The sequence below is a fragment of the Pseudomonas sp. OTU750018 genome (assembly GCF_011636575.1).
Taxonomy (GTDB): Bacteria; Pseudomonadota; Gammaproteobacteria; order Pseudomonadales; family Pseudomonadaceae; genus Aquipseudomonas; species Aquipseudomonas peli.
This window is the reverse complement of record NZ_JAAPAU010000001.1, coordinates 1,580,815-1,638,485: the sequence shown is the minus strand read 5'-3', so window position 1 is coordinate 1,638,485 and position 57,671 is coordinate 1,580,815. Positions and strand designations below refer to the sequence as shown.

Annotated in this window: 47 protein-coding genes and 4 pseudogenes (2 of these 51 only partly in view); 23 read left to right on the top strand and 28 right to left on the bottom strand. The window is 61.5% G+C overall.

Annotation, left to right across the window (positions count from 1 at the left end):
• Together HCI85_RS21250 and HCI85_RS21245 are read left to right on the top strand one after the other, a co-directional pair.
• Positions 1-421 (top strand): annotated as a pseudogene (locus tag HCI85_RS21250) (Cache 3/Cache 2 fusion domain-containing protein); its annotated part reaches 719 nt to the left of the window's first position; the annotation flags it as partial.
• Complete coding sequence (locus HCI85_RS21245) at positions 416-1,276, top strand: methyl-accepting chemotaxis protein (protein WP_372239946.1); 861 nt, start codon at positions 416-418, stop codon at positions 1,274-1,276. The pseudogene HCI85_RS21250 and the gene HCI85_RS21245, both read left to right, overlap by 6 nt.
• 85 nt (positions 1,277-1,361) lie before the next feature.
• Here the strand turns inward: HCI85_RS21245 and pbpG are convergent, their stop codons facing one another.
• The gene (pbpG, locus tag HCI85_RS07660) at positions 1,362-2,267 is read right to left on the bottom strand and encodes a D-alanyl-D-alanine endopeptidase (RefSeq protein ID WP_167143744.1); all 906 of its coding nucleotides are present in this window, start codon (positions 2,265-2,267) and stop codon (positions 1,362-1,364) included.
• A gap of 139 nt (positions 2,268-2,406) precedes the next feature.
• Between pbpG and chrA the strand changes: the two genes are divergently transcribed.
• Positions 2,407-3,750 carry a chromate efflux transporter gene (gene chrA, locus HCI85_RS07655; protein WP_167143740.1) on the top strand — a complete coding sequence of 448 codons (1,344 nt, stop codon included), beginning with the start codon at positions 2,407-2,409 and terminating at the stop codon, positions 3,748-3,750.
• A 40-nt stretch (positions 3,751-3,790) separates the two neighbouring features.
• Here the strand turns inward: chrA and HCI85_RS07650 are convergent, their stop codons facing one another.
• The 9 genes from HCI85_RS07650 to dibA form a co-directional block, all read right to left on the bottom strand.
• A complete protein-coding gene (locus tag HCI85_RS07650; protein ID WP_176600627.1) occupies positions 3,791-5,137 on the bottom strand; it encodes a glutamine synthetase family protein in 1,347 nt (448 codons plus the stop codon).
• A 24-nt stretch (positions 5,138-5,161) separates the two neighbouring features.
• Complete coding sequence (locus HCI85_RS07645; protein WP_160085955.1) at positions 5,162-5,719, bottom strand: helix-turn-helix domain-containing protein; 558 nt, start codon at positions 5,717-5,719, stop codon at positions 5,162-5,164.
• 11 nt (positions 5,720-5,730) lie between these two features.
• The gene (locus HCI85_RS07640; protein ID WP_167143734.1) at positions 5,731-7,020 is read right to left on the bottom strand and encodes an NAD(P)/FAD-dependent oxidoreductase; all 1,290 of its coding nucleotides are present in this window, start codon (positions 7,018-7,020) and stop codon (positions 5,731-5,733) included.
• A 147-nt stretch (positions 7,021-7,167) separates the two neighbouring features.
• A complete protein-coding gene (locus HCI85_RS07635) occupies positions 7,168-7,680 on the bottom strand; it encodes a fasciclin domain-containing protein (RefSeq protein WP_090250478.1) in 513 nt (170 codons plus the stop codon).
• 179 nt (positions 7,681-7,859) lie between these two features.
• Entirely contained in the window at positions 7,860-9,512 is a 1,653-nt protein-coding gene (locus HCI85_RS07630) for a diguanylate cyclase (protein ID WP_167143730.1), read from the bottom strand.
• Positions 9,505-9,891 carry a response regulator gene (locus tag HCI85_RS07625; RefSeq protein WP_167143727.1) on the bottom strand — a complete coding sequence of 129 codons (387 nt, stop codon included), beginning with the start codon at positions 9,889-9,891 and terminating at the stop codon, positions 9,505-9,507. The genes HCI85_RS07630 and HCI85_RS07625 overlap by 8 nt, the downstream gene beginning before the upstream one ends.
• A complete protein-coding gene (locus HCI85_RS07620; protein ID WP_167143724.1) occupies positions 9,884-14,347 on the bottom strand; it encodes a PAS domain S-box protein in 4,464 nt (1,487 codons plus the stop codon). Before HCI85_RS07620 ends, HCI85_RS07625 begins: the two co-directional genes overlap by 8 nt.
• A gap of 40 nt (positions 14,348-14,387) precedes the next feature.
• Complete coding sequence (locus HCI85_RS07615) at positions 14,388-15,518, bottom strand: HDOD domain-containing protein (RefSeq protein WP_167143721.1); 1,131 nt, start codon at positions 15,516-15,518, stop codon at positions 14,388-14,390.
• Between the two features lie 10 nt (positions 15,519-15,528).
• Positions 15,529-17,817 carry a phosphodiesterase DibA gene (dibA, locus tag HCI85_RS07610; RefSeq protein ID WP_167143718.1) on the bottom strand — a complete coding sequence of 763 codons (2,289 nt, stop codon included), beginning with the start codon at positions 17,815-17,817 and terminating at the stop codon, positions 15,529-15,531.
• A 167-nt stretch (positions 17,818-17,984) separates the two neighbouring features.
• On the opposite strand from dibA, the gene desA reads away from it, so the two are divergent.
• The 11 genes and pseudogenes from desA to HCI85_RS21235 all read left to right on the top strand — a co-directional run bounded on the left by desA (position 17,985) and on the right by HCI85_RS21235 (position 27,574).
• Entirely contained in the window at positions 17,985-19,169 is a 1,185-nt protein-coding gene (desA, locus tag HCI85_RS07605) for a delta-9 fatty acid desaturase DesA (RefSeq protein WP_090250462.1), read from the top strand.
• Positions 19,170-19,269: 100 nt separating this feature from the next.
• A complete protein-coding gene (locus tag HCI85_RS07600) occupies positions 19,270-20,241 on the top strand; it encodes a GGDEF domain-containing protein (RefSeq protein ID WP_167143715.1) in 972 nt (323 codons plus the stop codon).
• A gap of 471 nt (positions 20,242-20,712) precedes the next feature.
• Positions 20,713-21,972 (top strand): OprD family porin, encoded by a 1,260-nt coding sequence (locus HCI85_RS07595; protein WP_167143713.1) that lies wholly within the window; start codon positions 20,713-20,715, stop codon positions 21,970-21,972.
• A 177-nt stretch (positions 21,973-22,149) separates the two neighbouring features.
• Positions 22,150-22,473: an ArsR/SmtB family transcription factor gene (locus HCI85_RS07590; RefSeq protein WP_167143710.1), complete on the top strand. Its 324-nt coding sequence runs from the start codon at positions 22,150-22,152 to the stop codon at positions 22,471-22,473.
• Positions 22,470-22,901: a YeeE/YedE family protein gene (locus HCI85_RS07585; RefSeq protein ID WP_167143707.1), complete on the top strand. Its 432-nt coding sequence runs from the start codon at positions 22,470-22,472 to the stop codon at positions 22,899-22,901. The genes HCI85_RS07590 and HCI85_RS07585 overlap by 4 nt, the downstream gene beginning before the upstream one ends.
• A 2-nt stretch (positions 22,902-22,903) precedes the next feature.
• A complete protein-coding gene (locus HCI85_RS07580; RefSeq protein ID WP_167143704.1) occupies positions 22,904-23,320 on the top strand; it encodes a DUF6691 family protein in 417 nt (138 codons plus the stop codon).
• A gap of 20 nt (positions 23,321-23,340) precedes the next feature.
• Positions 23,341-23,532, top strand: a complete 192-nt coding sequence (locus tag HCI85_RS07575) for a YgaP family membrane protein (RefSeq protein ID WP_167143701.1) — start codon at positions 23,341-23,343, stop codon at positions 23,530-23,532.
• Between the two features lie 47 nt (positions 23,533-23,579).
• Positions 23,580-24,443: an MBL fold metallo-hydrolase gene (locus tag HCI85_RS07570; protein ID WP_167143698.1), complete on the top strand. Its 864-nt coding sequence runs from the start codon at positions 23,580-23,582 to the stop codon at positions 24,441-24,443.
• A complete protein-coding gene (locus tag HCI85_RS07565) occupies positions 24,433-26,154 on the top strand; it encodes a SulP family inorganic anion transporter (RefSeq protein WP_167143695.1) in 1,722 nt (573 codons plus the stop codon). Before HCI85_RS07570 ends, HCI85_RS07565 begins: the two co-directional genes overlap by 11 nt.
• 103 nt (positions 26,155-26,257) lie before the next feature.
• Positions 26,258-27,031 (top strand): annotated as a pseudogene (locus tag HCI85_RS21240) (PAS domain-containing protein); the annotation flags it as partial.
• A gap of 90 nt (positions 27,032-27,121) precedes the next feature.
• A complete protein-coding gene (locus HCI85_RS21235; RefSeq protein ID WP_446730779.1) occupies positions 27,122-27,574 on the top strand; it encodes a methyl-accepting chemotaxis protein in 453 nt (150 codons plus the stop codon).
• Between the two features lie 70 nt (positions 27,575-27,644).
• Here the strand turns inward: HCI85_RS21235 and HCI85_RS21230 are convergent.
• The 7 genes and pseudogenes from HCI85_RS21230 to HCI85_RS07530 all read right to left on the bottom strand — a co-directional run.
• Positions 27,645-28,088: pseudogene (locus tag HCI85_RS21230) on the bottom strand (methyl-accepting chemotaxis protein); the annotation flags it as partial.
• 99 nt (positions 28,089-28,187) lie between these two features.
• Positions 28,188-28,892, bottom strand: a pseudogene (locus tag HCI85_RS21225) (PAS domain-containing protein); the annotation flags it as partial.
• A 154-nt stretch (positions 28,893-29,046) separates the two neighbouring features.
• The gene (aguA, locus tag HCI85_RS07550; protein WP_167143686.1) at positions 29,047-30,156 is read right to left on the bottom strand and encodes an agmatine deiminase; all 1,110 of its coding nucleotides are present in this window, start codon (positions 30,154-30,156) and stop codon (positions 29,047-29,049) included.
• An 89-nt stretch (positions 30,157-30,245) separates the two neighbouring features.
• Entirely contained in the window at positions 30,246-31,127 is an 882-nt protein-coding gene (gene aguB / locus HCI85_RS07545) for an N-carbamoylputrescine amidase (RefSeq protein WP_167143683.1), read from the bottom strand.
• Positions 31,128-31,429: 302 nt separating this feature from the next.
• Positions 31,430-31,639, bottom strand: coding sequence for a ribosome modulation factor (rmf, locus tag HCI85_RS07540; protein WP_160085920.1), 210 nt, complete (start codon positions 31,637-31,639; stop codon positions 31,430-31,432).
• 150 nt (positions 31,640-31,789) lie between these two features.
• Positions 31,790-33,370, bottom strand: coding sequence for a glutamate--cysteine ligase (gene gshA / locus HCI85_RS07535; RefSeq protein ID WP_167143680.1), 1,581 nt, complete (start codon positions 33,368-33,370; stop codon positions 31,790-31,792).
• A 207-nt stretch (positions 33,371-33,577) separates the two neighbouring features.
• Positions 33,578-35,902 (bottom strand): Tex family protein, encoded by a 2,325-nt coding sequence (locus HCI85_RS07530; RefSeq protein WP_167143678.1) that lies wholly within the window; start codon positions 35,900-35,902, stop codon positions 33,578-33,580.
• Between the two features lie 225 nt (positions 35,903-36,127).
• On the opposite strand from HCI85_RS07530, the gene ompR reads away from it, so the two are divergent.
• The 4 genes from ompR (at position 36,128) to HCI85_RS07510 (ending at position 42,444) form a co-directional block, all read left to right on the top strand.
• Positions 36,128-36,862 (top strand): osmolarity response regulator transcription factor OmpR, encoded by a 735-nt coding sequence (gene ompR, locus HCI85_RS07525; protein ID WP_090250422.1) that lies wholly within the window; start codon positions 36,128-36,130, stop codon positions 36,860-36,862.
• Positions 36,859-37,296: a hypothetical protein gene (locus HCI85_RS07520; protein ID WP_167143674.1), complete on the top strand. Its 438-nt coding sequence runs from the start codon at positions 36,859-36,861 to the stop codon at positions 37,294-37,296. Before ompR ends, HCI85_RS07520 begins: the two co-directional genes overlap by 4 nt.
• Entirely contained in the window at positions 37,293-38,606 is a 1,314-nt protein-coding gene (locus HCI85_RS07515; RefSeq protein WP_090250417.1) for an ATP-binding protein, read from the top strand. Before HCI85_RS07520 ends, HCI85_RS07515 begins: the two co-directional genes overlap by 4 nt.
• Before the next feature lie 67 nt (positions 38,607-38,673).
• Positions 38,674-42,444: a bifunctional diguanylate cyclase/phosphodiesterase gene (locus HCI85_RS07510; RefSeq protein WP_167143671.1), complete on the top strand. Its 3,771-nt coding sequence runs from the start codon at positions 38,674-38,676 to the stop codon at positions 42,442-42,444.
• A gap of 84 nt (positions 42,445-42,528) precedes the next feature.
• Here the strand turns inward: HCI85_RS07510 and rimK are convergent, their stop codons facing one another.
• Together rimK and rimB are read right to left on the bottom strand one after the other, a co-directional pair.
• Positions 42,529-43,434 (bottom strand): 30S ribosomal protein S6--L-glutamate ligase, encoded by a 906-nt coding sequence (gene rimK / locus HCI85_RS07505; protein WP_160085908.1) that lies wholly within the window; start codon positions 43,432-43,434, stop codon positions 42,529-42,531.
• Entirely contained in the window at positions 43,431-43,898 is a 468-nt protein-coding gene (rimB, locus tag HCI85_RS07500; protein ID WP_090250408.1) for a retropepsin-like aspartic endopeptidase RimB, read from the bottom strand. The genes rimK and rimB overlap by 4 nt, the downstream gene beginning before the upstream one ends.
• Before the next feature lie 98 nt (positions 43,899-43,996).
• Between rimB and HCI85_RS07495 the strand changes: the two genes are divergently transcribed.
• The gene (locus HCI85_RS07495; protein ID WP_090250405.1) at positions 43,997-44,431 is read left to right on the top strand and encodes an RNA-binding S4 domain-containing protein; all 435 of its coding nucleotides are present in this window, start codon (positions 43,997-43,999) and stop codon (positions 44,429-44,431) included.
• Between the two features lie 68 nt (positions 44,432-44,499).
• Here HCI85_RS07495 and HCI85_RS07490 read toward each other — a convergent pair whose 3' ends face one another.
• Positions 44,500-45,294: a phosphatase PAP2 family protein gene (locus tag HCI85_RS07490; RefSeq protein WP_167143668.1), complete on the bottom strand. Its 795-nt coding sequence runs from the start codon at positions 45,292-45,294 to the stop codon at positions 44,500-44,502.
• A 216-nt stretch (positions 45,295-45,510) separates the two neighbouring features.
• Between HCI85_RS07490 and hslO the strand changes: the two genes are divergently transcribed.
• The 3 genes from hslO (at position 45,511) to HCI85_RS07475 (ending at position 50,811) form a co-directional block, all read left to right on the top strand.
• A complete protein-coding gene (gene hslO / locus HCI85_RS07485) occupies positions 45,511-46,398 on the top strand; it encodes an Hsp33 family molecular chaperone HslO (protein ID WP_090250400.1) in 888 nt (295 codons plus the stop codon).
• A gap of 180 nt (positions 46,399-46,578) precedes the next feature.
• Positions 46,579-48,120 (top strand): phosphoenolpyruvate carboxykinase, encoded by a 1,542-nt coding sequence (locus HCI85_RS07480; protein ID WP_167143665.1) that lies wholly within the window; start codon positions 46,579-46,581, stop codon positions 48,118-48,120.
• Between the two features lie 762 nt (positions 48,121-48,882).
• Positions 48,883-50,811, top strand: coding sequence for a RecQ family ATP-dependent DNA helicase (locus HCI85_RS07475; RefSeq protein ID WP_167143662.1), 1,929 nt, complete (start codon positions 48,883-48,885; stop codon positions 50,809-50,811).
• Between the two features lie 3 nt (positions 50,812-50,814).
• Here HCI85_RS07475 and HCI85_RS07470 read toward each other — a convergent pair whose 3' ends face one another.
• Genes HCI85_RS07470 through HCI85_RS07445 form a run of 6 tightly spaced genes read right to left on the bottom strand, consistent with a single transcriptional unit; the run spans position 50,815 to position 55,724 of the window.
• Positions 50,815-51,252, bottom strand: a complete 438-nt coding sequence (locus HCI85_RS07470) for a nucleoside deaminase (protein WP_160085899.1) — start codon at positions 51,250-51,252, stop codon at positions 50,815-50,817.
• A 28-nt stretch (positions 51,253-51,280) separates the two neighbouring features.
• Entirely contained in the window at positions 51,281-51,892 is a 612-nt protein-coding gene (locus HCI85_RS07465; protein WP_167143659.1) for an ABC-type transport auxiliary lipoprotein family protein, read from the bottom strand.
• Positions 51,889-52,806 carry an MlaD family protein gene (locus HCI85_RS07460; protein ID WP_090250387.1) on the bottom strand — a complete coding sequence of 306 codons (918 nt, stop codon included), beginning with the start codon at positions 52,804-52,806 and terminating at the stop codon, positions 51,889-51,891. The genes HCI85_RS07465 and HCI85_RS07460 overlap by 4 nt, the downstream gene beginning before the upstream one ends.
• The gene (locus HCI85_RS07455) at positions 52,807-53,595 is read right to left on the bottom strand and encodes an ABC transporter ATP-binding protein (protein WP_167143656.1); all 789 of its coding nucleotides are present in this window, start codon (positions 53,593-53,595) and stop codon (positions 52,807-52,809) included.
• Entirely contained in the window at positions 53,592-54,737 is a 1,146-nt protein-coding gene (locus HCI85_RS07450; RefSeq protein ID WP_167143653.1) for an MlaE family ABC transporter permease, read from the bottom strand. The genes HCI85_RS07455 and HCI85_RS07450 overlap by 4 nt, the downstream gene beginning before the upstream one ends.
• Positions 54,738-54,797: 60 nt before the next feature.
• A complete protein-coding gene (locus HCI85_RS07445) occupies positions 54,798-55,724 on the bottom strand; it encodes an exopolyphosphatase (protein ID WP_167143650.1) in 927 nt (308 codons plus the stop codon).
• Between the two features lie 189 nt (positions 55,725-55,913).
• Here HCI85_RS07445 and HCI85_RS07440 point away from each other — a divergent pair, with 189 nt between their 5' ends.
• Positions 55,914-56,255 (top strand): cupin domain-containing protein, encoded by a 342-nt coding sequence (locus tag HCI85_RS07440; protein WP_090250378.1) that lies wholly within the window; start codon positions 55,914-55,916, stop codon positions 56,253-56,255.
• Positions 56,256-56,266: 11 nt separating this feature from the next.
• Here HCI85_RS07440 and HCI85_RS07435 read toward each other — a convergent pair whose 3' ends face one another.
• Both HCI85_RS07435 and HCI85_RS07430 read right to left on the bottom strand, forming a co-directional pair.
• Positions 56,267-56,920 (bottom strand): DUF3313 domain-containing protein, encoded by a 654-nt coding sequence (locus tag HCI85_RS07435; protein ID WP_167143647.1) that lies wholly within the window; start codon positions 56,918-56,920, stop codon positions 56,267-56,269.
• Positions 56,921-57,008: 88 nt separating this feature from the next.
• Positions 57,009-57,671 carry the 3' portion of a class I SAM-dependent methyltransferase gene (locus tag HCI85_RS07430; protein ID WP_167143644.1) on the bottom strand. 276 nt of this gene lie beyond the right edge of the window, so 663 of the gene's 939 nt are visible here — the last part of the coding sequence; its start codon lies beyond the right edge, outside the window; the stop codon is at positions 57,009-57,011.

The following is a 57,671-nucleotide window of genomic DNA, read 5'->3' as shown; positions in this document are numbered from 1 at the left end:
CGATCAGGGTAAGTGGTTGGTTGCCCCAGCCGGTGCACGGGAGCCTGAGCAAATCGCCGGCAAGCTAGCTGAAGTACTGGCTGAACCAGGCCATGGAGCGTTCTGGAGTGACGGTGTCGAGGAGTTCTTCAGCGTAGCCATGCCGTTTTCCGGCGGGCCCTGGCAGGTGCTGGCGAGTATGCCGCGTGAAGAAATCCAGTCGGTGACCTGGCGCGTGGGAAGCCAGTTGGCGATCGGCAGTCTGGTGACTTTGCTGCTGGCGGTCGCGGCAGTGATCTGGTTATTGCGGCGCAAGCTGCGCCCGCTGGGTGATCTGGTGCAACAGGCGCAGGCATTGGGCGCAGGCGATCTGAGCGCGCGTCTTAACGTTACTAGCCAGGATGAGATCGGTGAGCTGGCGCGCAACTTCAACCAGATGGGTGAGGCGTTATCGACCATGGTGGCGCGCATTCGCGGCGCCGCGCACAACGTAACTAGTCGTGCTCAGGCACTGTCTGGCCTGGCCAGTGGTGCTTATGAGGCTATCGAGCAACAGTCTGGCGAGATCAGCAGCATGGCCGGCGCTGTGGAAGAGTTCAGTGCCACCTCGCTGAATATTGCCGACAATATGCGTAATACCGAGCGCCTGGCTAGCGACAATGCCCAGCAGACCCGTATTGGACGCAGCTCAATGGCTGAGGCTTCGAGCGCCTTGGAGCAGATTGCCAGCTCACTGAATGACACGTCTGTCGTGGTCAACACCCTTGGCCAGCGCTCGCAGGAAATCGGTGGAATTGTCAGCGTGATCACCTCGATTGCTGATCAGACTAACCTGCTTGCGCTCAATGCGGCCATTGAGGCCGCCCGCGCTGGCGAGCAGGGCCGTGGTTTTGCCGTGGTCGCCGATGAGGTGCGCAGTCTGGCTTCGCGCACCCGCGAGGCGACTAACGAAATCTCCGCAATGATCGGCAGTATTCAGGGCGAGACCAACAGTGCGATCAGCACCATGGAGCAGGGCAAGCTGCTGATGCAGGATGGGCTGCAGCGTAACGCTAAGGTTGCTGCTGCACTGGGCCAGATTGCCGAGCAGAGCAATGCCGCGGGTGAGCAATTCACCGCCATTACTACCGCTACCAGCGAGCAAAGCAGTACCGCGACGTTGCTCAGCAGTAACCTGCAAAGCATTGCGCTGGCCAACAGCGAACAGCGCGAAGTGGTGGCCAATTTGGCACAAACTGCCCGCGAACTGGATCAGCTGGCCGAAGAGCTGCGTCAGGAGGTCGGACGCTTCCAGTAATGCCTCAGGTATTAGGTTGAGGCATTTCTATCTGTGGAGGGCGGCACGACGAAGTGCCGTGCTGATCTGGCTGCTTACCTGTTCGCTACTGCGTGGCGTTGGCCTGGCGCTGCGCCAGTTTCTGCTGGCGGTAGCTGATGGCCGCTGGCGGCACGGCGGTGACCTTGCCCGTTTCCAGCCAGCGCTTGAGGCGGTTGGCGTCGGCCATGTGGGTGTATTTGCCGAAGGCATCCAGCACCACGAACGCCACCGGACGGTTATTCATCACGGTATTCATCACCAGGCAGCGGCCGGCTTCGCCGGTGTAGCCGGTTTTGCTCAGCTGCACGCTCCAGCCCGGTTTGCGCACCAGGTTGTTGGTGTTGCGAAAGCCCAGGGTGTAGTTGGGTTTGCGGAACGCCTGGGTCTTTTCCGAGGTGGTGCTGAACTGGCTGATCAGCGGGTACTGGCGTGCGGCCTTGAGCATCAGCACCAGGTCGCGGGCACTGGAGACGTTGTGTTCCGACAAGCCGGTGGGCTCGACAAAGCGCGAATGCTTCATGCCCAGGGCGCGGGCCTTGGCGTTCATCGCCGCGACAAAGGCCGCGTGGCCGCCCGGGTAGTGGTGTGCCAGGCTGGCGGCGGCGCGGTTTTCCGAGGCCATCAGGGCCAGTAGCAGCATGTCGCGGCGGCTCAGTTCGCTGCCCACGCGCACGCGGGAGAACACGCCGCGCATCTCATGGGTGTCGCGAATCATGATCGGCAGCTGCTGATCCAGCGGCAGCTTGGCGTCGAGGGTGACCATGGCGGTCATCAGTTTGGTCACCGAAGCAATTGGCACCACGCTGTCGGCGTTGCGCTCGTAGAGCACCTGATTGGTCTGCAGGTCGACCAGCAGGGCGCTGCCGGCGGCCAGGTCCTGTTGTTTGGCGGGGGCGGCCTGGGTGTTCGATGCAACTACAACGCAGCTGCAGATCAGCAGCAGGCTTACTATCGAATGGCGGATTTTCACGGGGCGCTTCACGGGCAGGTTGAAGGGGATGCAGCGGCGCTCAGTATACGGAAATCTGCGTCCGGGCTTGAACGGTGCGCGCTTAAATCGTCATGGCGGCGCGTTATAGTGCGAGCGTTCTTAATGCCGCGAGTGCCCTATGTCCGAGTCGTCTACGCTCACAGCACCACCCGCCGTCAGCCTGGGCGAGGCCTTCTGGTTTTGGCTGAAACTGGGGCTGATCAGCTTCGGCGGGCCGGCCGGACAGATCGCGATCATGCATCAGGAGTTGGTGGAGAAGCGCCGCTGGCTGTCCGAGCGGCGTTTTCTGCATGCGCTGAACTACTGCATGCTGCTGCCGGGGCCAGAGGCGCAGCAGCTCGCCACCTATATCGGCTGGCTGTTGCACCGCACCTGGGGCGGGGTGATCGCCGGGGTGCTGTTTGTGCTGCCGTCGCTGTTTATCCTGATCGGCCTGTCCTGGCTGTATATCGCCTTCGGTGATGTGCCGCTGGTGGCGGGGATTTTCTATGGGATCAAGCCGGCGGTGACCGCCATCGTCATGCAGGCGGCCTGGCGCATCGGCTCGCGGGCGTTGAAGAACAACTGGTTGTGGGGCATTGCCGGCGCGTCCTTTGTCGCCATCTTTGCCTTCAATCTGCCGTTTCCGTTGATCGTGATTGGTGCAGCGCTACTCGGTTATCTCGGTGGTCGCCTGTTGCCGCAACAGTTCAGCCTGGGGGGCGGTCATGCGGCGCAGGACGCGAACTATGGCCCGGCGCTGATCGATGATGACAGCGCGCCGCTGGCGCATACGCGCTTTCGCGCATCACGCCTGGCGCTGTTGCTGGCGGTGGGGGCGCTGCTTTGGTTGCTGCCGATGGGCCTGCTGACCTGGCTGTTCGGCTGGGACGGCACGCTGACGCAGATGGCCTGGTTCTTTACCAAGGCGGCGCTGCTGACCTTTGGCGGCGCCTATGCGGTGCTGCCGTATGTCTACCAGGGCGCCATCGGCCATTACGGCTGGTTGACGCCGACGCAGATGATCGACGGCCTGGCGCTGGGGGAAACCACGCCGGGGCCGCTGATCATGGTGGTGGCGTTCGTAGCGTTTGTCGGGGCTTATCTGCAGCCGGTGTTTGGTGGCGATTCGGGTTTTGTCAGTGGTGCGCTGGCGGCAGCGCTGGTCACCTGGTTCACCTTTTTACCGTCCTTTCTGTTCATCCTCGCCGGCGGGCCGCTGGTGGAATCCACCCATGGCGAGCTGAAATTCACCGCACCCCTGACCGCGATTACTGCGGCAGTGGTGGGGGTGATTCTGAATCTGGCGCTGTTCTTTGCCTATCACGTGTTCTGGCCGCAGGGTTTTGCCGGCACTTTCGACTGGCCGTCGGCGCTATTGGCCGTAGGCGCAGCGCTGGCGCTGCTGCACTTCAAACGCGGGGTGATGGAGGTGTTGCTGGTGTCGGCGCTGGCAGGGCTGGCGTTGTATCTGCTGCGTTGAAGTCGCGCGGCCGCTGCCAAGGCAACGGACGCGCTGTTTGTTAGAGAAACCAGCGGTATTCCCGCGCGCTGACTTCCTGCATAAAAGCCAGATGGTCCTGGCGCTTGTTCTCGCAGTAGACCATCACGAATTCCTCGCCCAGGCCTTGGTTGACCACCGGATGATCGCGCATGGCGCTGACCGCGCCGAGCATGTCTTGAGGGAAGTCGATGCCGCTCTGGCGGTTTTCGTTGAGCGGGGCAATCGGCTCTTTACCGGCATCCAGGCCGTGCTCCATACCGGTGAGGATCGCCGCCAGCACCAGATAGGGGTTGGCGTCGGCGCCTGCCAGGCGGTGTTCGATGCGCAGGTTCTTGCCGTCCGATTCGGGAATGCGGATGCATGCATCGCGGTCCTCGAAGCCCCAGCTGGCGCGGCTGGCGGCGTTGACCATGGCGCCGTAGCGGCGGAAGGCGTTGTGGTTGGCGGCGAAGATCGGCATGCAGTGCGGCAGCAGTTCCAGGCAGCCGGCCACGGCGTGGCGCAGTGGTCGCTGCTGGTCGCCGTCGAGCAGGTTGTTGCCGGCGGCGTCGTACAGGCTGACATGCACATGCATGCCGCTGCCCGGTGCGTGCAAATAAGGCTTGCTCATAAAGCTGGCGCGCTGGCCGTGCTTGAGCGCCACACCACGGGTGCTGCGACAGAACAGGGCGGCCCAGTCGGCGGCGCGCAGGCCGTCGTCGCAATGGCCGAAGTTGATCTCGAACTGGCCAGGGCCGAGCTCGGCGGTGATCACGTTGGCGTCCACGCCCTGCTCATTGGCGGCGTCGACGATCTCGTGCAGCACATCGGCAAAACGCGACAGGCGTTCGATATGCATATTCGGCTGGTCATCGGCATCGCCGCACAGCGGGTCGCGGGGGAACTGCGGCAGGCCGTCCTGCAGCTTGCGATCAAACAGGTAGAACTCCAGCTCGAAGGCCACCACTGGACGGATACCGCGTGCGGCTAGGCGCTTGAGCACGCGAGCGAGTACTTCACGTGGTTCGAATTCGATCGGTGCTTGCGTGCCGTCGGAACTGATCAGCATCTGCCCCAGCGGCTGGCTTTCCCAGCGCACCGGCTTGAGCGTGCCGGGGATCAGCCGGCGCGGCGCGTCCGGGTCGCCGTCGTTGAAGCAGTAGTCGCCAATCGGGTGCAGGCCGCCCTGCACGCCAAGCAGCACGCAGTTCTGCGGGATTTTCAGCGGGCTGCCGGCGGCAACCTTCTCGAGCATGTCGATGGGGTAGCGCTTGCCGTAGAAATGCCCGGGGATGTCCAGGCTGATCAGGTCGACATAGCGCACCTCGGGGTGGGCGCTGCGGAAGGCACGGACTTCGCTGAGCAGGTCGGGGAATGCTGTTGTTATTGTCATGGTGTCTATCTGCGCGGGTCAGGTGAAGACCCAGAGCACTCGTGTGGGGGAATCGGAAAGGTTGGCGTAGCGAAACTGCGCATGCGGCGGCAGCTGGAAGCTGTCATTTGGGCCGAGGGTGACCGGCTCGGCGGCGTCGCCGTACCAGATCGTCAGCTCGCCTTCGAGGACAAAGCCGCCTTGCTCGGAGCTGTCGTTCAAATGCCCGTCGCCGCTGGTGGCTCCAGGATCCAAACGGCTTTCGAGCATGGAGAAACCGCCAGCCATGGTCGGTGAGGCGAGTACATCGGTGATGCCACCAGCGTAATACAGCGTACGGCGCTCGCCGGGACGGGTGACCCAGGGCACGTCGCGCGGCTTGCTCAGGCTGTAGAAATAGGTGGTCGGCACGCCGAGGGTTTCGCTGATCGCGGTGAGGTCGGCCACGGTCGGGCGCGACAGGCCGCGCTCAACCTGGGAGAGAAAGCCCACCGAACGGTCGATACGCGCGGCCAGCTCACCCAGGGTGAGGTTCTTGTGCTTGCGCAGGTCGCGGATCAGGATCGCCAGACCTTCGACTTCTTCCTGCATATCCATGGTCAACTTCCTTAAATGACATCGCGCAGGCGATACCAGGCCTTGCCCACGGCCTCGATCGGCGCCGCCAGCAGATCACCGCCGGGGAAGCGCGGGTTGCTAAGGCCCTGATAAAGCTCAAGCAGGTCGGCGTCACCGAGGATCGCATCGCTGACCGCGCGGGCGGCAGCCAGGGTCGGCAGGATGCCGTGGCCGGAGAAGCCCTGTAGCCAATACTTCTGCCTGCTGCGGCCGACATCCGGGGTGCGGTGCATGGTGCAGTCGATATGCCCGCCCCAGCCGTAGTCGATCTGCACGCCGCGCAGTTGCGGGAACACCCGCTCCAGATAAGGTCGTGTGGCTGCCGGCACGTCCGCGGGGATACCACCGAGGTAGGTGCAGCCGCCGCCGAACAGCAGGCGGTTGTCCGGGGTAACGCGGAAGTAGTCCGGTACGAACTGGTTGTCGATGGCGCAGGTGCCACGCGGGAACAGTGAGCGCGCCAGCTCCGGGTCCAGTGGCGCAGTGGCGACCTGGTAGGAACCGACCGGCAGCAGGCGCTTCGACAGTTGCGCATCGAGCTTGTCGATATAGGCATTGCAGGCCAGTACCAGCACGTCACTGCGCACCTCGCCGTGTTCGCTGCGCGCTACATAACCGTCCGCTGTTTCTTGATAACTCAGCGCCTTGCTCTGCTCGAAGATTTTGCCGCCAGCCTTCTCGATGGCATCGGCCAGGCCCTGGGCCAGTTTCAGCGGGTTGAGATGCGCTGCACCGCTGTCGTGCAGGGCAGCCAAGTAGCGTGGGCTGGCGATCCACTGCGGCAGTTCATCCTTGGGGATAAAGCTCAGCTGCGTATAGCCGTATTTCTGCTCGGCTTCTTCCAGGCTTTCCTGCAACTGGCGCACACGGCGCGGCAGTACGGCGGTGTAGATCGCGCCGGTGCGGTAGTCGATATCGAAGTTGTGCCGCTCGGGCAGTTCGCGCATTTCCTCGGCAGCCCAGACCATGCTGTCCCACAGGCGGCGGGCGCGCTCCAGGCCTAATGCCTTCTCGAACGGCGGCATATCGCAGGACCAACCCGGCAGCGCCTGACCCCCGTTGCGCCCGGAGGCCGCCCAGGCCAGTCGACTGGCTTCCAGCAGCACCACCTTCTTGCCCGCCAGGGCCAGGCGCAGCGCCGTGTGCAGCCCACTGAAACCACCGCCGATAATCAGCACATCGCATTGCAACGCTTCCTGAAGGCGCGGGCGTAGCGGGATGGCGCCGGGGTAGGTGCCGGCGTAGTAGGTGCCGATGTGCTGGGCGGATTGTTTGAACATGGCGCGCCTCATGAAATTTTATTTAAATAATTTCATGAAAATCTACGCGATAAATTTCACAAAGCCAAGTGTGGCTACATCTCATCGGTCCGCCAACAAAAAAGCCGACCCTAAACAGGGTCGGCTTTTGTGCAGCGTTGGTGCGGTTTACTTGGGCAGTACGACTGAGTCGATGACATGGATCACACCATTACTGGCTTCAATGTCGGCACTCGTGACGGCTGCACCGTCGACGGTCACGCCATTGCTGGTGTCCAGCGTCAGCTCACCACCTTGTACAGTTTTCAGGCTGGTTTTCCCGGCCAGGTCAGCGGCCATCAGCTTGCCGGGTACGACGTGATAAGTGAGCACGGCGGTAAGCTTTTCCTTGTCGGCCAATAAAGCATCGAGGTCGGCTTTAGGGATCTTGGCAAACGCCGCGTCAGTGGGGGCGAAAACGGTGAAAGGGCCTTCACCTTTGAGGGTTTCAGCAAGGCCGGCGGCGGTTACAGCGGTCACCAGGGTGTTGAATTGGCCGGCGGCAACCGCGCTGTCGACGATGTCTTTCTTGTCACCGTGCATGTCGGCGAATGCTGGCATTGCCGCGAATGTCAGTGCGGCAGTTGTGAGCATGAGCGTGCGCTTGAGGCGTTGAGTGGTCGAAGTCAGTTGGGCAAACATAAAAATCTCCTGATACAGGGTTATTTGTTTTGCATAACCTTTGTACAACAATATGCCGCAGAGTTCAGGCTTCGACATGATTTGTAAAGCTTGTCTGGCGAGCAGGCGCAGCCCATCCCGGCTGAGCGTTGGCCAGGGGTGTGAGGTTTTGGCAGGTCGAGAGGGCTGTTCGACGGCGGCTATCGCACTTGATTGCGTCCGCCGTGTTTAGCGGTGTAGAGCGCGCGGTCGGCCTTATCCAGCAGGTCGTCAGCACTTGCCGGTGCATCATCGGTGGAGGCAATGCCGGCGCTCAGCGTGACCGAGAATTGCTGGCCGTCGGCGATAAAGTGCAGGTCGGCAAAGCGCTGGCGGATTTCATCAAGAATCCGTAAGGCTTGATCGGGCGGGCAGTCCGGCAGCACCACGAGGAACTCTTCGCCGCCGTAACGTCCCAGGCTGTCGATGCGCCGCAGGCGCTGGCGCAGCAAGTTGGCCAGGGCACGAATCACGTTGTCACCGGCGGCGTGGCCGTAACTGTCGTTAACCTTCTTGAAGAAATCGATATCGAGCATGGCCACGCTGGCGGGTTTGCCGCTGCGCTGTGCACGTTCCAGCTCGACTGCCGCCTGCTCTTTGATGTCGGCATGTTTGAGTAGCCCGGTGAGGCTGTCGCGCGACAGCGCATTGCTCAGCAGGCGCGCGCGCTGGGCGCGGGAGAACACGGCGGCGACCAGGGCGTTGTCGGAAATCGGTTTGGTGACGAAGTCATCGCCGGCTTTGATCAGTGCGTTCATCTGCCGGTTGATATCGGTTTCCGCCGACAGGTAAACGATGGGCACACGCAGCCAGTCGTCGTTCATGCGGATGATCTGCGCCAGCTCGGGACCGGTACAGCCAGGCATGCTCACGTCCAGCAGCACCACCTCGGGGTTGAAGCTGCGCATGCGGGCGAAGATATCGGCCGGTTCGTGAAGCATCTCCACCAGCATATTGGCGCCGCGCAGAATCAGGCTGAAGCGGCTGGCCAGCTCGCGGTCATCATCGATGATCAGCACCCGGTACGGTTCCCCCTGTTGCTGGGCAAAACAGCGCTCCAGGCGGTTTTCCAGTTGTGGGATGTCGACGGGTTTGGTGAAAAAACCCATGGCGCCAACGCGCACGGCTTCAAGGTAGGTGGCGAAATCGTCCTGGGTGGTGATCACCAGCAGCGGCAGCGGTTCATCCAGGCGTTGTTGCAGGCTGGCGGCATATTCCAGGCCGGTGAGGCTTTCGTCAGGCAGGTTGACGTCGACGATCAGCGCATCGGGCAGTTGTTGTTGCAGTGCGTGGTCGAGGTCGGCGATATGGCTGAAGTGTTCGGCGTGATAGCCGAAGTTGTTCAGTGTCAGGCGCATGTTTTCGCCAATCGCCAATTGATCTTCGAGGATATAAATGCGCCGCGCACTGCTGTTCGGCCGTGGCGGTTTGACTGCGCGGGTGGCGGCTTCCTGCCCGCGTTCTGCTTGAAACTGCTGAAGTGCGAGTTGCTGCAGGCTGTGGCTGAAGTCCTGCAGGCTCTGTTGTTCCTTCTGCAGGGTTTCCAGCCACTGATCGGCTTCCTGTTCCAGCTCGCGGGCGCGTTGGCCCAGGCTGCTGAAACCAAAGGTGCCAGCGGCGCCGGCCAGTTTGTGTAATTGGTCGCGCAGGCTTTGCAGGTGCTGCAGCTGCTCCTGCGGGTCGGCGGCGTGCAACAGGCGTTCGGCGTTCTGTGCGAGGGCGGGCAGTTCTACCTGCAGGCGCACGGCGAAGGCGTTGCTTAACTGCTGCAGGTGTTGCTGCAGTTCATCAGCGGTGCTTTTGCCTTTACTCATGGGCCAGGCTCCAGATCTGGCGCACCTGGGCGGCCAGCTGCATCGGGTCGAAGGGTTTGATGATCACATCGCGGGCGCCGAGGCTGCGGTAATGGGCGATTTCCGCCGGTTGCACCTTGGCGGTCATAAAGGCCACTGGCACCTGGTTGATGTCGATCAGCCGGGCGATCTGCGCCAGGGTTTGCGGGCCGTCCATGTCCGGCATCATCACGTCCAGCAGGATAAAGTCCGGGGCAAAGCTCTGCAGTTGATCCAGGGCGTCCTGGCCAGATGAGCAGCTGAGCACCTGAAAACCGCCCACTGCTTCCAGCGCGAGCTTGGCCACGGCTTGGATGGAGGGGTCGTCTTCCACGTGCAGAATACGCTGTAGCTCAGACATGCCGGGTTTCCTCAGGGCTGGCTTCTTGGGCCAGGGTAGTCAGTTCAAACCAGAAAGTCGCGCCATGACCGGGGCTTGAGTCGAAACCGATGTGACCGTTCATCCGCTCGATGATTTCCTTGCTGATTGCCAGGCCCAGGCCTGTGCCGCCTTTCTGCCGGGTATCGGTGGCATCCGCCTGGGAGAATTTGCTGAAGATGCGCGCCTGGAAATTCTCTGGAACACCGGGCCCGTGGTCGGTCACGCTGACGCGAACGCGCGTGCCCTGTTCGTGCACGCGCACATCAACGGTCTGGCCCTGCGGTGAGAACTTCGCGGCATTGGACAGCAGGTTTGCCAGCACCTGAGCCAGGCGCAGTTTGTCGACACGCACGCGGGTCTTGATAGGCAGGTCGTGTAGCTGCAAGTGCACCTGATAGTGGCTGGCGTAAGGCTGGTTTTCTTCAATGGCCTGTTCCAGCAGCGGTTGCAGTGCTTCGTCCTGTAGTTCGAAGAGCATCTTGCCGGCCACCAGTTTTTCCATGTCGAGCAGGTCATTGATCAGCAAGTTGAGGCGTTGGCTGTTGTCCTGAGCGATCTGCAGCATCTGTTGCATGCCCGCCGGCACGTCGCCCAGCGCGCCGCCATTGACCAGACCTAGGGAGCCGGCAATCGCGGTCAGTGGCGTGCGCAGTTCATGGCTGACGGTGGAGACGAATTCGTTTTTCATCCGCTCAATGCGTTTGCGCTCTTCAATATCGCGGATGACCGCAATAAAGCGCCGCTCACCCTGGTGGCTGATCTGCGAAATCGCCAGCTCAATAGCGAAGCTCTCGCCATTCTTGCGCAGGGCGGTCAGCTCGATTTCCTTGCCCAGAATCTGCTGGATGCCGGTTTTCAGGAAATGGTTGAGGTAGCGGGCACGCATTGAGCGTTGCGGCTCAGGCAGCAGCAGGGTGGCCCGGTGCCCGGAAACCTCCAGGTGGCTGTAGCCGAAGATGCGCTCGGCGGCGTGGTTGAAGGTTTCGATATAGCCCTGCTGGTCGATGGTAACGATTGCGTCGAGCACGTTGTCGAGCAGGGTGCGCAGGTAATCTTCGCGCTCACGGATGGCCATTTCGGCGGCGATACGTTCGTTGAAGTCCTGGATCTGCACCACGAAGTGCACCGGCGCATCGTTGCTGTCGCGTACCAGTGACACGCTCATCAGCACCCAGATAATCCGCCTCTGGCTATCCAGATAGCGCTTCTCCATCTGATAGGTACTGATCTCGCCGGCCAGCAGCTCTTCGATATGCTGCAGATCGGCATCCAGGTCGTCAGGGTGGGTGATCTGCTGAAAGTTGCTGCGCAGCAGCTCTTCGCGGCTGTAGCCAAGCATCTCGCAGAGCACTTCGTTGACCTCTAGCCATTGCCCTTGCAGCGAGACCAGCGCCATGCCCTGGGGCGCGGTGCTGAAGGCGCTGCTGAAACGCTGTTGACTGAGGCGCAGCTGGTCTTCCACGGCCTTGCGGTCGCTGATGTCCCAGATGAAGCCGGAAATCCATTGCAACTCGCCGTGGCTGTCGTATTCGCCGCGGCCCTTTTCCCGTACCCAGACGCTGCGGCCGTCGGCATGCAACAGGCGGTAGGTCAGTTCGAAGGACTCCTTACGCTCAATCGCAGCCACTGCGCGGTAGGTGATCGGCAGGTCATCCGGGTGCACCACGCTGGAGAAGCTGCGCACGCGGTTGTTGATAAAGTCGTGGGCAGGGTAGCCGCTGAGCGCATAAATCTCCTCGCTCAGGTAGCTCATTGACCAGTTTTCGTCATTGCGGCAGCGGTACACCGCGCCCGGTAAATTGCTGACCAGACCGCGAAAACGACTTTCACTCTTTTGCAGGGCGCGGGTGGTCATGTGCTGGTCATTGATGTCGCTGGCGATGCCCAGGTAACCGGTGATCACGCCCTGTGTATCACGCATGGTGCTGACGGTGAGGTTGACGATGCGCAGCTCGCCGTTTTTACGGCGGTAGGTCCACTGGCGGGTTTCCGGCTCGCCTTGGTCGGGAACGCGGGTGAATACTGCAAAGCCGCTGACGTCCGTGCCCAGCTGGCGAGTCAACTGCTGGCCGCGCGCCTGAATTTCCTCGGTCAGGTGGAACAAGGCTGGGGTGTGGCGGCCAATGACTTCGGCGCTGCGATAACCCAGCAGGCGTTCGGCGCCGGAGTTGAACAGGGTAATCAGGCCGTCGGTATGGGTGGTGATGATGCTGACCCCGGTCGCAGAGTCGAGCACTGCCTGCAGAAAGCTGCGCGCTTCGCGGGTCTGTTCTTCATGGCGCATGCGCTCCAAGGTGGCGCCGACCCAGCGGGCGAACAAGCGCATAAACTCTTCATCGGCCTCATCAAAGGGCGTCGCGCGCGCCTTGCTGGACGCGAAGCACAGGGTGCCGAAGCGCTGACCGGTGACCCAGATGCTGGTGCCGATATAGCTTTCCAAGGCAAACAGCGGGTAACAGGGGTGGGCGGCATGTTCACTCTGGCCCATGGCTGCAATGGCGACTACATCATTGCTGCGCAGGGTAATGCTGCAATAGGTGTCACCGAGGACGAAGCATTGACCGTCCTGCAGGGTGTCGGGCGGCGACACTTGAACCCTGACCTGGTAGGTGTCCGCCTCGATCTGGCTGATGATGCCGATTGGCATGTCATAGAATTGTGCACCCAGTTGCAGGGCCTGGCGCAGTTGTTCGTGGCTGCTCAGCTTAGGCAGTGCAGCAATTTCATTGAGCGCGCGCAAGGCTGCTTGCTGACGCTGCATATGTTGCTGGGTCTGCATGCGTTGATGGTCGCGGCGCAGGGCTTCGAGCAGCTGGCCGAGGGTGGTCAGCAGCGGTTGCAGTTGCGTGGCGAACTCTTCGTCGTAGCCACCTTCGCGGTTCGCTAAACCGAGCATGCCACGCAGCTCGCCGTTGGCATGAATGGGCAAGCCGGCAAATGCCAATAGCGGCGGGTGACCGGGGGGTAATCCGGCACGGTTCGGGTGATTGGCCGGGTCGTTGCTGATCAGTGCATGACCACTGCGGATCACCTGGCCAAACAGGCTGTTGAGGTTGCGAAACTCCAGGCCTTGCGGCGCATGGGCGGCGAAGAACGCGCTGCTCTGGGCATCCCAGGCGATATTGCTGATGGCGAATGTACGCAGGTAGGGCGCACCGGCTTCGTCACGACGGATTTCGCCGATAAAGCCGAACTGACTGGCACTGACTTGCAGAATACGGCCGAGCAGCGTTTCGAAGGATTCTCGCTGATTGTCGGCATTGATATAGGCCGCCTGCGTTTCGGTGATTAACGCCAGTAGCTGGCGCGCCTCTTCGCTTTGTTGGTGCTTGGCCTCTAGTTCAGCATTGTGGCGCTGAATAAACCGTTGGCTGCTGTGACGGGTGGCCCGGAGCAGCAACAGCAACAGCATTTCGGCGGCCAGCCAGGCCAGTAACCACTTGGCCACCAGCCAGTGGTTGTCGCGCAGGTGCAGGCTGTACAGCGTGGTGATGTCACGCCAGCTCAGGACGGTAACGCTGCTTTCGGGGTTGGTCGGCTCGCCCTGGTAGTCATTCAAGTGCACCTGGTTGAGCAGGTAGGTGCGGCCGCGGTCCTCCAGCAATGTGAAGGTATTGCCTGCGTCTGGGGCGGGCAGGCGATGCTCTGCTTGCCAGTGTTGTATCTGCACCTGTGAGAAGCCCGCCAGGTGCCAGTAAGCGTGCGGTGTCGCCGTAGCGTTGCGCGCGTCGTCGCGGCTGGCGGACGTTTGAATCTGGCGTTTGACCAACAGGGCTACGCCGGCATCTAGCTCACGGTCCAGCTGTGGCAAGTTATTCAATACATCCAGGCTGACCTCCAGCGCGCCGACATTCATGCGACCGTCAGGGGTGTCCACCGTCAATGGCACAATGGCGCGCATGCTCAGGGCGTCGCCATCCACCGTAAGGCCTGCCTTGGCGGCACCTTCGCTCAGGCTGTCGAGCAACATGGGGCGCTGCGCGCTGGGGAAGTCGGCAAACGACTGCGGTTCATGTACACGCAGCAGCACTTCGGCCGAAGGAGCCAGGTGGATCGAGAGGTTAAACGGGCGAATGCCTTGCAGGTTGCGCCAACGCGGCGCAAGGCGGGTGTAGAGCTGGTCGCGGATAGCGTTGAGGTGTTGTCTGTCTGCGGGCACACCGCCTGTTAGCTTCTGGGCCTGGCGCACCAGGTCCACCAGCCAGGCGTCGGCCGCGAAGGTTTCAGCGAGTAGCTGCGCCTGTTGCTCCAGCTCATGCTGGCTGTTGTACAGGGTGAGGCGTTGCAGCTCATGCTGTTTGGCGATTTGCAGGGTCCACAGGGTTTCCCGCTCGTTCAGCGCAATACCGCCGAGCACGCTGAAAAGCAGCGCCAGGCCCAGGCTACCCAAGCCGACAATCCCGTGGATGGCGTTGAGTTTGAAGGGTTTAAACATCCTTCAACTCCGTCATGCGTCTAGCCAGGCAGAGTGCCATTCAGATCAGCCCCGCCAGCCGACTTAGGCGGGCCAACTCGGGGTCATCAGGTGCACTGTTGAGTTCACAGGCGGCCAGGCGCATGAGGATGTTCTCGCGTTTGAGGTTGTGGGCAGGCAGGTTGTAGCACGCGCCGATCAGCTCGCGCAGCTGCAATGGCACGTGCCATTGTGCCTTGATACTGATGGCAAACGGGCCGCTGAATTGGTCCAGGGCCTGTAACACACGGCCTTCACTGAAACACTGCCCGCTGTCCTGCCAGACCTGCGCCAGGTACAGCACACACAACTCGCCCATGCGGTGCAGCAGGGCCGCGGTGTGGAACGGCGCTGGGTCCAGGGCGCATTGGCGGGCGAGCTGAGTGCTGCGCTCAATCAGTAACTCGGTGCTGTCCAGGTGGGCCTGGGCAAACAGGCGCAGCAGGGCGTTATCCAGCACGCTGCATTGGCGTAATGCCAGGCCCAGCGCCAGGTTCAGGCTGTTGTCTGCGCCCAGCTTCTGCAACGCGTCGAGCAGGCTGATGCAGGGTTTGCCCGCCAGGTTATAGGCGCTGCTATTGGCCACGGCGAGCAGGCGTGCGGTGAGTGCGGGGTCGTGCTGCCATTCGCTGGCCAACTGGCGTAAGTCGACAGATTCACCCTTGAAGCGTTGCAGCAGATGATCGCGAACATGTGACTTGAGCGGTAACTGCAGCTCATGACTGGGCACGTTGGCCAGGTGGCTGAGCAGGTCCTGGTGTGCGGTGCTCGGGTGGTGTAACTCATCGCCTGTCGAGGGCAGCAAGACGGCCAGGCTGGCGGCGACATGCGCGGCCTGAAAGGGCTTGCTGATAAAAGCGCTGATTTTCAAAGCACGCACGGCCAGTACGCTGGCGCGGTCGGAACGGCCGGTGATCACTACCAGCGGCGTGCTGCTGTTGTCGCGGCGCACCTGCTCAAGCAAGCGGGTGCCGGGGCCGTCCGGCAGATTCCAATCACAAATGACCAGCTCAGCGGGGCGCTGCTGCCATTCGCGCAGGGCCGCGCTGACGCTGTCGAGGCATACCACGTGGCTGGTAGGGCGCAGGCTGAGGACGATCTGCTTGAGCAGATCGGCGATCCAGCTGTCATCTTCCAGAATCATGACGCGCATGCGTGCTGCCTTAGCTCGTGGTTGTGGCGCTGCGCGCCAGGTGTGCGATCAAGTGTTCTGCCGGTTGCGGGCGACCGAAATAGTAGCCCTGGGCATGGTCGCAGCCGAGTTGTTGGAGCAATTCGACCTGTTCGAGCTGCTCAATGCCTTCGGCCAGTACCTTGAGGCCCAGGCTATGACCTAACGCGATGACGGCTCGCGTGATGGCCACGTCGTCCTGATCATGTGGTAAGCCACTGACAAAGCTCTGATCCAGTTTAAGTTTGTGCACGGGTAGGCGCTTGAGGCGTGCCAGCGAGCTGTAGCCCGTGCCGAAGTCATCAATCGCCAGGCGGATACCGAGTGCGCGCAGGCGCTCAAGCAAGGCCAGCGCGGCGTCGGGGTCTTCCATCACCGCGCTTTCGGTCACTTCCAGCTCCAGGTATGCCGGGGCCAGGCCGGTATCACGCAGTACCTCTGCCACTCGTCGGTCCAGCCCACCCCGGCTGAACAGGCGACTGGAGGCATTCACGGAAACAAAGCGCAGCGAATACCCCGCGATCTGCCAGGCGACCATCTGCCGACAACTCTGCTCCAGTACCCAGGCGTCGATGGCGCCGATCAGCCCGGTTTCTTCGGCAATCGGGATAAATTCGCCGGGCGGCACCAGCCCGCGTTGCGGGTGCTGCCAGCGCACCAGGGCTTCAACGCCGATCATTTCCTGGCTGTGCAGGCAGATCAGCGGTTGGTAGTAGACGCGCAGCTCCTGATGATCCAGGGCATGACGCAGGGCGCTGGCCAGTTCGACGCGCTGGCGGGCGTGTTCAGTCAGCTCCTGACTGTAAAAGGCGTAGCTTTCACGGCCGTTACTTTTGGCTTTGAACAGCGCTGAGTCGGCATTGCGCAACACCTGGCCGACATCAGTGGCCTCTGCAGGGTAGAGGCTGATACCGATGCTGGCGGTGACGAACAGCTCCTGTTGATTGATTCGGAAGGCCCGGGTCAGGCACGCCTGCAAGCGCTGGGCGACCACGGCGGCCTGCTCGGCGCTGCTGCAGCTCTCATCGAGTAGGCCGAACTCGTCGCCGCCCAGGCGGGCGAGCGTCATACGCTTGCCGAGCTGCTGGCCGAGGCGCTCGCCCACCTCTTTGAGTAGCATGTCACCGATGGTGTGGCCGAGGCTTTCGTTGATGTGTTTGAAATGGTCGAGGTCAATCAGCAGTACCGCGCCACGCTGCTCATCATGCGTGGCGCGCTCCAGGGCGCGCTCGACACGCTCGGTGAACAGCAGGCGGTTGGGCAGGTTGCTCAATGGGTCGTGATGCGCCAGGTAATCCAATTCGCGTTGTGAGCGTTTCAACGCGCTGATATCGGAGAACACTGCGACGTAATGGCTGATCTCGCCCTGCTCGTCGTGAATCACGCGGATGCATTGCCACTGCGGGTAGATTTCGCCGCTTTTGCGCCGATTCCAAATTTCGCCGCTCCACGCCCCGCGGTTTTCCAAGGCATGCCATAGGCTGTCGTAAAAGGCCTGGTCATGCCGCCCGGATTTCAGAATGGCCGGTGACTGGCCGAGGATTTCATCCTGGCTGTAACCGGTGATACGGGTAAAAGCCGGGTTGCAGTGCACGATGTTTTGCTGCACATCGGTGACCAGTACGCCTTCTTGGGTAGCATCGAAGACCGCAGCGGCCTGGCGCAGGCTGTCTTCGTCGTAGCGGCGCTGGGTAATGTCGCTGGCGGTACCGATCAGGCGTTCGGCCTGGCCATGCTCGTCGAGCAACAGGCGTCCGCGTGACTGAATCCAGCGGTAGCTGCCGTCCTGGTGCAGCAGGCGATAGTTGACTTCATAGGGCGCAGGGTTGCAGGCGGCCAGGCGCTGTTCCAGGTTACGGTCGAAGAGCACGCGGTCATCGGGGTGTAGTCGCTGCCGCCAGAGGTCGGGGTCATCGCCCAGTGCTTCAGGGGCAACGCCCAGGAGGGCCGAGTAGCCGGGGGAGAAATACAGCTTCTGGGTTTGCAGGTCCCAGTCCCACATACCGTCCTTGGCCGCCTCTAATGCCTGATGCAAGCGCTGCTTACTGCTGCTCAGCGCGAGGTTGACCTGGTTGTGTTGTTGACGATGGGTACGCAGAACGGCGTACAGCAAACCAGCAGTCAGCAGCACAAAGCCCAGCCCCTTGAGCAGTTGTGCGCGTTCCAGTTGCGCCAACGGCATGCCCAGAGTGGCCAGCAAGTGGTCACTGAAAAACACCCAAAGGCCAGCGGCCAAGGCATAGGTGAGCGTCAAGCGCCAAGGGCTTTGCGGGATATTCATGGGGTAAAAGTCAGTCCTTTGCGTAAGGCCGGCATTATAGATGTAGATAGGGCGCGGCATTCTTATGCAAAAGACCAACTGGTTTTCTGATCCGGGTCAGGGATAATGTGTACAGATGTGCGCTAAAAAGCAGGCATGTCTTTCCTTTTTCATGAGGCACGTGATCCATGTGGTACAACGGTTTTCTCGATCTGTCGGTCTGGCAGCTGATCGCAGTCACTCTGCTGATGACGCACGTGACCATCGTCAGTGTCACGGTTTACCTGCATCGCTACTCGGCGCACCGCGCGCTTGAATTGCACCCGGCGCTGAAGCACTTCTTCCGTTTCTGGTTGTGGCTGACCACGGCACAAAATACCCGCGAGTGGACGGCAATCCACCGTAAACACCATGCCAAATGCGAAACCGTGGATGATCCGCACAGTCCGGTGATCAAGGGCCTGGGCACGGTGTTGCGTACCGGTGCCGAGCTGTACCGCGAAGAGGCGAAGAACCTGGAAACCCTGCGCATCTACGGCAAAAACTGTCCCGAAGACTGGATCGAACGTAACCTCTATTCACGCTTCCCGGTTGGCGGCGTGGCATTGATGGGGGCCATCGACCTGGCGCTGTTTGGTGCTGCCGGTATCACCATCTGGGCTATTCAGATGATGTGGATTCCGGTCTGGGCGGCGGGTGTGATCAATGGTCTTGGTCATGCCGTTGGCTACCGCAACTTCGAGTGCCGCGATGCGGCGACCAACCTGGTGCCGTGGGGCATTCTGATTGGCGGTGAAGAGCTGCATAACAATCACCACACTTATCCAAACAGCGCCAAGCTGTCGGTGAAGAAGTGGGAGTTCGACATGGGCTGGTTCTGGATCAAGCTGTTCAGTCTGCTTGGTTTGGCCCAGGTGCAGCGCGTTGCGCCGATTGCCCATCGGGTAGAAGGCAAGCGCAGCCTGGACATGGACACTGCAATGGCCATCCTCAACAACCGCTTCCAGATCATGGCGCAGTACCGCAAGCTGGTGATCGCACCGCTGGTGCAGCAGGAACTGGCCAAGGCCGATGCTTCGGTTCGTCACCACTTCCACCGCGCCAAGCGTTTGCTCTCGCGTGAGCCGAGCCTGCTGGACGAAGGTCACCAGGCGCGCATCCAGCGCATGCTGGAGCAGAGCCAGGCACTCAAGGTGATCTACGAGAAGCGCCTGGCCCTGCAGCAAATCTGGGTGAAAACCAGCGCCAATGGTCATGACATGCTTGAAGCCATCAAGCAGTGGGTCACTGAGGCCGAAGCCAGCGGCATTCAGTCGCTGCGTGAATTCGCCGAACAACTGAAGACCTACTCGCTGCGTCCGGCGACGGCCTGACGGTCTTTTACGCCCACGAAGCCCGCCTATTGGCGGGCTTTTTAACTTCTGGCGTATGCTGCTGTCATATCCCCGTTATCTGAGAGCGGCGGTGGTGTTTATGGATGAAGTCAACAGACAGCAGCTGGAGCAGGAAGAGCTGACACTGGCGTTGTTGCACACGCGTGCCGAGGTGGCGCGGCTACAGGAACGCGAGCAGCTGTTCAGCACCCTACTTGGCAGTGTGAACGCGGTGCTCTGGGCATTTGACTGGAATGCCCAGCGGGTGGTCTACGTCAGCCCCGCCTATGAGCGCGTCTTCGGGCGCTCCACCGAGCTGTTGCTGGCCGGCTACGACGAGTGGCGCAACAACATCTACCCCGATGATCTGGAATACGCCACCGAAAGCTTTGCCCAAGTGCTGGAAACCGGCGCCGTCGAAGCGCGCGAGTACCGCATCATCCGTGGCGATGGTCAGGTCCGCTGGCTGAGTGATAAGTGCTTTGTCAGCCGTGAAAGCTCGCCGGGTAAGCCGCATATCATTGTTGGCATTGCCGAAGACATCACTGAGAAGAAACAGCTGGAAGGTGAGCTGCATCGCCTGGCCACCACCGATGTGCTGACCCAGAGCAGTAACCGTCGGCACTTCTTCGAGTGTGCTCAGCGCGAGTTCGAGCAGGCCCGTGAATACAACAGTCCACTGGCTTTTCTGCTGCTCGACCTGGATGACTTCAAGCAGATCAATGACCGCTATGGCCACCAGATGGGTGATCAGGTGCTGCAGCGTCTGGCCTACTGCGGGGCGACCACTCTGCGCCGTGGTGATCTGTTTGGGCGCATCGGTGGGGAGGAGTTTGCCGCGTTGTTTCCGCGCTGCGAGCCGGCCTTGGCCGAGCAGATTGCCGAGCGGTTACAGCGCGATACACGGCGGCTGAGCTTCAGCCATGCCGGGACAACGTTCGGCATCACCCTGAGCCAGGGCCTCACCAGCCTGCGCCCCGAGGATGCAAGCCTGGATGCCTTGTATGCCCGGGCGGATGCCGCGATGTACCGGGCTAAACGCCAGGGCAAGAATCAGGTGGTGGTGGACTGATCACGCGCCGAGGCATGACGGTCTGCGTGCTGGCGATAAACCGCCTCTTCATGTTTTGCTATCGGCAAAAATCCGCTTATCGCTGCTTCGGTCAGGCTTCGGTACTCCCCCGGAAAGCCTGTAAAACCTTGTAATAGACGTGTCGGCGAGCTGTTTTTGGCGGCTGGCACAGTATCTGCGTAGGGCTCTCTACATAACGGCCTGGTTGATGGGCCGACAATAAAAATGAAGAGACCTGCGCCATGATGCTGACCTGTCCGCTGCCATGCCCTCATTGCCCAGCTCGCGCTGACTGTTCTCACGCGCTCACCTGATCTCGCTTATTGCACGGCCGATCTGGCTGCGGCACCCGTTCGCCTCTCCGGAGCCTGGCTTTGCAATAACCCCCGAATTCGGTGCGCGCCTGCCGCTTCATCCGTGAAGACAGTACCCGCACCGATGTGCAACCCACACACAACTGGAGAAAACATAATGAGAAAGACCTCCCTGGCCCTGGCCGTCGCGGCCAGCACCCTGGGCTTGTCCCTGAGCCAAGTGGCATTTGCCGATTTTATTGGCGACAGCAAAGCTACCGTCGAAGCGCGTAACTTCTACTTCAACCGTGATTTCCGTCAGGAAGGCGCTGCTCAGCACAAGCAAGAAGAGTGGGCGCAGGGCTTTATCCTGCGCGCTGAGTCGGGCTTTACCGAAGGCACCGTAGGTTTTGGTGCTGACGCCATCGGCATGTTCGGCTTCAAGCTGGATTCCGGTGACGGTACCGCTGGTAGCGGTCTGCTGGTTCCGGATCGTTCGTCCGGCGGTTCGCAGGACAATTACTCCGGTCTGGCCGTTGCAGCCAAAGCCAAGATTTCTAAAAGCACCCTGCGTGTCGGCGGTATGCAGTTCAAAAACCAGGCCATTGCCTCCAGCGACAGCCGTTTGCTGCCGCAGGTTTTCCAGGCCGGCCATCTGGTCTCCCAGGAAATCGATGGTCTGACCCTGGACATGGGTCATGTGCGTGAAGTCAACGGCCGTAACTCCAATGACTATGAAGATATCGCCCTGACTACCGGTGGCCGTCGCGGCATCACTACTACCGGCGGCGCTACCACTGACTCGTTCAGCTTCTTCGGCGGTAACTACAAGATCACCAAGGATCTGACTGCCGGCTACTACCACTCCAAACTGGAGGACATGTACAAGCAGAACTCGTTCAGCCTGGTGCATGTACTGCCACTGGCGGACAAGCAGAGCCTGAAGACCGATCTGCGTTATGCCCGCTCCACTGACGGCGGCCGCAGCAACATCGATAACAAAGCCCTGGGCGCTATGGTTACCTACGGCATTGAAGGCCACAGCTTCGGTCTGGGCTACCAGAAGATGAGCGGCGACACCGGTTTTGCCTACATCAACGGCACCGACCCGTTCCTGGTCAACTATGTGCAGATCGGTGACTTTGCCAATAAGGACGAAAAATCCTGGCAGGCGCGTTATGACTTCAACTTCGCCAGCATCGGCATTCCGGGTCTGACCTTCATGACCCGTTACCTGACCGGTGACAACGTTGAGCTGGGCGCCAACCGTTCCGAAGGTAAGGAATGGGAACGCAACAGCGAGCTGATGTACGTGTTCCAGGAAGGCGCACTGAAGAACCTGGGCGTACGCCTGCGTAACGCCACCGTGCGTTCCAACTTCGCGAACGACATCGACGAAAACCGTCTGATCGTCAGCTACACCCTGCCATTGCTCTGATTGCGGTGGCTGTAGGCTGAGTTGTTGCATCCAGCCCTGCCTGCACTGAACAAAAAACCCGGACTCCGTTCCGGGTTTTTTATCGCCTGCGATTGACCGCTGTATGGAGGCCGGACGGTGCTTGCCATTCAATATATAAAAGAATAGATTGTTTTTATCTTAATTGAGATGCTTGCCATGACATCTGAACATCCGCCACTCGATATTCAGCAACTACGCGCCAATGCCGATGCGGCGGGGCAGTTGCTCAAGGCTCTGGGCAATCCGGATCGCCTGTTGTTGCTGTGTCAGCTCTCCCAGGGCGAACGCAATGTCAGCGAGCTGGAAACGCTGCTGGGTATTCAACAGCCGACGTTGTCGCAGCAGCTGGCGGTGTTGCGCCGTGAAGGGCTGGTGGCGACGCGTCGTGAGGGTAAGCAGATCTATTACTGCATCAGCAGCCCGGCGGCGCTGGCGGTGATCAACACCCTGTATCAGCTGTTCTGCGCAGGTGAGCAATGAGTATCGATTGGTACAACTTCACACCCTGGAGCGCCCTGGCGGGTGGCGCATTGATCGGCCTGGCCGCCAGCTTGTTTGCCGTAATGAATGGCCGGGTGGCCGGCATCAGCGGCCTGCTCGGCAGTTTACTCGAGCGCGGTGAAGGGGGGGGCGAGAAGGGCCTATTTCTGCTGGGCGTGCTTATCGCGCCGCTGCTCTGGCAGCTGTTTAGCCGTCTGCCTGAAATTCAGATCGACAGCGGCTGGCTGGCGCTGACGGTCGCCGGTCTGCTGGTCGGTGTCGGCACCCGTTATGGCGCAGGTTGCACCAGCGGCCATGGCGTCTGTGGTCTATCGCGGCTGTCACCGCGTTCCCTGGCTGCCACCTTGAGTTTTATGGCCGCCGGTTTCGCCACGGTGTTTGTCTTGCGTCATCTGCTGGGGGCTTGAACATGCGCAAACTGTTGGCCTTTCTTGCCGGTGTGACCTTTGGCATCGGCCTGCTGAGCGCAGGCATGGCCAACCCGGCCAAGGTGCTGGCGTTTCTCGATCTGGCCGGTGCCTGGGATCCATCGCTGGCCCTTGTGATGGTGGCGGCGATTGGCGTGGCATTTCTGCCGTTCAGTTGGGCGCGCGCGCAGCGCAGCAGTCTGCTCGGTGCGCCGATGCAGTTGCCGGGCAAACGTGAGCTGGATCGGCGGTTGATCGGCGGCAGCCTGTTATTCGGTATCGGCTGGGGGATTGCTGGCATTTGCCCAGGCCCGGCCGTGGCGATTCTGCTCACCGGGCGCTGGCAGGTGCTGCTGTTCGTGGCGGCCATGCTGGTGGGAATGGTTGTGTTTGCTGCGCTGGAACGCCAGCGCGGGTAATTGATGATCGGGAGATCACTATGAAAGCAAATGTTGGCACCCTCGACCGTAGCCTGCGCATTGCCGCAGGTCTGATTCTGTTGGGCTTGAGCCTGAGCGGCGTGATTGGCCTCTGGGGGCTGATCGGCATCGTGCCGCTGGCAACCGGTCTGTTTCGCTTCTGCCCGCTGTACCCGTTGCTGGGTATCAGCACCTGCAAGACCAAGAGTTAACCCACTGCAATACCGACCGGTTTCGCCGCCGGTCGGTTGGAGCTGCCATGTCCCCGCTCATTCAGGCTTTTTTCGACCCTGTCACCTCGACCTACAGTTATGTCGTCAGCGATCCAGCCACTGCGCAGTGCGCAATCATCGACTCGGTGCTGGATTACGACGCGGCGGCCGGGCGAACCGCCACCACCAGTGCTGACCGCTTGATCGCCTACGTGCGCGAGCAGGGCCTGAGCGTGCAATGGTTGCTGGAAACCCATGTGCATGCCGACCACCTGTCCGCCGCGCCCTATCTCAAGGCTGCTTTGGGTGGGCAATTGGCAATCGGTGAGCAGATCCGTGTGGTGCAGAACACCTTCGGCAAGTTGTTCAATGCCGGCAGCGAGTTCGCCGTTGATGGCCGCCAGTTCGATCAGTTGTTCCGCGATGAGCAGGTGTTTCAGCTCGGTTCGCTAAATGCCCGTGCCCTGCATACCCCTGGGCATACTCCAGCCTGCATGACTTACCTGATCGGCGATGCAGCGTTTGTCGGCGACACCCTGTTTATGCCGGATTACGGCACCGCGCGCTGCGACTTTCCGGGTGGCGATGCACGGGCGTTGTACCGTTCGATTAGTCGGCTGTTTGCCCTGCCAGGCAGCACACAACTGTTTATGTGCCACGACTACCTGGCGCCGGGGCGTGAGCAGCATCGCTACCAGACCACCGTGGCCGAGCAGCGCGTGCATAACGTGCATGTACACCAGGGCGTCGACGAGGAGGCCTTTGTCGCCATGCGTCAGGCCCGCGATGCCAGCCTGGGCATGCCGGCGCTGATGCTGCCCTCGGTGCAGGTGAATATGCGCGCCGGCCATCTGCCGCCCGCCGAAGACAATGGTGTGCGTTACCTCAAGGTGCCGCTGAATGTTCTCTAGGTGGACGCTGCTGACTACCTTGCGTCGTTACGACCGCGATCAGGCTGGCCGCGATCTGCTCGCCGCCTGCTTGGTCTGTCTGCTGCTGGTGCCACAGGCGTTGGCCTATGCGCAGCTGGCCGGGTTGCCGGCGGTGGCGGGGTTGTACGCGAGCATTCTGCCGATGGTTGTCTATGCCCTGATCGGGGCCAGCCCCGGCGTGGCACTGTCGTTCGGCCCGGTGGCGGTGCTATCGCTGATGACTGCGGCGGCCTTGGCCCCGGTGGCTGCCGCTGGTACTGCGGCGTATCTGGCGGCGGCCACCACCTTGACCCTGCTGGTCGGCATGTTCCTGCTGCTGATGGGCCTGTTGCGGATGGGCTTTGTTGCCAACTTTCTCAGCCATCCGGTGATTTCCGGTTTTGTCAGCGGTTCGGCGTTGCTGATTGCAGTCAGCCAGTTCAAGCATTTATTGGGCATCTCCGCCGACGGGTTGACCCTGTTGCAGGTGTTGCCCGCGCTGTATGCGCAGTTGCCGGCGCTGCACCTGCCGACGCTGTTGTTGGGGCTGGGCAGCCTGGCGCTGCTGTTACTACTGCGTAACCTGGGCATGTTCGGTGTGCCTGAGGCGCTGGCGCTGCGTATCAGGCAGTTGAGTGCGTTGCTGCTGATGCTGTTGGCGATGGCCCTGGGCGCGGCGCTACAACTGGAAGTTTATGGCGTGCGGGTGGTCGGCACGGTGGCCGCGGGTCTACCGCCACTGGGGCTGCCGAACTTGGAGCTGGGCTTGCTGCGCGAGTTGCTGCCAGCGGCCGTGTTGATTGCCCTGGTGGGCTTTGTCGAGTCGGTGTCCATTGCCCAGAGCCAGGCGATGCGCAAGCGTCAGTCGATCAACCCTGACCAGGAACTGCTCGGTCAGGGCGCCGCCAACATCGCTGCCGCATGCAGTGGCGGCATGCCGGTCGCGGCGAGCTTTTCGCGCTCGGCGCTGGCGCTGCAAAGCAATGTGGCCACGCCGTTGGTGGGTGTGTTTGCGGCGGGGTTGATGCTGGCTGCGGTTCTGGGGCTGGCGCCGTTGCTGCAGCACCTGCCGCAAGCCGTATTGGCCGCGAGCATTATTGTCGCGGTAGTGGGGCTGATTGATGTATCCGGCCTGCGCCGCACCTGGCGCTACTCGCCGCAGGAAGGGATGGCGCAGCTGGCAACGCTGGTCGGCGTGCTGTTGTACGGTGTTGAGGCCGGCATTCTGCTCGGGGTGAGTCTGTCGCTCCTGTTATTTCTCTGGCGTACCAGCCGGCCGCATATGGCGGTGGTCGGCCAGCTGCCCGGCAGCGAGCACTTTCGCAATGTCGAGCGCTATCAGGTCGTGGAAAGTCCCAGCGTGCTGTCGCTGCGCGTCGATGAAAGCCTGTACTTCCCCAATGCGCGGTTTCTGGAAGAGCGTATCGGCGCGCTGATCGCCAACCGCTCAAGCGTGAGGCATCTGGTGCTGATGTGTTCCGGGGTTAATCAAATTGATGCCAGCGCGCTGGATACCCTGGAAGCGATCAGCGAGCGTCTGCACAGCGCAGGCGTGCAGCTGCACCTGGCCGAAGTGAAGGGGCCGGTGATGGATCGACTGCAGCGTTCGGAGTTTCTGCAACGCTTTGGCGGGCAGGTATTTGTCAGCCAGTACCAGGCGTTGCGAACGCTGGATGCAGAAAGTACGGCGCTGGCCATGCGCGCGCAGTGAATCTGAGCTAAACGTTATCCACCGCGTGTCGATACGCTGTTTGATCAGGGATGAGTTATTGATCATCTGCCCTGAGCAATTTTGCCCTGCTTGAGGCGCTTAAATGTTCGGATCAAAGAGTCACAGTGAATTACAGCAGTGCCAGTTACAGCTGGCGGCCAGCCAGCAGGTAATCGGGGCCATCCGACAAACCTTCGCCATGATCGAGTTCACCGCCCAGGGCGAGATTCTCGATGCCAACGCGCCGTTTCTTGCCGTCATGGGCTATCGCCTGGAAGAAGTACGCGGTCAGCACCACCGTATGTTCTGCAGCCAAGCGCAGCTGGCCAGTCCGGGTTATGCAAAATTCTGGCAGCGTCTGGCTGACGGTGAGAGCTTCAGTGATCGCTACATGCGCATTGCCAAGGGCGGCGGTGAAGTCTGGCTGGAAGCCAGCTACCTGCCAGTACGGGATGCTCAGGGTAAGGTTGTGAAGGTGATTAAACTGGCCGCAGATATCACCGAGCGCATGCACGTTGAGCATCAGCACGACAGCTATCTGCAGGCGATCAACCGTTCCACTGCCGTGATCGAGTTCAACCTGGCTGGTGAGGTGCAGGAGGCCAATGAGAACTTCCTCAGCACCATGGGCTATCGCCTGGAGGAGATCCGTGGCGTGCATCATCGCCAGTTCTGCACCCATGAGGATGCAGCCAGTGATGAGTACCGGCGCTTCTGGCAACGGCTTAATCAGGGCGAGTTTATTGCCGATCGCTTCAAGCGCGTGGCCAAAGGCGGGCGCGTGGTGTGGCTGCGGGCGACGTACAACCCACTGTATGACGCGGGTGGTCGGCTGTATGGGGTGATCAAGTTCGCCACTGATATCACCCATCAGATTGAGCACCGTGAGGCCGAATCCGCTGCCGCGCAACTGGCGTTTGATATCGCCCGGGAAACCGATGAAAGCGCGATCAAGGGCGCTGCCACCGTGGAAGAGACGGTACAGGTGGTGCGCGGTATCGCCGATGAGCTTTCAAAGGTAGCCGGCAATATCGAGGCCTTGAGCGCGCAGTCAGAACGCATCAGCAGCATCGTTCAGGTGATCCGCGGGATTGCCGAACAAACCAATCTATTGGCGCTCAATGCGGCCATCGAGGCGGCACGAGCCGGTGAACAAGGCCGCGGCTTTGCTGTGGTGGCGGATGAAGTGCGCAACCTGGCCGCGCGCACCAGCCAGGCCACGGTGGAGATCAATGACGTGGTACGCCTCAACCATGACCTGGCCTTGCAGGCTGTGAGCGGGATGGAAGGCAGTAAACAGAAGGCTGAGCAGGGTGTGCTGCTTGCCAACAAAGCAGGCGAGGTGATGCTGGAGATCCGCGACGAAGCGCAGCGCGTGGTGGATGCTATTGGGCAATTCACCGAGGCCATGCAGGACTGAGGCATGCCCGGTCGCTGGCGGCCGGGCATGCTGCTCACCGCGGTCTAGCGGCGCGGCTCGCGCGCCGCAATCAGTGCTCTTCCAGGGCGTCGGCGAACTGGCGGACGGCATCCACCACTTGCCGTGCGCCGCTCTGGATTTCTTCGATGACATCACCGGCCTGGTTGACCAGGTTCACCCCTTGATCAACCTTGTGGCGGCTTGCCTGCATGCTATCGACCGAAACCTGCGCCAGTTCATGGTTGCGCTTGACGACCTCGACAATCTCCACGGTGGCCTGGCTGGTGCGCGCGGCCAGGTTGCGCACTTCATCCGCCACCACGGCAAAGCCACGGCCTTGCTCGCCGGCACGCGCCGCCTCAATGGCCGCATTGAGCGCCAAGAGGTTGGTTTGCTCGGCAATCCCGCGGATCACCTGAACGATGCTGCTGATCATCTCCGATTGCTGGCTGACAGCGGTGATACCTTCAGCGGCGCGTGACAGTTCATCGGCGATGCCGCGCACGACATCAACGGTTTCACGAATCACCTTGGCACCATGGCGGGCGCTTTCATCGGTTTGCTGGGAGATCTCGTAGGCCAGCTTGGCGGCTTCTGACTCGGCCTGCTGCTGACGTACCAGGCCGGTGACATCACGGGCAAATTTGACGACTTTGTAGAGCCTGCCGCTAGCGTCAAACACTGGGTTGTACGTGGCGCTCAGCCAAACGGTGTCGCCATGCCGATTGATGCGCTGGAAGCGACCGGAGAAGAACTCCCCTTTGTTAAGGCGCTCCCAGAAGCGGCGGTATTCGGCGGAGTCCGCCTCCTCTCGGGTGCAGAACATGCGGTGGTGTTTGCCGCGAATCTCATTCAGGCGATAACCCATGGTTTGCTCGAAGTTTTCATTGGCTTCGAGCACTTCGCCTTTGGGGTTGAAGGCAATTACGGCCATGGAGCGGCTAATGGCCTCAACCATGCTGTTCTGTTCCTGCTCGCGGGCTACCAGCGCGGTAATGTCGGTAGCCAGTTTGAGCACGCCTTCAATACTGCCATCAGGACCCTTGATCGGGTTGTAACTGGCCTCTAGCCAGACTTCCTGGCCTTGCTTGTGGCGTCTGAGGAAACGCTCGCGGATGAACTCCCCCGCGGCCAGGCGCTGCCAGAACTTCCGGTACTCGGCACTCGCTTGGTAGTCGGGAAAACAGAAGATGCAATGATGCTGACCAACGATTTCCTCAAGTCGATAACCCATTGTGGCCAGCAGGTTTTCGTTGGCGCTGACGATGGTGCCGTCAGGTTTGAATTCAATCATGGCGGTCGAACGGTCGACGGCCATCTTCCTGGCTTCTGCGGCACGCAGTTTAGCCAGCGCGCTGCTGAGCGCTTGTTTAATTGCCTTGTTGAACATCATTTTCCCCTGCCAGCCCACTGGCGCTCACCAGAACTGTATCGGACTGGCAGGGCGAAACTTTACATCCTACCTTGAATGTTTAACCAGCTATTTGCGGGCCCGGCTGCTGCTGGGTGATGCAGTGAATATTGCCGCCGCCCAGCAAAATCTCCCGGCCCGGCACCATCACCACGCGATGCTCGGGGAACAGGCGACGCAGGATGGCTTCAGCCTCGGCATCCTTGGGGTCGTCGAACTTGGGCGCGATGATGCCGCCGTTGACGATCAGGAAGTTGACGTAGGAACCCGCCAGGCGGATCGACGGATCACGCTCCTGGGTGCCGGCCACCAGATCGACGCCGGCGCATTCTTCATCGCTGGCATACAGCGGGCCGGGAATCGGCATCTTGTGCACGATCAGCTGACGGCCCTTGGCGTCCCGCACGCTTTCCAGCACGCGCATTGCGGCCTGGCAGCGCGGGTAGTTGGGGTCGTTTGCGTCGTCGGTCCAGGCCAGTAGCACTTCACCAGGGCGCACGTAACAGCAGAAGTTGTCGACGTGTCCGTCGGTTTCGTCATTGAACAGGCCGTCCGGCAGCCAGATTACCGTGTCGATGGCCAGGTGATCGGCCAGGTACTGCTCGATCTGCTCACGGTTCAGGTGCGGGTTGCGGTTCGGGTTGAGCAGGCATTCCTCTGTGGTGATCAGGGTGCCTTCGCCGTCGACATGGATTGAGCCACCTTCGAGGATCAGCTCATCGGTGCGATAACGCGCGCAGCCTTCGATCTGCAGAATCTTGCGGGCTACCTGATCGTCACGTACCCAGTTGGCATAAAGGCCGCCATTCAGACCGCCCCAGGCGTTGAACGCCCAGTCCACACCGCGCACTTCGCCGCTGTTGTTGGTGACGAAGGTCGGCCCGGTGTCGCGCACCCAGGCGTCGTCGGTGGTGATTTCCACCACGCGGATATTGGCGTGGGTGAGGCGCTCGCAGGCGTTCTCATACTGTCCGGCGGACACGCCAACGGTCACTGGCTCGAATTCGGCAATCGCCCTGGCCACGGCGGTGAACGCGGCTTGCGCAGGCTTGCCGCCCAAGCGCCAGTTGTCCGGGCGCTCGGGCCAGACCATCCAGGTTTGGCTGTGGCTTTCCCACTCGGCGGGCATGCGGAAGCCGTCGGCGCGTGGGGTAGTCGTCAGGGTTGTCATAAATTCACCAAAACATTGAGCGGGGACGGATGGGTATTAACGCTGCGCGTCGCCTCCCATCTTATAGGGACGTTCTTACAGGGGCGTTGTTACTCGGAGGCCAGATGGCCGTCGAGGGTTTTTAGCGGGCCGTAGAGGTTCGGGCGGCGGTCACGGAAGCTGCCCCAGGCGCTGCGGATATGCTCCAGCTGATCCAGATCGAAGCTGTGCATCAGCACCGCCTCGCTGGTTTCGTTGGCTTCCTGCACCTTGGCGCCGAACTGGTCGGCAATAAACGACGAGCCATAGAAGTTGATGTGGTAGTCGCCCTGGTCTTCACGGCCGATGCGGTTGCTGGCGATCAGCGGCATCAGGTTAGCACCGGCGTGGCCCTGCTGTACGCGCTGCCAATGGTCGCGCGAGCTGATGCTCGGGTCATGCGGCTCGCTGCCGATGGCGGTTGGGTAGAACAGAATCTCGGCACCGAGCAGCGCCATGCTGCGCGCGCACTCGGGGAACCACTGATCCCAGCAGATGCCCACGCCGATCTTGGCGTAGCGGGTGTTCCACACTTTGAAACCGGTGTCGCCGGGGTTGAAGTAGTACTTCTCGTGGTAGCCCGGGCCGTCCGGGATATGGCTTTTCCGATAAATCCCGAGGTTGCTGCCGTCGGCGTCGATGATCGCGATGCTGTTGAAGCGCGCTCGGCCGGCCAGTTCATAGAAGCTGATCGGCAGGACCACCTGCAGTTCCTTGGCGATTTTCTGGAAGTGCAGGATCGCCGGGTTGCTCTCGGCCGGGGTGGCCAGCTGCAGGTAGTCCGGGTTGGGCTTCTGGCAGAAGTACGGCGCCTCGAACAGCTCTTGCAGCAGGATGATCTGCGCACCCTTGCCGGCGGCCTGACGCACCAGGCGCTCGGCGTTGGCGAGATTCGCAGCGGTATCCCAGGAGCAGGCCATCTGGGTGGCGGCGACAGTAACGATACGGGGCATGATTTGGCACCTCAAGAGCAGTTGGGGCGGTCATCTGACACTAGCAGAGGCCGGCGACTGTGCCATGCCTCGCGGGCGAGTCACGGCAGTGGATGGCCTATTTATATCCGATAAAAATCGGCTTTAAAAGCAAAATATAAGGCGATATATCAGTTTTTATCGATTTATATCGAATAAAAATCGAATTAATGCGCTGTTGTTAAGTGAGTGCCGATCAAAGGTAAGGCGATGCGCCGCCGCGCAGATTGAAGTGCTGCGGGCGTTAATGGTGTGTGCAGATGAGGGTTGGGTAGAGCGAGGGATCAGGCGCTGTAGCGTTTGTGCAGCTCGAATTGCTCGTGGCCATCGTCCCAGCCGGCTTCCCAGGCGGCGATCAGCACATCGGCGGCGAGCGCGCGTGGGGTATTGGTTTGCCCGGTCAGCCCTGCCATGTAGCCCTGTTGATAAGCCTTGTTAAGGCTTTCCAGGCTCCAGTGCTGGTCATCTTCCGTGTTGAGGTCGGCGCAGGCCATGGCGGCAGCTCGCAGTGGATTTACCCGTGCAATGCTAGCCGCATCGCTTGGGCAGGGCTGCGCCGCTGATCTCGCTTTTGCCACCGCTGGCAGTTTATGTGATGCAGTTGGCGAAATGCCGGCTGCGCGCGAGCCGGCATTCTCCGCAGGTTAAACAGCCAGAGCCAGGATGCTGGCCTGATACGCCGCGGCAAAGCTGTCAAAGTCGCCTTCTTCGTGGGCTTCCAGTTCGGCTTGGTCGTGTAGCGACTGGGCGGCGCTGGCTTCGAAGGCCGCTTGCTGTTTGGCGCTCAACGGCTGGCTGCGGAAGTACTCGGCGTGCCGCTTGCTCTGGCGCAAGGCGAACTCGGTAAAGCTCAGGCCCTGTTGCAGTTGCGCCAGCACTTGAGCGGAAGGCGTCAGGCTGGAGTCGACAACCTTGGCCTGTTGCGCCTGCAAGGCCAGGCTATGGGCGTTGTCGCCGTGGTTCTGGTCGAGCAGCTCGGCCAGCGGACGGATCTGCTCCAGCAACTCATCGGCCCATGCCTGCAGCACCACTGGCTGGCCATTGCGCTGCAGCTCTAGACCTGGCCGGCGACCTTCCTTGACCACGGCCAGGAAGTTATCGGTGCAGGCATGGCATTCGCCGCTTTCCAGCAGCGGGCTGTCGGCCAATGCGCAGAACAGCAGGAAGGCGTCGAGGAAGCGCGATTCGCTCAGATCAATGCCCAGCGGCAGGAACGGGTTGATGTCCAGGCAGCGCACTTCAACGTACTGCACACCACGGGCCATCAGTGCCTGGATCGGCCGCTCGCCGCTGTAGGTCACGCGTTTTGGGCGGATGTTCGAGTAGTACTCGTTTTCGATCTGCAGAATATTGGTGTTCAGTTGCAGCCACTCGCCATCCTTCTTCGCGCCGATTTCCACATAGGGCGGGTAGGGCGTGCCGACGGCCTGGCGCAGGCTGTCGGTGTAGCTGGCCAGGTCGTTGTAGCAGGGTGTCAGGCCGGACTGGGCGGTGCTCTGGTAGCCCAGATCGCTCATGCGCAGGCTGGTGGCGTAGGGCAGGTAGAGGGTTTCTGCGTCCAGTTCCTGCAACTGATGCGGGCGGCCGCGCATAAAACCCTTGTGCAGCGCTGGTGAGGCACCGAACAGGTACATCAGCAGCCAACTGTAGCGGCGGAAATTGCGGATCAGCGCGATATAGCGCGCCGACTGATAATCCCGCGCGCTGCGTGTATCGGCTTCGGCCTGCTGCTGTAGCTGCCACAGCGCTTCCGGCAGCGAGAAGTTGTAATGGATGCCGGCGATGCACTGCATGGTCTTGCCGTAACGCAGGGCCAGGCCCTTGCGGTAGACGTACTTGAGTTCGCCGATATGCGAGCTGCCGTAACGGGCGATTGGAATCGTCTCCTCGTCCGGCAGGGCGCAGGGCATCGACGGGCTCCACAGGTATTCGCCGTCCAGCTTGCTGTAGGCGAAGCGGTGGATCTGCTCCAGATCGGCCAGGGTCGCCGCCGGATCAGGCTCGGCCGGTGTGATGAATTCCAGCAGCGACTCGGAGTAGTCAGTGGTGATCTGCGTATGGGTCAGCGCCGAGCCGAGGGCGGCCGGGTGCGGCGTGAGGGCCAGCTGGCCATCGCCGTCGACGCGCAGGCATTCGCGCTCGATACCGTGCAGGCATTGGGAAAGCAGGGAGAGGTTGGCGCGCTCGCCAAGCTGGGCCAGGCGGCGGGGTAACAGGTCGCTCAAGATTGCATTCCTTCACGCATCGGTCGCCTCAATATGGGGACGACACGCGCGCTCTACAAGGGGGCGAGAAAACCGCGTTCAGCGGCCGATAGCGCTTTATAACCCGGCGCGGATGAAGAAGGTTATAGCTGGGCGCTGTGCTTTTGCATCTGGGCGACGCTGCAAGGGCGTCCCACGGACATAGCGCCTATGTCCGTGGGAGTTGGCTTATTTCTTCAGTTGTTTGGCATTGGCAAACAGCGCCGCCATGCCGCCGCTGGCCGGAGCCGGCTTGTCCTGGCTGGAGTGGCGTTCGCTGCGCGGCGCATTACCGGCCGGCTTGGCACCACGTGCGCCGCCGCGCGGGCCTTCGATTTTCTCGCCAGGCGTATCGCCCATGCGCATCGACAGGGCGATACGGTTGCGCGGAATGTCGACTTCCATGACCTTGACCTTGACCACGTCGCCGGCCTTGACCGCCTCGTGCGGGTCTTTGATGAATTTCTCCGACAGCGCCGAGATATGCACCAGACCGTCCTGGTGTACGCCGATATCGACGAAGGCGCCGAAATTGGTCACGTTGGTCACCACGCCCTCGAGCATCATGCCCAGTTTGAGGTCGTTAAGGGTTTCCACGCCTTCCTGGAACTCGGCGGTCTTGAACTCCGGGCGCGGGTCGCGGCCGGGTTTTTCCAGCTCGCTCAAGATGTCGCCGATGGTCACCAGGCCGAATTTATCGTCGGTGAACTGCTTCGGGTCGAGGCGCTTGAGGAAGCTCGAATCGCCGATCAGCGAGCGGATATCACGGCCGGTATCGGCGGCGATACGCTGCACCAGCGGGTAGGTTTCCGGGTGCACGGCGGAGGCGTCCAGCGGGTTGCTGCCGTTCATTACACGCAGGAAGCCCGCTGCTTGTTCGAAGGTCTTGTCACCCAGGCGCGGCACCTTGAGCAGGTCGGCGCGGCTGTTGAATGCGCCGTTGGCGTCGCGGAAGGCGACGATATTCTGCGCCAGGGTGGTGTTCAGCCCGGAGATGCGCGCCAGCAGGGCGGCGGAGGCAGTGTTCACGTCCACGCCGACGGCGTTTACGCAGTCTTCGACCACCGCATCCAGCGAGCGCGCCAGTTTCAGCTGCGACACGTCGTGCTGGTATTGGCCGACACCGATGGATTTCGGGTCGATCTTCACCAGCTCGGCCAGCGGGTCCTGCAGGCGGCGGGCGATGGATACGGCGCCGCGCAGTGACACGTCCATGTCCGGGAATTCTTTGGCGGCCAGCTCCGAGGCGGAGTAAACCGAGGCGCCAGCCTCGGAGACCATGACTTTGGTCAGATTCAGGCCGGGCAGCTTCTTGATCAGGTCGGCGGCCAGTTTGTCGGTCTCGCGGCTGGCGGTGCCGTTACCGATGGAGATCAGGTCGACTGCGTGCTTGGCGCACAGTTTGGCGAGGATCGCCAATGTGCCGTCCCAGTCGTTGCGAGGTGCGTGGGGGTAAACCGTGGAGGTTTCCAGCACCTTGCCGGTGGCATCCACTACCGCCACCTTGCAGCCGGTACGCAGGCCCGGGTCCAGCGCCAGAGTGGCGCGCGGGCCGGCTGGCGCGGCCAGCAGCAGGTCGTGCAGGTTCCGGGCGAACACGTTGATCGCTTCGTCTTCGGCGGCTTCGCGCAGCTCGCCGAACAGGTCGGTTTCCAGGTGAGTGTAGAGCTTGACCTTCCAGGTCCAGCGCACCACTTCGCCCAGCCACTTGTCGGCGGCGCGGCCACGGGCGCTGATGCCGAAGCGCTCGCCGATCATGCCTTCGCACGGGTGCATGCTGCCGGGCAGCTCGTCGCCGACTTTCAGGCTGGCGCTGAGAATGCCCTCGTTACGCCCACGGAAGATCGCCAGGGCGCGGTGCGACGGTGCGCCTTTGAGCTTCTCGTCGTGCTCGAAGTAATCACGAAATTTGGCGCCTTCGTTCTCTTTACCGGCGACTACGCGGGCGCTGAGGATGGCGTTGTCTTTGAGGTGGCTGCGCAGGCTGGCCAGCAGGTTGGCATCCTCGGCGAAGCGCTCCATAAGGATGTACTTGGCGCCTTCGAGCACGGCCTTGATGTCGGCAAAGCCTTTTTCAGCGTCGATAAAGCGCTCAGCTTCGCTTTCGGGATTAAGTTCGGGGCTGTTAAACAGCGCGTCGGCCAGCTCGCCGAGGCCGGCCTCCAGGGCAATTTGGCCCTTGGTGCGGCGCTTCTGTTTGAACGGCAGGTAGAGGTCTTCCAGGCGAGTCTTGGTGTCAGCCAAATTAATGTCGCGGGTCAGCTCAGGGGTCAGTTTGCCCTGTTCCTCGATGCTGGCGAGGATGCTGGCGCGGCGCTCGTCGAGTTCGCGCAGGTAACGCAGGCGCTCTTCCAGGGTGCGCAGCTGGGTGTCATCGAGACTGCCGGTAACCTCTTTGCGGTAGCGCGCGATAAACGGCACGGTAGAGCCTTCGTCGAGCAGCGCCACGGCGGCGGCGACCTGTTGCGGGCGTACGCCCAGTTCTTCGGCGATGCGGTTGTTGATGCTGAGCATAGAAAAAGCTACCCACACGGAAACGAAAAACCAGCCACGCAGACCACGGGCCAGACACGAAAGCCGCGCATTATAAACATTGCCCGGCAACGCGCCGGGAACCCGTCCGGGAAAAATCTGCTAACAATGGGCTGCACGTCGGCTGTGGCACCTGAGCCATAATGCCGGCCATTGCATACTGCCAGCGCGTCCGCGCCCGGCGGAGGTCTGGTCAAGGAGCCCTGAATGAGCAGCACTGCACTTCCTGTTGAAGGCGAAAAAATCCTGATCGTCGACGACGACGCTCGCCTGCGTCGCCTGCTTGAGCGCTTCTTCGACGAGCAGGGCTACCGTGTGCGCGCGGTGGAAAACGTCGAGCAGATGGACCGCCTGCTGGCCCGCGAGCTGTTCAACCTGGTGGTGCTCGACCTGATGCTGCCGGGTGAGGACGGGCTGTCTGCCTGCCGTCGACTGCGTGAGTCGAACAACCAAGTGCCGATTATCATGCTCACCGCCAAGGGCGATGAAGCCAGCCGTATTCAAGGCCTGGAACTGGGCGCTGACGATTACCTGGCTAAGCCTTTCAACCCGCGTGAACTGCTGGCGCGCATCAAGGCTGTGCTGCGCCGTCAGGCGCCGGTAGTGCCAGGCGCGCCGGGCAGCGAAGACGAAAGCGTGAGTTTCGGCGAGTACGAACTGTCTCTGGCCACTCGCGAGCTGAAGAAAGGTGAGGAAGTGCACATGCTCACCACTGGCGAGTTCGCCGTACTCAAGGCGCTGGTGCAGCACGCCCGTGAGCCGTTGACCCGCGACAAACTGATGAATTTAGCCCGTGGCCGCGAGTGGGACGCCCTGGAGCGTTCCATCGACGTGCAGATATCCCGTCTGCGCCGACTGATCGAGCCGGATCCGTCGAAGCCGCGCTATATCCAGACCGTCTGGGGTGTTGGCTACGTGTTTGTGCCGGATGGTAATAAGTGACATGGCGGGTGGTGCTCGCGGCGGGCTTGCAGGCTGTGTTGTTAAGCGCTGCGGCTGTTCTGCTATTCGTGTATCTGCATGAAACCGCTGTATCAATGGCCGCGTCACGCGGGCTGAGCCTGCGTGGCGGGATCAGCTGGGGCATTGCGCTGCACCTCGCGCTGTATGTTTTTGTTGCCCTGTCGGTGCTGCAAAATGCCGCTGCAGTGCGTTGGCCCGCCAGACGAATCAGGGTGGCGGTGCTTGTTTGGCTGGTCTTCGCGGGGTTTTTAACGCTGTTGGCGAACCCCTTTGCACCTTGGGCTCATCCTTATCGTTGGGCACTTTTACTCATTTGCTCCACGGCAGGTTTTGCCTTGTCTCTGGCTGGCCAGAATGTATGGCCGCTTATACAGCGGCGCGGTTTCACTGTTCGCTTACGGTCTGATGCATGAAAACTCCTCTCTGGTTCCCGCAAAGCTTCTTCGCCCGCACGCTGTGGCTGGTGCTGATCGTGGTGCTGTTCTCCAAGGCGCTGACCCTGGTTTATCTGATGATGAACGAGGATGTGCTGGTCGACCGTCAGTACAGTCATGGTGCCGCATTGACCCTGCGCGCCTATTGGGCGGCGGACCCGGAAGACCGCGCCACCATCGCCGAGGCTGCCGGGCTGAAGCGGGTGCCTTACGAGCAGGTGCCCGCCACCGAACAGCACTGGCCCTACAGTGAGATTTTCGAGCGTCAGATGCGTACCGAGCTGGGCCCTGACACCGAGGTACGGGTGCGCGCCAAGAGCCCGCCGGCGCTTTGGGTGCATGCACCGGCGCTGGGTGACGATTGGTTACGGGTGCCGCTGTATCCGCACCCGCTGCGCGGCCAGCGGATCTGGAGTGTGCTGGGCTGGTTCCTGGCCATTGGCTTACTGTCCACCGCCGCCGCGTGGATTTTTGTGCGTCAGCTCAGTGCACCGCTCAAGCGCCTGGTTTTCGCTGCCCGGCAGATCGGTAAAGGCCGCAGCGTCAGGCTGCCGGTCAGCGATACGCCGAGCGAGATGACTGAGGTGTACCGCGCCTTCAACCAGATGGCCGAAGACGTTGAACAGGCAGCCCGCGAGCGGGAGCTGATGCTCGCCGGGGTGTCGCATGACCTGCGCACGCCGCTGACGCGCCTGCGCTTGTCCATGGAGTTTCTGCACACCGACTCGGAACTGACCGAAGACATGGTGCGCGATATTGAAGACATGGATGCGATTCTCGACCAGTTCCTGGCCTTTATCCGCGACGGGCGTGATGAGCCGCTGGAGCAGCTGGATTTGCTGGAGCTGATCCGTGAAGTGGTTGCGCCATATAACCAGAAGCAGGAAATGGTTCGGCTGTGCCTGGAGTCCGTGCCAGCGTTCCCATTGCGCCGAGTGTCGCTCAAACGGTTGCTGGTCAATCTGATCGAAAATGCCCTGCGTTATGGCGGCAATGCGGTGGAGGTGGCGGTTTCCCTGTCGGGTGACCACAGCGCGCCGTATGTGGTGTTGAGCGTGCTGGACCGTGGGACAGGGATTGATCCGGCGGAGCTGGGCAGTATTTTCAATCCCTTTATTCGTGGTGACCGCGCCCGGGGCGGGCAAGGTGCCGGCCTGGGTTTGGCCATCGTCAAGCGGATTGCCGCCTTGCACGGCGGCAGCGTCGAGTTGCGCAACCGCTCTGGCGGCGGCCTTGAGGCGCGGGTGTGCCTGCCGTTGGGTCTGTTGTTACCGCGCGACGCCGTCTAGACCGCACTGGCATACTGTCATCACTGCGCTGAACTATGCTTTATCAGCGCGATGACATGAGGTCAGCATGCCTGCAGTTCCCCACCGCCTCTCTCTATGGACTTGGCTGCTGCCGTTGCCACTGCTCCACCTGGCCACCTGGCTGTCCCTGGCGACTCAGTTCACCGACGGGGCGGCGCTGTGGTATCCGCCGTTTGCCTTGGCGCTGGTGTTTGCGCTGTGGTGGGGGCCGCGCGTACTGCTGGCGGTGTACCTCAATGCAGCGGTGTCGATTCCACTGTGGGGGCTGGAGTGGCAATGGGCTGCGCTCTATGCCCTGCCTGAAACCTTGGGTGTAGCGCTGGCCTGGCTGTTGCTGCGATTGCGGCCGTTTGACCCGGCCTTGCCCGACCTCAGCCATTTGCTGCGCTTTATGCTGCTCGGCGTGCTGTTGCCAATTGTTCCCATGGTGCTGGGGGTGCAGGGCAATCTCTGGTTGTTCGGTCACCTGCCGCTTGAGGCGTTGCTTTCGGGCAGCATGACGCTATGGCTGGCTGACAGCCTCACGGCCTTGGCCCTCGCCATCCCCTTATTGGTCTACCTGACGCCCTGGTTGCGCCGCCGCGGTTGGCTGGCGGGCCCCGTGCGCAGCGGCTGCGAGCACGTGCCCGAGGTGCTACGCCAGTTACCGCCATGGCCGCTGCTGCTGGTGCTGTTAATCGGCATGCCTTGGCTGCTCGGTGTATTGCCGCTAACCCTTAATTTGCCGTTGATCGGCGTGATGATGCTGGGCCTGGCCTTGGTCTGGGGCTTTGCCGGCGGCCTCTGTGGCGCGGCGCTCAGTGTATTGATGGTGTTGATTCTGCCGCTGTTGCGCGGCCTGGTGAACAGTTCAGCCTGGCTCGACCCGCAGCGTCTGGAACTGCATTTCAGCGTACTGCTGTTTATGCTCGCCACGCTGCTGGTGGGGCGCAGCCTGAGTGACCTGCGCCAGGCTCTGGCACGCAGTGCGCAGATACAGCAGCAACTGGCCCTGGCCAACCTGGCGCTGGAGGCCAGCCCACTGGGCGTAATCATTGCTGATGCCCGCCAGCCGGCGTTGCCGTTGATCTACTGCAACCCGGCGTTCGAGCAGATCACCGGTTACAGCCGCGAGGAAGCCCTGGGCAACAACTGGAACTTCCTGCTGCGTGATGATCAGCAGCAACAGGGCTTGAGCCGTTTGCAGCAAGCGGTGCGCGAGGGCATGGGCTGCGATGTGGTGCTGCGTAACTACCGCAAGGATGGTCAGCAGTTCTGGAATGAATTTACCCTTGCGCCGATGCGTGACGACCAGGGCATTAGCCATTTCGTTGCCCTGCAAAGTGATGTCACCGCCCGCGAGCAGCTGGCTACCCAGGTGCGTTCGCAGAGCGACGAGCTGCTCAAGCAAAGCTACCTGTTCAGCCAGACCGAGCACATTGCCAACCTGGGTGGCTGGGTGTTGAACATGCCCGAGCAGAATATGGACTGGAGCGCCGGCTGCTTTCGTATTTACGAGCTGGACCCGAAAAACGGCACGCCGGATCTCAGTGGTGCCCTGAGCTACCTGGATGCCAGCGGCCGAGTATTGGCCGAGCAGGTGCTGCAGCAGCTGATTGATGGGCTGGAGCAATTCGACATTGAGGTGCGCCTGCTGACTGCCAAGGGCAAGACGCGCTGGCTGCGCATCCGCGGTATTACCGAGCGTGATGGCGCCGAACTGGTCAGGGTGTATGGCGCGTTGCAGGATGTCAGTGCGCGTAAATACGCCGAGCAGCAACTGCGCGAACGTGATGAGCGGCTACGCCTGTTCTTCGAAGCGCCGCTGATCGGTATGGCCCTGACCAGCCCGAGCTTTGCCTGGGAAGAGGTCAACCATAAGCTCTGCAGCATCCTTGGGCGCTCGCGCGAACAGCTGCTGGCGGCCAGCTGGGAAGAGCTGTCGCAGGACGATGACCTGCGAAACGAACAGCCGCTGCTCGACCAGGTACTCAGCGGGCATCGTGAAGGGTTCGAGTTGGAAAAGCGCTTCCGTCGGGCCGACGGCAGCCTGGTGCACACCCGTGTCAGCCTGCGTGCGGTGCGCCACAGCACCGGTCGGGTGCGCATGTTTCTGTTGCTGGTCGAAGACATCAGCGAGCGCCTGCAGGCCGAGGCGCGCTACCGCACCATCGTCGAGAATGCACCTGAAGCGATCCTGCTGTTCGATCTCAACGGAACGCTGGTCGAGTGCAACGACAATGCCCTGCGTTTGCTGGGTTATAGCCGCGAGGAAATCGCCAGCAAGCGTGTGTTTGATCTGAGCCCTAACAAACAGGCCGATGGCCAGCTTACGGCTGAGCTGGGTAAGGTTTACTTGAAGCGGGCAATGAACGGTGAAGCGCCAGTATTCGACTGGTTGCACCGCGACAGTAAAGGGCGACAGATTCCGTGCGAGGTACGCCTGGTGCGCATGCCCGGTGAGCCGGTGCTGATTCGCGGCAGCGTCACCGATATTTCCGAACGTCAGCGTTATCAGCGTGAAATTGAGCGACTGGCGTTCAGCGATGAACTCACCGGTCTGCCCAATCGGCGTCTGCTGCTCGACCGCCTGCAGCATGCGATGGACCGTGAGCAGCGCGAAAACACCCTGGGCGCCCTGTTGTTCATCGACCTGGATCACTTCAAGACGGTCAACGACAGCCTCGGTCATCTGGTCGGCGACGGCCTCTTGCGTGAGGTGACGGCGCGACTGGCCAGTGGTTTACGTGCCGAAGACACCCTGGCGCGGATGGGCGGGGACGAATTTGTGGTGCTGCTCGAAGGGCTCGACAGCAACCCGCAACTGGCAGCTGAAGCGGCAGCCATTACAGCGGAGAAGCTGCTAAAAAGCCTGGTGGGCACCTGCTGGATTGATGGCCACGAGCTGTCGATTAGCGCCAGTATCGGTATCGCCCTGCATCCTTTCGGCAGTCAGGTGGCCTCCGACGTGCTGAAACAGGCGGACACCGCCATGTACCGGGCCAAGCAGGGCGGGCGCAACGCGTTGCATTTCTTTGCCCCGGAGATGCAGGCGGCCATCGACCAGCGCTTGCAGATGCAAAGCGAATTGCGCCAGGCGGTGCAGCGCAACCAGCTGTACCTGGTGTTTCAGCCGCAACTGGCGTTGGCCACCGAGCGTATTGCCGGCGCAGAAGTGCTGTTGCGTTGGGTGCACCCAGAGCGCGGCGAAGTCATGCCCGGCGACTTTATCCCGTTGGCCGAAGAAACGGGGTTGATCGAGGAACTCGGCGCCTGGGTGCTGGAACAGGCCTGCGCAGCGCTGGCACGCTGGTTACCGCAGTGGCCGCAGCTGGTATTGGCAGTCAACCTGAGCCCACGTGAACTGCGCCAGCGTCACTGCGTCGCGCGCATCAGTGAGTGCTTAGCGCGCCATCAGGTGCCGGCCACGGCGCTGGAGCTGGAAATCACCGAAGGCGTGTTGCTGGAAGAAGTCGAGCAGTGCATCAGCAATATGCAGGCACTCAAGACGCTGGGCGTGCGGTTTGCCATTGATGATTTCGGCACTGGCTACTCTTCGCTGACATACCTCAAGCGCCTGCCGCTGGATCGTTTGAAGATTGACCGCAGCTTTACCTGGGATATGGACGCTGAAGACGGCAGCGGCCTGGTATTGGTGCAGACCATCTTGGTGATCGCCCGCAACCTGGGGCTTGAGTGCGTGGCCGAAGGCATTGAAAGCCAGTGGCAACTTGATTGCCTGCGCCAGCATGGCTGCTCGTTGGGGCAGGGCTATCACTTCAGTCACCCGCTGAAAGAAGCGGATTTCCGGGCCTGGATGGAGCGGCACGACGTGTAGGCTTGAGTCTGTGTGTCGGCACCTCTGCCGCGTTCTGCCATACAGGCCCGGCCATGTTTGGCCGTGCGTTCGCCTATATCCGGCTCAACCCTTGCCCTTGGTGCGCGTCAGGTTTGGGCCGCTGTTCTTCTCCAGGTGCTGGATTACCAGGCTGGCGACATCCTTGCCGGTGGTGGTTTCGATACCTTCCAGGCCGGGCGATGAGTTCACCTCCATCACCAGCGGGCCGTGATTGGAGCGCAGGATATCCACGCCGGCTACGCTCAGCCCCATCACCTTGGCCGCACGGATGGCGGTCATGCGTTCCTCCGGGGTGATCTTGATCAGGCTGGCGCTGCCGCCCCTGTGCAGGTTGGAGCGGAATTCGCCGGGCTTGGCCTGGCGCTTCATCGCCGCAATCACCTTGTCGCCGACCACAAAACAGCGGATGTCCGCGCCGCCGGCTTCCTTGATGTATTCCTGCACCATGATGTCCTGCTTGAGGCCCATAAAGGCCTCGATCACCGACTCGGCCGCCGTCGCCGTTTCACACAGCACCACGCCAATGCCCTGGGTGCCTTCCAGCACCTTGATCACCAACGGTGCACCATTGACCATGTCGATCAGGTCGGCGATGTCATCCGGAGAGTGGGCGAAACCGGTCACCGGCAGGCCAATGCCACGGCGGGACAGCAGTTGCAATGAGCGCAGCTTGTCCCGCGAGCGGGCGATGGCCACCGACTCGTTGAGTGGGAACACGCCCATCATCTCGAACTGGCGCAGCACCGCGCAGCCATAGAACGTCACCGACGCGCCGATGCGTGGAATCACTGCATCGAAGCCTTCCAGCGGCTTGCCGCGGTAATGGATCTGCGGCTTGTGGCTGGCAATATTCATATAGGCACGCAGGGTGTCGATCACCACCATCTCGTGGCCCCGCTGTTGCCCGGCTTCGACCAGGCGGCGGGTGGAATACAGGCGCGGGTTGCGCGACAGCACGGCGATCTTCATGGGGCACCAGGGGAGTCAGCGAGGGTGGGTTTGTTCTGTACGTAAGTCAGCGCCGGGTTGACCAGCAGCTGACCGGCAATCAGCGCCTTGGAGCCAAGCAACACGCGGTAGCGCATGGTTTTGCGGCATGTCAGGGTGAATTCGACCGGCCATTCGCGCTCGCCTAGCGTCAGAGGGGTGCGAATCACATAGCGAGACTGACTGTGGCCGTTAGAGCTTTTGATGGTTTTCACTGAAACCAGTTGTGCCTCGCAGCGATGCCGACGCTGCACCACTGTGCCGAGGTGGGCGGTAAAGCGCACCCAAGGCTCGCCGTCGCGGTCGAACGGTTGAATATCGCTGGCATGCAGGCTGGAGGTACTGGCCCCGGTATCAATCTTGGCGCGCAGGCCGACCATGCCCAGTTCCGGCAGGTTGATCCATTCGCGCAAACCGATTACGCCAAGTTGGTCAAAAGTCTTCAAAGGGCAGTTCCGGGTTATGTGCGGGCATTCTAGTTGGCACGTGTGACAACTGCATCAGGCAAAATGTCCGCCTGTACGGTGTGATCAGCGAGGGCCGGATGAGCGAGAAAAAAGACGACGACAAGGTACGCCTGGATAAATGGCTGTGGGCCGCGCGTTTCTATAAAACCCGCGCCTTGGCCAAGGCGGCGATTGAGGGTGGCAAGGTGCATCATCGCGGTGAGCGCTGCAAACCCGGCAAGGAGCCGAGGGTGGGTGATGTCTATGTAATTCGCACTGGCTTTGAGGAGCGCAGTGTAGTGGTGCAGGCACTGTCCGTGGTGCGTCGCGGTGCGCCTGAAGCGCAGGCGTTGTACACCGAGACAGCCGAAAGCATTGAGCGCCGCGAACAGGCCGCCGCACAGCGTAAAGCCGGAGCACTGGGCATGCAGACCGAGGGTCGGCCCAGCAAGAAGCAACGGCGGCAGATTCACGACTTCAATGACCGGCAGGATGGCGGCCTGCGCCATCCGTGGGCTGATGACGAGTTCTAGGCCGCGTGTCGCCGACCGCCGTGCTCAGCAGCGCTGCACTGTTCAGCTGCGCACGTCACAGCCTTCGCCTAGCGGCCGCTGATAACGTTCAGTCGGCCCAGAATTGGCAGCGCGGCCAGGCTCTTGATCAGCGGCTGGGTAACATATTCCAGCCATTCGCTGGTCTTGTACGCAAACGGGGTAAAGCAGGACCAGGCCAGGCCCAGCAAGGCGAGGAACAGGCCGCCTACCAGAGCATCCGAACCCCAGTGCGCACCCGCCACCAGGCGCGGCAGCATAAAGATAACCGCCATGCTCCAGACCAGCAGCAAACGCCAGTTGCGTGCAAAGAAGCTCATAAACATCGCCCAGATCAACAGCACCGATGCGTGGTCGCCAGGGAAGCTGCGGGTGGCGCTGTCCTTCATATCCCAGCGTTCTTCCCAGTCAGGGAACAGTTCGGTCAGCCGTGCGGCGCCTTCCACCACCAGGGATGCGCTGGGGCGCTGCCAACCCATCAGTTTGACCAGCTCGGCGAAACCGACGCGAAACAGCAGCATCACGATCAGCGCCGCGAGAAAGGCATACAGCGCCTTGCGCACCTGGGCGCCGCTGAACACCAGATCGGCCTTGAGCATCACGGCCAGCAACAGCACGCCAACACCCATGTCCACCGGGCGCATGCTGCCGATTGCCCAGGTTTGCGCCCACAGCCCGGCGCTGTGCACGGGCTCGTTGAGCAGGGCAAACAGCTGCAGGTCGAATTGGTCCCACAGCGCGCGGCTGGGTGCCCACAACCAACTGGCAAGCAGCAGCAGAGCGACGAAATGGCTGGCAACCAATGGGCGAATACGCCACTGATCGTTAAGAAAAGAAGAGGTCATGCAGAGGCATCCTTGTCATCTGTAGGGGTTTAAAGCGGTCGGCATCCTAGGGAGTCGGGCCTGAGAATGCAAAATTTCCCCCTGTCTTTTGTCGACAACTGTGACCCGGTTTTGTATCGATAGCTTCCACCCGCAGCGCTGATAGATAAGAGGCGCTTGGTCGGATGGGCGTTTGCGCCTAAAATCGCGGGCCGAGTCACATTCAGTGAAGTTGGCATGTCTGATTTTTCCCAACGCTTCTTGTTCGACGACAGCGATATCCGTGGCGAACTGGTCGGTCTGACCGACAGCTACAGCCATGTGCTGGCCAAACACACCTACCCGCAACCGGTCGCTCAGCTGTTGGGTGAACTGCTTGCTGCCGCCTCCTTGCTGATTGGCACCCTGAAATTTGAAGGCCTGCTGATCCTCCAGGCGCGCTCCTCCGGTGCCGTGCCCCTGCTGATGGTCGAATGCTCCAGCGAAGGTGAGCTGCGCGGTATCGCCCGCTACCACGCTGAACAGATCACTGCCGATGCCAACCTGCGCGAGCTGATGCCCGATGGCGTGCTGGCCATGACCGTTGACCCGAAGTCCGGGCAGCGTTATCAAGGCATCGTCGATCTGGAAGGGGATACCCTGGCCGATTGCCTGACCAATTACTTCGCCACGTCCGAGCAGCTGCCGACGCGTTTCTGGCTCAGCGCCGATGGCCAGCGTGCTCGCGGCCTGCTGTTGCAGCAGCTGCCGGCCGACCGCCTGAAGGAGGCCGATGAGCGTGAAGCCAGCTGGCAGCACGCCATGGCCCTGGCCGATACGCTGAAGGCTGAAGAACTGCTGGGCCTGGATAACGAAACCCTGTTGCATCGCCTGTATCACCAGGAGGCGCTGCGCCTGTTCGACCCACGTGCCTTGCTGTTTCGCTGCAGCTGCTCGCGTGAGCGCTCCAGCCGCGCGCTGATCAGCCTCGGCCAAGCTGACGCCGAAGCGCTGGTGCAGGAGCACGGCGGCAGCGTAGAAATCGATTGCCAGTTCTGCAACGAGCGCTATCTGTTCGATGCCGCCGATGTGCTGCAACTGTTTATCGATGGCAGCATCGAAGCGCCATCGGATACGCGCCACTGAGTTTCAAGCAGATTCGGGGGCACACAGCCCCTAAACCGTGTCGGAATGATCTGATCAGAGGCTGCACCCGCAGCTGGCTTTTTCTGGCATAATCCGGCGCACTTTTTTCGCTGTAGTAGTGATCAGATTTCTACTACAAAACGTTCGGAAGACTCGGCCACGTGGCCGACGGGGACCCACATGACGCAAGCCAACAACGCCGTGTACACCGACATCAGCGCTGCCCAACTGGTCGAAGAAGCCCTTCGTCGCGGTGAAGGCGAGCTGGCCGCCAACGGCTCGCTGGTCGTACGCACAGGCCATCGCACTGGTCGTTCGCCGGCTGATCGCTTCATCGTGCAAGAGCCGAGCACCGAGGCGAAAATCGCCTGGGGCGCAATCAACCGTCCGTTCCCGGCTGACAAGTTCGATGCTCTGTGGGACCGCGTACAAGCGTTCTCCGACGCGCAGGACAGCTTCGTTTCCTACGTTCATGTAGGTTCTGCCGACGCGCACTACCTGCCGGTCAAGATGACCACCGCCACCGCCTGGCAGAACCTGTTCGGCCGTTGCCTGTTTATCAATCCGGAGCAGTACAACCCGGCTGGCAAAGGCGAGTGGCAAGTGCTCAACGTTGCCAACTTCGAGTGCGTACCGGAGCGTGACGGCACCAACTCCGATGGCTGCGTGATCCTCAACTTCGCCGCCAAGAAAGTCCTGATCGCCGGCATGCGCTACGCCGGTGAAATGAAGAAAGCCATGTTCAGCGTGCAGAACTTCCTGCTGCCGGACGCCGACGTGCTGCCGATGCACTGCGCGGCCAACATCGGTGAAGAAGGCGACGTGACCCTGTTCTTTGGTCTGTCCGGCACCGGCAAGACCACCCTCTCGGCTGACGAAAGCCGCTACCTGATCGGCGACGACGAGCACGGCTGGGGCGTGGGCGTGGTGTTCAACATCGAAGGCGGTTGCTATGCCAAGTGCATCGACCTGTCCGAGAAGAACGAGCCGGTGATCTGGAAAGCCATCCAGTTCGGCGCTGTGCTGGAAAACGTGGTGCTCGATGAGAACCGCGTACCGAACTACGCCGACGACAGCCTGACCCAGAACAGCCGCGCGGCTTACCCGCTGGAGCTGGTCGAGAAGCGCAGCGAGAAGAACCTCGGCGGTGAGCCGAACGCCGTGATCTTCCTCACTTGCGACCTGACTGGCGTACTGCCGCCGGTGTCGATCCTCAACGAAGAGCAAGCGGCTTACCACTTCCTCTCCGGTTACACCGCGCTGGTCGGTTCCACCGAAATGGGTTCGGGCGGTGGCATCAAGTCGACCTTCTCCACCTGCTTCGGCGCGCCATTCTTCCCGCGTCCGGCTGGCGAATACGCTGAGTTGCTGATCAAGCGTATCCGCGGCTTCGGCTCCAAGGTTTACCTGGTCAACACCGGCTGGACCGGCGGTGGCTATGGTGTTGGCAAGCGCTTCAACATCCCGACCACCCGTGGCGTGATTGCGGCGATTCAGAGCGGTGCGCTGATCGGTACCGAAACCGAGTTGCTGCCGATCATCAACCTGAGCGTGCCGAAGTCGGTACCGGGCGTTGAAACCAATCTGCTCAACCCACGCAACACCTGGGAAGACAAGAACGCCTACGACGAAGCCGCCAAAGGCCTGGCCGGTCTGTTCATCGAGAACTTCAAGAAGTTCGATGTCAGCGATGCCATCAAGAACGCCGGCCCGCAGCTTTAAGTTGTAACTGCCGCGTTGAAAAAACCGCCGAAATCGGCGGTTTTTTTATGCATGGGAAATTAAGCATCAATCTGTAGGAGGCGCTTTAGCGGCGAACTTTCGTTAATGAGCGAGTTGTCGCGGCTAAAGCCCCTCTTGCGGTGCACTGGCAGGCACAGTAAGAAACGGAAAAGCCGCCCGGAGGCGGCTTTGGGTGCGTATCTGCTAGCAGATCAGGCACGTTTGCGGTTGTCGCGCGTTGCACTCTTGCTCAGGTGGCCGCTCTGCACGGCCTTGGCTGTTGCTGTATGGCTGTCTCGGGCCACAGCGCTAACGGGGTTGGCAACTCAGGCGATTTCCAGGGCCATTGTTTGCAGCTGTCGACTTCAGCATGACTGGCGAGTGCCAGGTAGGTGTCGATATGTCGCGGGTGGCCGCTGGTGCTTTCGAGTTGTGTGGCGGCGTTAGGGCTATGGTTTGGAACACCTCACGGCGAACCTGAGTTTCTCGCCAGACTGCGCATCGGCCTGTGGTTCGCATCAGCTACTCCGGTTTCGCCGGGGTCTTTGCTGCGCGGCCATCTGGCCTGGGTGGTGAGCGATCTAGTGGATAACCGGCAAGCTGCCGCTGAAACCAGATACCTGCATACTCATCTCCTTTTTTATTGGCATGGTTTGAATGTACGCCTGTGTTGCCTGTGGTGTTAGTTAGATTGGCAATAGCGGTGCGGCCTGTAGGAATTAATCATTGTTTACCGCCGCGGCGGTCAATGGAGTGACAGCCATGAGTACCCTGGAACGTGTGTTCGGCTTCAAGCAATTGCGCCCCGGTCAGGAGCGTGTGGTCACGGCCGTGCTCGCCGGACGTTCGGCGGCGGCCATCTTCCCCACCGGTTCGGGCAAGTCGTTGTGTTATCAGCTGCCGGCGTTGCATCTGCCGCATCTGACCCTGGTGGTCTCGCCCTTGCTGGCGTTAATGCAGGACCAGCTGGCGTTCCTGCATGGCCGCGGCATTAGCGCCGCCAGTATCGATTCGGCGCAAAGCCGCGAGGAGGCCAGTGCGGTGATGGCCCGGGCGAAATCCGGCGAGCTGAAGATTCTGATGATCTCGGTCGAACGGCTGAAGAACGAACGCTTTCGTAATTTTATCGCCCAGGTGCCGATCTCGTTGCTGGTGATTGACGAGGCTCATTGCATCTCCGAGTGGGGCCATAACTTCCGCCCGGATTACCTCAAACTGCCGGACTATCAGCGCCAGTTCGGCATCCCGCAGGTGCTGCTGCTCACGGCCACGGCCACGCCGCCGGTGATTGCCGATATGCAGCAGAAGTTCGCCATCGCCGCTGATGATGTGGTCACCACAGGTTTCTACCGCGCCAACCTCAACCTGCTAGTCGAGCCAGTCAGCGGCGCCGACAAGCAGCGTCGTCTGGAGCAGTGGCTAGGAGCCAAGGCCGAGCAGCCGAGTATTGTCTACGTGACCCAGCAGAAGACCGCCGAGCAAGTGGCCACGCGCCTGAGCCAGCGGGGAATTGCTGCCAGCGCCTACCACGCCGGTATGCCGCACGAGGCGCGCGAGGCGATTCAGCGTCAGTTTATGGCCGGGACGATCAACTGCATCGTCGCCACCATCGCCTTCGGCATGGGCATCGACAAGGCCGATATCCGCAATGTGCTGCACTTCGACCTGCCGAAATCCATCGAGAATTACAGCCAGGAAATCGGTCGTGCCGGCCGCGATGGCCAGCCCTCCGACTGCCTGGTGCTGGCCAATCGCGACAGCTTAAACGTGCTGGAAAACTTCGTTTATGGTGATACGCCGGAGCAGGACGGCATTCTTTGTGTGCTCGATAAGCTGCTGAGTGAAAGTGATAACGGTGAATGGGAGCTGATGCTTAACCAGCTCTCCGAGCAGAGCAATATCCGCCAGCTGCCGCTGAAAACCCTGCTGGTGCAGTTGGAGCTACGCGGCATCATCGCCCCGCGTTACGCCTATTTCGCCGAGTATCGTTTCAAGTTCCTCTTGGAGCCCGAAGTGCTGCTGGAGAAGTTTGAGGGCGAGCGGCGGCAGTTTGTCGAGGCATTGATCAGCACCTCGCAGCGCGCCCGTACCTGGTGCACGGTGGATTTCGACCAGCTCTACCAGCAGCACCAGGCCGAGCGCGGTCGAGTGATCAAAGCCCTGGATTACTTCCAGGAAAAGGGTTGGGTCGAGTTGGAAAGCAAGCAGATGACTGAGGTCTACGCGCTGCTCGACCCCGGCTTCGATCCGGCGGCCTTGAGCGTCGAACTGCACGGCTATTTCAGCCAGCAGGAGGCCAGCGAGATCAGCCGGATTCACGCCATGCTCGCGCTGTTTGCCAGCGAGCAGTGCTTGAGTCAGCGGTTGGCCGCCTATTTCGGTGACGCCAACGCGCCGCAGCAGTGTGGGCATTGTTCGGTGTGCCGTGGGCAGGTTGCACGGCTATCCGAGCCGCCAGCGTTGCCGCCGCTGGCGGAGCTGGATATGCAGGCACTCTGTGACGGTTTTGTGCGCAAGCATCAGGAACTCAAGGGCGTTGAGCCGAGCACTGAATGCCTGACGCGCTACCTCTGTGGCATCAGCGTGCCGCTGTTCACCAAGCTCAAAGCGCGTCAGTTCAGTGGTTTTGCCGCGTTGGACGCCTACCCCTATGCGGCGGTACGCGAGTGGCTGATCGCCCAGCGCGGCTAGCCGCTACTCGCCAATATCCTCGTTCCACAGCGTCGGTTGGGCGGCGATAAAGTCCTGCATCAGGTGCAGGCATTCGTTGTTGTGCAGCACATCGAGCTGCACGCCGCGCTCGCGCAGCAACGCTTCTTCGCCGAGGAAGGTCTGGTTCTCGCCGATGATCACCTTGGGGATGCCATACAACAGGATTGCGCCGCTGCACATCGCGCAGGGTGAAAGGGTGGTGTAGAGCACCGACTCGCGGTAGGTCTGCGCGCTTTGCCGGCCGGCGTTTTCCAGGGCGTCCATTTCACCATGGCGGATGGCGCTGCCTTGTTGCACGCGACGGTTATGGCCACGGCCGATAATCTGGCCGTTATGCACCAGCACCGAGCCGATCGGGATGCCGCCTTCGGCCAGGCCCTGGCGGGCTTCGTCGATGGCCGCTTGCATAAATTTGTCCATGGTTCGCCCCTCGCTGGAACAACTCAGTTCATTTTTGCTGCGCGGTCTGACCCTGGGTCAAAGTCCACTCCAGCACCTCGCGGGCCAGCTGATCGCCGGCCTGGCCGAAGGCGTTGACCACGGCGGGCACCGAGGTATCACTGGCCGCCTGGCTGACTTCGAAACGCCGGCTGGCGAGGATGCGCAGGCTGCCACTCTGCACCAGGCGGGCCTCGAACAGGATGCGCGCGGCTGGGCGGCCGTTCTGGTATTCGCTGTGGAAAGCGCGCAGGTCGCCGTCCAGCTCCAGGTCGGCCTGCAGGCGGCTTTCATCGCTGCTCACCGCCTTGAGGCGGCCGTCGTCGAGGAAGGCGTCAATTAACCGGTCGCGCAGCAGCAGCGGCGCTCGGTCGCTCCAGCGCACACCCTGGTAAGCGCTGATCTGGTCGCCCGGCGGCAATACGGCAATTCGCGTGCTGTCGAGCAGCTGGCTGCTGTAGGGCTTGTTCACCCGCAGCGCCCAATCGGCGCTGGTGTCATGGCTGGGCAGGCTGCTGGCCGGTAGGCGGTAGATGCTCAGCACCTGGCTTTTCGGCAAGACCGAGCAGGCGGCCAGGCTGCCGATCAGCAGCAGTGCTGCGAGCAGGCGAAGACGACTCATGGTTGAAACTCCTTGATGGTGTCACTGCGCAGCAGGTAGCCGGCCGGGTCTTCTTCCAGGCGGCGGGCGAAGGAACGCAGGGCGCTGAGGGTTTCGCGCAGTTCGACAATGGTCGGGCCCAGTTCGCCGATGCCTTGCATGCCGTTGTTAAGGGTGCTGTGGTTATCCGCTAACAAGCGTTCGACGCTGCTGCTGCTGCGCTCCAATGAGGCCATCAGACGATTGGCGCTGTTGACCGCGTCGTGGCCTGGGCCGCTGAGCAGCTGGTTGGCGTTACGCATCAGGTCAGTGGCCTCCTGGCTGGCGCGGGTCATCTGTTGCAGGGCCTGGCGCAGCTCGTCGCGCTGTTCGGCCACGCTGGCGCTGGTTTGTTCGATGTTGTCCAGAGTGCGGGAAATACGCCCGATGTTTTCGTGCGAGAACAGCTGGTTGGCGCGGTCGAGCAGGCGGGTGACGCTGACAACCAGGTCTTCACCGTTGGACATCAGGCGGGTCAGCGGCGAGGGATCGGCGATAATTTCCGCCAGTTGGTCGTTCTTGCCTTCCAATGCTGGGCTTTCCGGGGTGCCGCTGTGCAACTGGATCAGTGAGGCGCCGGTGATCCCGGTGATCGACAGGCGAGCGCGGGTATCCTGTTTGATCGGTGTGTTGGCGCTGACGCGGATGTGCGCGCGAACCTTGCGCGGATCGTTCGGGTCGAGGCGCAGGCTGATCACGTCGCCGACCTTGATGCCGCTGTACTGCACCGCGCTGCCGGCCGACAGACCGCTGACCGCTTCGTTGAAGATCACGTCAAAGTCGTGGGTTTCCTGGTCCGAGCTGGCCTTGCTCAGCCACAGGGCAAAGCCCAAGGCCGCGGCAACCATCAGCACGGTAAACAGGCCAATCAACACGTGGTGGGCACGCGGTTCCATTCAGTTGCTCCCTGGCGCGCCGCAGGCGGCCTGTTCGGCTGCGCGTCCGCGCGGGCCGTGAAAATACTCGTGAATCCAAGGGTTGTCGGTGGCGGCTACAACGTCCAGGCGGTCGGCCACCAGCACGCGTTTTTCCGCCAATACGGCCACCCGATCACAGATGGTGTAGAGGGTGTCGAGGTCATGGGTGACCAGAAACACGCTGAGCCCAAGGGCGTCGCGCAGTGTCAGGATCAATTGGTCGAAGGCTGCCGCGCCAATCGGGTCGAGCCCTGCGGTGGGTTCGTCGAGAAACAGGATGTCCGGCTCCAGGGCCAGGGCGCGGGCCAGAGCCGCGCGTTTGATCATGCCGCCGGACAGTTCGGTCGGGTATTTGTCGCCCGCGCCACGTGGCAGACCGACCAGTGCCAGCTTGACCTGAGCCAGGCGTTCGGCGGCGGCGCGTGTGAGGCCGGCATGTTCGATCAGCGGCAAGGCGGTGTTCTCGGTCACCGTCAGCGAGGAGAACAGCGCACCGCGCTGGTAGAGCACACCAAACCGACGTTCCAGCTGCGAGCGACGCTCGGGAGGCAGGCTCAGCAGTTCTTCACCGAACACCCGTACTGTGCCTGAGTTGGCGCGGCGCAGGCCGAGGATGCTGCGCAGCAGCACCGATTTACCGGTGCCTGAGCCGCCGACCACACCGAGCACTTCGCCGCGATACAGGTCCAGCGCCAGGTCCTGGTGCACGGTCTGCGCGCCGAAGCGGTTGACCAGGTTGCGCACTTCGATAATCGCTTCGCCCTTCACCAGCCCATCTCCATCAGAAACAGCGCCGCCAGGGCATCCAGTACGATCACCACGAAAATCGACTGGACCACGCTGGAGGTGGTGCGCTCGCCCACTGACTGCGCGCTGCCAGTGACCTTGAAGCCCTCCAGGCAGCCGATCACGGCAATCAGGAAGGCAAAGATCGGCGCCTTGGCCATGCCCACCAGGAAGTGCTTGAGGGCGATATTTTCCTGCAGCATGGCCAAGTACATGGCCGGTGAGATATCCAGGCTCAGGGCGCAGACCACCGCGCCGCCAAGGATGCCACTGAGCATGGCGATAAAGGTGAGGATCGGCAGGGCGATCAGCAGGGCGAATACCCGCGGCAATACCAACAGCTCCATGGGGCTCAGGCCCAGGGTGCGGATGGCGTCAATTTCCTCGTTGGCCTTCATCGAGCCGATCTGCGCGGTAAAGGCGCTGGCGGTGCGCCCGGCCATCAGAATGGCAGTGAGCAGCACGCCGAATTCACGCAGGAAGGAAAACGCCACCAGGTCGACCGTGTAGATGCTCGCGCCAAAGTCGGCGAGCACCGTCGCGCCGAGAAAGGCCACCACCGCGCCGACCAGAAACGTCAGCAGGGCGACGATGGGCACGGCATTCAGGCCGCTCTGCTGCAAATGCGCGACCAGTGAGGTGATGCGCCAGCGGCCGGGGCGCAGAAGGATGGCGAACATCGCCGCCAGGGTCATGCCGATAAAGCCGAGCAGGGCGATACCTTGTTGCCAGAGCTCATCGACGGCCTGCCCGATCTGCCCGAAGAATTCACGCCAGGCGGGGATGTGTTTGCTGGACAGCGCATCGCCGGCGTCGGCAATCGCTGTGCCCACGGTTTGCAACAGGGCGCGGCGCTCGCTGGGCAGCCCGGGCGCATCCTGAGCCAGTTGCGCTAAGCGCTGACTCCCAAGCAACTCCACCAACAAGGCAGCACCCGCAGTGTCCAGGGCGCCAAGGCTTTGCAAGTCGACGCTGGCGGTGCTGCTCAATGTGCCGTGCAGTTGCCGGACCTGGGCTTCCAGGTCGGCGTAGTGAGCGAGTGTCCAGTCGCCGCCGATGCGCAACCCAGAAGGCGCATCCGTGCGGCTGGACTCAAGCGGCGTGATAAAAGGTACTGTGCTCATAGGGCACAGCTTAACCCTCTAGCAGAGGCTACGCCCAGCCTGCTTAGGACATCGTGCTGCCTAACCGTCGGCAGTGATTTCGGCAATCAGCTCGCGCAAAGCGGCTTCAGCGTCCTCGTTGGCCAGCTGGCAAGTGCCGGCATTGGCATGGCCGCCGCCGTTGTAGCTCAGGCAGAGCTCGCCGACATTGGTGTTGGAGCTGCGGTCGAGGATCGATTTGCCGATGGCGAACACGGTGTTCTGCTGTTTAACGCCCCACATCACGTGGATCGAGATATTGCACTGCGGATAGAGGGCATAGATGACGAAGCGGTTGACCGCGTAGATCGTTTCTTCATAGCGCAGATCAAGTACCACCAAGTTGTGGTAAACCGTGGCACAGCGCTGGATCTGCGCTTGGGCCTCGCGTTGGTGATCCAGGTACAGCGCCACACGCTCTTCAACATCGGGCAGCTGGAGAATTTCATTGATGCCGTGGGTCTGGCAGAAGTCGATCAGCTGCATCATCAGCTGGTAATTGGAAATACGGAAATCACGGAAGCGGCCGAGTCCGGTGCGCGCATCCATGATAAAGCTCAGCAGCTCCCAGCCCTGTGGATCGAGGATGTCCTCGCGGCTGAATTGTGCGGCGTCCGCCTTGTCCACGGCCTCCATCATTTCGTCCCAGTCCCTTGGGAACGCGTCGTGACCGCCGTAGTGCTTCCACACCACCCTGGCTGCGGAAGGCGCATCGGCATCAATCAGGTGATTGCTCGCCGGTTGGTTACGCAGGGTCTCGCTGAGGTGATGGTCAAAGGCCAGGTGGCAGCCGGGGACATACGGCAGGTTGGTGGTGATGTCGTGACTGGTGATCGCCACTTTGCCGTCCTGCATGTCCTTGGGGTGGACGAAGAGGATGTCGTCGATCAGGTTCAGGTGTTTGAGCAGGGCGGCGCACACCAGGCCGTCAAAATCACTGCGGGTGACCAAGCGGTAAAGACTGGACATAGAGCATCTCCGGATCGGGCAAACGGCTGAATAAGCCAACAGGCCCTCTTCAAAGTAGCACGCGGTTGGTACGTCGGCCCGAGTGGAGGGGCTGCGCTTCCAGGCAGTTGCAGGTCGACCTCAGGACAGTCGCGGCAGGTGGGCGGCCGTAGCCTGCAGGTGATGTTCTACCGACCTTAGGAGCCACTCATGTCACCGATTACCGTGCTGCGTGATACCCAGCCGATTCCGCTGCTGGATGCCTGCAAGTGGACGCGCATCGCCGGCGAGCCGCACACCGTCAACCTCAACGCCTACACCTCGGCGGACGGCAGCAAGATAATGGGCACTTGGATCTGTACGCCCGGTAAATGGCAGGTGGCCTATGAAAAATGGGAGTACTGCCACTTCCAGGAGGGTTACTGCATCATCACCCCTGAGGGGCAGGCGCCGATTCATCTGCGGGCCGGCGACATATTTATCGTCGAGCCCGGGATGAAAGGCACCTGGGAGGTGGTCGAGACGGTGCGCAAATACTTTGTATTTGCCTAAGCCGTCAGACCTTAGGGTTTGAAGTTGCGCGCATCTTTGGCCCACTCATCCAGCGCCGGCTTGATGTCCTTGAGGCTGAGCTGAGTGCTGTCGTTTTCCAGCTGCAGGCCATGGCCCTTGCGTATCACGCGGGTCATCGGCTGGCTGTTGCGCCCGTCGATGGCTTCCAGCTCAACATAAATGCTGCTGTTGAGATCGCGAGTACCTGCGGCGGTGCTGGCGGCCGCGGCAACCAGGGCAATCGGCACCACTTCATAGACTTTCAGCCCTTCCGGCGACAGGTTGACCGCGGTTATGGCCGAGCGCAGTACCAGGGTGTCACGGTCGGCATATTCGACAACCTTGAATCGTCCAGCCAGTTCAAGGCGTATGGCCTGCTGCAAGTAGAGGGCAATGCTGTCCAAGGTCTGCTGGCTAACTTGGGCGGTGGGCGTCGGTGCGGGGTAAAACACTGGCCGCTCGACCAATACTGAGCGGTAGTTCTCGGGCTTAAAGTCCGGTGATACCCAGCGCATCACCGGCGCGCCGCTGGCCGACTGTGCGGGCTGTAGCTGTGAGTAATCACTGAGGAAGCCCGAATACTGCGACGGTTGCGGTGTGCTGCTGGCGCAAGCGGTCAGTAACAGCGTGGCGGAAAGGGCAAGGCCAAGGATTTTTAGCGTCATTGCGGCGATCTCGCGAGGGGTGGTCGCCTAACTGTAGACCAGCCAGCAACAGGCAATATCGTCCTTAGCCGGCGCCCTGCGCGCGGGTTCAGTGCCGCTGAAACACCAGGGCCTTGAGGGCGCTGTCTGGCTGGCTGTCGGGAAACTCTGGCGGGTTGTCCAGGCGTTCGCTGAATTGCAGGCTTGGTGCTTCAGCGGCCATGGCCTGGATCAGGTACTCCGGGCCGATTTCCGGCTCATTGCTGCAGGCCAGTACCGTTCCGTTTGCACTCAACAATTCGGGCAGGCGGCGCAGCACCTTCGGGTAGTCCTTGCTCAGCACGAAACTGCCGCGTTGGAAGGAGGGTGGGTCGATGATGATCAGGTCATAGGGACCGTACTTGGCCACCTTACCCCAAGACTTGAACAGGTCGTGACCGAGAAATACCACCTGGCTGAGGTCGTGCTGGTTCAGCCGATGATTATCGCGGCCACGGCTGAGTGCTGCTCTGGCCATGTCCAGATTGACCACCTGATGCGCGCCGCCGGCCAGTGCAGCCACGGAAAACCCGCAGGTGTAGGCGAATAGGTTGAGCACGCGCTTGCCAGCTGCCTGCGCCTGCACCCATTGACGGCCATAGCGCATATCGAGAAACAGCCCGCTGTTCTGCTTTTTGCCCAGGTCGAGGCGGTAGTGCAGGCCGTGCTCACAGATATCCCAGTGCTCAACCGGTTCGCCCTGCAGCCATTGCGTGGGGCTTTCTGGCAGGTA

Excerpts from the sequence above, each read along its gene's own strand:
- HCI85_RS21245 (WP_372239946.1), top strand. The coding sequence starts at position 416 with ATGGGTGAGGCGTTATCGACCATGGTGGCGCGCATTCGCGGCGCCGCG.
- chrA (WP_167143740.1), top strand. The coding sequence starts at position 2,407 with ATGTCCGAGTCGTCTACGCTCACAGCACCACCCGCCGTCAGCCTGGGC.
- HCI85_RS07645 (WP_160085955.1), bottom strand. The coding sequence starts at position 5,719 with ATGGATATGCAGGAAGAAGTCGAAGGTCTGGCGATCCTGATCCGCGAC.
- HCI85_RS07640 (WP_167143734.1), bottom strand. The coding sequence starts at position 7,020 with ATGTTCAAACAATCCGCCCAGCACATCGGCACCTACTACGCCGGCACC.
- HCI85_RS07635 (WP_090250478.1), bottom strand. The coding sequence starts at position 7,680 with ATGTTTGCCCAACTGACTTCGACCACTCAACGCCTCAAGCGCACGCTC.
- HCI85_RS07630 (WP_167143730.1), bottom strand. The coding sequence starts at position 9,512 with ATGAGTAAAGGCAAAAGCACCGCTGATGAACTGCAGCAACACCTGCAG.
- HCI85_RS07625 (WP_167143727.1), bottom strand. The coding sequence starts at position 9,891 with ATGTCTGAGCTACAGCGTATTCTGCACGTGGAAGACGACCCCTCCATC.
- HCI85_RS07620 (WP_167143724.1), bottom strand. The coding sequence starts at position 14,347 with ATGTTTAAACCCTTCAAACTCAACGCCATCCACGGGATTGTCGGCTTG.
- HCI85_RS07615 (WP_167143721.1), bottom strand. The coding sequence starts at position 15,518 with ATGCGCGTCATGATTCTGGAAGATGACAGCTGGATCGCCGATCTGCTC.
- dibA (WP_167143718.1), bottom strand. The coding sequence starts at position 17,817 with ATGAATATCCCGCAAAGCCCTTGGCGCTTGACGCTCACCTATGCCTTG.
- desA (WP_090250462.1), top strand. The coding sequence starts at position 17,985 with ATGTGGTACAACGGTTTTCTCGATCTGTCGGTCTGGCAGCTGATCGCA.
- HCI85_RS07600 (WP_167143715.1), top strand. The coding sequence starts at position 19,270 with ATGGATGAAGTCAACAGACAGCAGCTGGAGCAGGAAGAGCTGACACTG.
- HCI85_RS07595 (WP_167143713.1), top strand. The coding sequence starts at position 20,713 with ATGAGAAAGACCTCCCTGGCCCTGGCCGTCGCGGCCAGCACCCTGGGC.
- HCI85_RS07590 (WP_167143710.1), top strand. The coding sequence starts at position 22,150 with ATGACATCTGAACATCCGCCACTCGATATTCAGCAACTACGCGCCAAT.
- HCI85_RS07585 (WP_167143707.1), top strand. The coding sequence starts at position 22,470 with ATGAGTATCGATTGGTACAACTTCACACCCTGGAGCGCCCTGGCGGGT.
- HCI85_RS07580 (WP_167143704.1), top strand. The coding sequence starts at position 22,904 with ATGCGCAAACTGTTGGCCTTTCTTGCCGGTGTGACCTTTGGCATCGGC.
- HCI85_RS07575 (WP_167143701.1), top strand. The coding sequence starts at position 23,341 with ATGAAAGCAAATGTTGGCACCCTCGACCGTAGCCTGCGCATTGCCGCA.
- HCI85_RS07570 (WP_167143698.1), top strand. The coding sequence starts at position 23,580 with ATGTCCCCGCTCATTCAGGCTTTTTTCGACCCTGTCACCTCGACCTAC.
- HCI85_RS07565 (WP_167143695.1), top strand. The coding sequence starts at position 24,433 with ATGTTCTCTAGGTGGACGCTGCTGACTACCTTGCGTCGTTACGACCGC.
- aguA (WP_167143686.1), bottom strand. The coding sequence starts at position 30,156 with ATGACAACCCTGACGACTACCCCACGCGCCGACGGCTTCCGCATGCCC.
- aguB (WP_167143683.1), bottom strand. The coding sequence starts at position 31,127 with ATGCCCCGTATCGTTACTGTCGCCGCCACCCAGATGGCCTGCTCCTGG.
- rmf (WP_160085920.1), bottom strand. The coding sequence starts at position 31,639 with ATGGCCTGCGCCGACCTCAACACGGAAGATGACCAGCACTGGAGCCTG.
- HCI85_RS07530 (WP_167143678.1), bottom strand. The coding sequence starts at position 35,902 with ATGCTCAGCATCAACAACCGCATCGCCGAAGAACTGGGCGTACGCCCG.
- ompR (WP_090250422.1), top strand. The coding sequence starts at position 36,128 with ATGAGCAGCACTGCACTTCCTGTTGAAGGCGAAAAAATCCTGATCGTC.
- HCI85_RS07515 (WP_090250417.1), top strand. The coding sequence starts at position 37,293 with ATGAAAACTCCTCTCTGGTTCCCGCAAAGCTTCTTCGCCCGCACGCTG.
- HCI85_RS07510 (WP_167143671.1), top strand. The coding sequence starts at position 38,674 with ATGCCTGCAGTTCCCCACCGCCTCTCTCTATGGACTTGGCTGCTGCCG.
- rimK (WP_160085908.1), bottom strand. The coding sequence starts at position 43,434 with ATGAAGATCGCCGTGCTGTCGCGCAACCCGCGCCTGTATTCCACCCGC.
- HCI85_RS07495 (WP_090250405.1), top strand. The coding sequence starts at position 43,997 with ATGAGCGAGAAAAAAGACGACGACAAGGTACGCCTGGATAAATGGCTG.
- HCI85_RS07490 (WP_167143668.1), bottom strand. The coding sequence starts at position 45,294 with ATGACCTCTTCTTTTCTTAACGATCAGTGGCGTATTCGCCCATTGGTT.
- hslO (WP_090250400.1), top strand. The coding sequence starts at position 45,511 with ATGTCTGATTTTTCCCAACGCTTCTTGTTCGACGACAGCGATATCCGT.
- HCI85_RS07480 (WP_167143665.1), top strand. The coding sequence starts at position 46,579 with ATGACGCAAGCCAACAACGCCGTGTACACCGACATCAGCGCTGCCCAA.
- HCI85_RS07475 (WP_167143662.1), top strand. The coding sequence starts at position 48,883 with ATGAGTACCCTGGAACGTGTGTTCGGCTTCAAGCAATTGCGCCCCGGT.
- HCI85_RS07470 (WP_160085899.1), bottom strand. The coding sequence starts at position 51,252 with ATGGACAAATTTATGCAAGCGGCCATCGACGAAGCCCGCCAGGGCCTG.
- HCI85_RS07465 (WP_167143659.1), bottom strand. The coding sequence starts at position 51,892 with ATGAGTCGTCTTCGCCTGCTCGCAGCACTGCTGCTGATCGGCAGCCTG.
- HCI85_RS07460 (WP_090250387.1), bottom strand. The coding sequence starts at position 52,806 with ATGGAACCGCGTGCCCACCACGTGTTGATTGGCCTGTTTACCGTGCTG.
- HCI85_RS07450 (WP_167143653.1), bottom strand. The coding sequence starts at position 54,737 with ATGAGCACAGTACCTTTTATCACGCCGCTTGAGTCCAGCCGCACGGAT.
- HCI85_RS07445 (WP_167143650.1), bottom strand. The coding sequence starts at position 55,724 with ATGTCCAGTCTTTACCGCTTGGTCACCCGCAGTGATTTTGACGGCCTG.
- HCI85_RS07440 (WP_090250378.1), top strand. The coding sequence starts at position 55,914 with ATGTCACCGATTACCGTGCTGCGTGATACCCAGCCGATTCCGCTGCTG.
- HCI85_RS07435 (WP_167143647.1), bottom strand. The coding sequence starts at position 56,920 with ATGACGCTAAAAATCCTTGGCCTTGCCCTTTCCGCCACGCTGTTACTG.